Origin of the sequence: Paenisporosarcina sp. HGH0030 (assembly GCF_000411295.1) — a bacterium.
In the GTDB taxonomy this organism is placed as follows: Bacteria; Bacillota; Bacilli; order Bacillales_A; family Planococcaceae; genus Paenisporosarcina.
Genome location: NZ_KE150424.1, coordinates 1 through 54963, shown reverse-complemented (window position 1 = coordinate 54963; position 54963 = coordinate 1). Strand labels below are relative to the sequence as shown.

General features: G+C 41.2%; 67 protein-coding genes, 2 rRNA genes and 4 riboswitches. Of the genes, 25 read left to right on the top strand and 44 right to left on the bottom strand.

Going from position 1 to position 54963, the window contains the following annotated elements; translation table 11 throughout:
- Window positions 1–46: 46 nt before the first annotated feature.
- Complete coding sequence (locus HMPREF1210_RS16470; protein ID WP_016429836.1) at window positions 47–748, bottom strand: TIGR02206 family membrane protein; 702 nt, start codon at window positions 746–748, stop codon at window positions 47–49.
- 245 nt (window positions 749–993) lie between these two features.
- Between HMPREF1210_RS16470 and HMPREF1210_RS16465 the strand changes: the two genes are divergently transcribed.
- On the top strand, window positions 994–2025 hold the full coding sequence (locus HMPREF1210_RS16465; RefSeq protein ID WP_016429835.1) for a serine hydrolase: 1032 nt from the start codon (window positions 994–996) through the stop codon (window positions 2023–2025).
- Window positions 2026–2125: 100 nt separating this feature from the next.
- Window positions 2126–2296, top strand: coding sequence for a hypothetical protein (locus HMPREF1210_RS18165; RefSeq protein WP_016429834.1), 171 nt, complete (start codon window positions 2126–2128; stop codon window positions 2294–2296).
- 101 nt (window positions 2297–2397) lie between these two features.
- Here the strand turns inward: HMPREF1210_RS18165 and HMPREF1210_RS16460 are convergent, their stop codons facing one another.
- From HMPREF1210_RS16460 to HMPREF1210_RS16440, 5 genes are all read right to left on the bottom strand, one after another.
- Entirely contained in the window at window positions 2398–2982 is a 585-nt protein-coding gene (locus HMPREF1210_RS16460; protein ID WP_016429833.1) for a hypothetical protein, read from the bottom strand.
- Window positions 2983–2999: 17 nt separating this feature from the next.
- Window positions 3000–3905 carry a DUF4349 domain-containing protein gene (locus HMPREF1210_RS16455; protein ID WP_016429832.1) on the bottom strand — a complete coding sequence of 302 codons (906 nt, stop codon included), beginning with the start codon at window positions 3903–3905 and terminating at the stop codon, window positions 3000–3002.
- A 220-nt stretch (window positions 3906–4125) separates the two neighbouring features.
- Window positions 4126–4395 carry a hypothetical protein gene (locus HMPREF1210_RS16450; protein WP_016429831.1) on the bottom strand — a complete coding sequence of 90 codons (270 nt, stop codon included), beginning with the start codon at window positions 4393–4395 and terminating at the stop codon, window positions 4126–4128.
- A gap of 12 nt (window positions 4396–4407) precedes the next feature.
- Entirely contained in the window at window positions 4408–4812 is a 405-nt protein-coding gene (locus HMPREF1210_RS16445) for a GNAT family N-acetyltransferase (protein ID WP_016429830.1), read from the bottom strand.
- Between the two features lie 90 nt (window positions 4813–4902).
- The gene (locus tag HMPREF1210_RS16440) at window positions 4903–5502 is read right to left on the bottom strand and encodes a Type 1 glutamine amidotransferase-like domain-containing protein (protein ID WP_016429829.1); all 600 of its coding nucleotides are present in this window, start codon (window positions 5500–5502) and stop codon (window positions 4903–4905) included.
- A gap of 225 nt (window positions 5503–5727) precedes the next feature.
- On the opposite strand from HMPREF1210_RS16440, the gene dcm reads away from it, so the two are divergent.
- From dcm to HMPREF1210_RS16425, 3 genes are all read left to right on the top strand, one after another.
- A complete protein-coding gene (gene dcm / locus HMPREF1210_RS16435) occupies window positions 5728–6987 on the top strand; it encodes a DNA (cytosine-5-)-methyltransferase (RefSeq protein ID WP_016429828.1) in 1260 nt (419 codons plus the stop codon).
- A gap of 75 nt (window positions 6988–7062) precedes the next feature.
- A complete protein-coding gene (locus HMPREF1210_RS16430; RefSeq protein ID WP_016429827.1) occupies window positions 7063–8442 on the top strand; it encodes a Sau3AI family type II restriction endonuclease in 1380 nt (459 codons plus the stop codon).
- An 11-nt stretch (window positions 8443–8453) separates the two neighbouring features.
- The gene (locus HMPREF1210_RS16425) at window positions 8454–9587 is read left to right on the top strand and encodes a hypothetical protein (RefSeq protein ID WP_016429826.1); all 1134 of its coding nucleotides are present in this window, start codon (window positions 8454–8456) and stop codon (window positions 9585–9587) included.
- Window positions 9588–9597: 10 nt separating this feature from the next.
- On the opposite strand, the gene HMPREF1210_RS16420 is transcribed toward HMPREF1210_RS16425, so the two are convergent.
- The gene (locus HMPREF1210_RS16420; RefSeq protein WP_016429825.1) at window positions 9598–9828 is read right to left on the bottom strand and encodes a hypothetical protein; all 231 of its coding nucleotides are present in this window, start codon (window positions 9826–9828) and stop codon (window positions 9598–9600) included.
- Between the two features lie 88 nt (window positions 9829–9916).
- Between HMPREF1210_RS16420 and HMPREF1210_RS16415 the strand changes: the two genes are divergently transcribed.
- On the top strand, window positions 9917–10369 hold the full coding sequence (locus HMPREF1210_RS16415; RefSeq protein ID WP_016429824.1) for an N-acetyltransferase: 453 nt from the start codon (window positions 9917–9919) through the stop codon (window positions 10367–10369).
- 246 nt (window positions 10370–10615) lie between these two features.
- Here HMPREF1210_RS16415 and HMPREF1210_RS16410 read toward each other — a convergent pair whose 3' ends face one another.
- Together HMPREF1210_RS16410 and HMPREF1210_RS16405 are read right to left on the bottom strand one after the other, a co-directional pair.
- Window positions 10616–10972 carry a YolD-like family protein gene (locus HMPREF1210_RS16410; protein WP_016429823.1) on the bottom strand — a complete coding sequence of 119 codons (357 nt, stop codon included), beginning with the start codon at window positions 10970–10972 and terminating at the stop codon, window positions 10616–10618.
- Window positions 10972–11196, bottom strand: a complete 225-nt coding sequence (locus tag HMPREF1210_RS16405; RefSeq protein ID WP_016429822.1) for a hypothetical protein — start codon at window positions 11194–11196, stop codon at window positions 10972–10974. Before HMPREF1210_RS16405 ends, HMPREF1210_RS16410 begins: the two co-directional genes overlap by 1 nt.
- Window positions 11197–11541: 345 nt before the next feature.
- Between HMPREF1210_RS16405 and HMPREF1210_RS16400 the strand changes: the two genes are divergently transcribed.
- The 4 genes from HMPREF1210_RS16400 to HMPREF1210_RS16390 all read left to right on the top strand — a co-directional run bounded on the left by HMPREF1210_RS16400 (window position 11542) and on the right by HMPREF1210_RS16390 (window position 14834).
- On the top strand, window positions 11542–12516 hold the full coding sequence (locus HMPREF1210_RS16400; protein ID WP_016429821.1) for a F510_1955 family glycosylhydrolase: 975 nt from the start codon (window positions 11542–11544) through the stop codon (window positions 12514–12516).
- Between the two features lie 492 nt (window positions 12517–13008).
- Complete coding sequence (locus HMPREF1210_RS16395; protein WP_016429820.1) at window positions 13009–13563, top strand: TVP38/TMEM64 family protein; 555 nt, start codon at window positions 13009–13011, stop codon at window positions 13561–13563.
- Between the two features lie 204 nt (window positions 13564–13767).
- On the top strand, window positions 13768–13857 hold the full coding sequence (locus HMPREF1210_RS17870) for a YjcZ family sporulation protein (protein WP_016429819.1): 90 nt from the start codon (window positions 13768–13770) through the stop codon (window positions 13855–13857).
- Between the two features lie 179 nt (window positions 13858–14036).
- Window positions 14037–14834 (top strand): alpha/beta fold hydrolase, encoded by a 798-nt coding sequence (locus tag HMPREF1210_RS16390; protein WP_016429818.1) that lies wholly within the window; start codon window positions 14037–14039, stop codon window positions 14832–14834.
- 36 nt (window positions 14835–14870) lie between these two features.
- Here HMPREF1210_RS16390 and HMPREF1210_RS16385 read toward each other — a convergent pair whose 3' ends face one another.
- A complete protein-coding gene (locus HMPREF1210_RS16385; protein ID WP_016429817.1) occupies window positions 14871–15539 on the bottom strand; it encodes a TVP38/TMEM64 family protein in 669 nt (222 codons plus the stop codon).
- Window positions 15540–15750: 211 nt separating this feature from the next.
- Here HMPREF1210_RS16385 and HMPREF1210_RS16380 point away from each other — a divergent pair, with 211 nt between their 5' ends.
- Window positions 15751–16404 (top strand): plasmid pRiA4b ORF-3 family protein, encoded by a 654-nt coding sequence (locus HMPREF1210_RS16380; protein ID WP_016429816.1) that lies wholly within the window; start codon window positions 15751–15753, stop codon window positions 16402–16404.
- Window positions 16405–16509: 105 nt separating this feature from the next.
- Window positions 16510–16608 carry a YjcZ family sporulation protein gene (locus HMPREF1210_RS17865; RefSeq protein WP_081637846.1) on the top strand — a complete coding sequence of 33 codons (99 nt, stop codon included), beginning with the start codon at window positions 16510–16512 and terminating at the stop codon, window positions 16606–16608.
- Window positions 16609–16887: 279 nt separating this feature from the next.
- On the opposite strand, the gene HMPREF1210_RS16375 is transcribed toward HMPREF1210_RS17865, so the two are convergent.
- The 6 genes from HMPREF1210_RS16375 to HMPREF1210_RS16350 all read right to left on the bottom strand — a co-directional run bounded on the left by HMPREF1210_RS16375 (window position 16888) and on the right by HMPREF1210_RS16350 (window position 20897).
- A complete protein-coding gene (locus HMPREF1210_RS16375) occupies window positions 16888–17418 on the bottom strand; it encodes a cupin domain-containing protein (RefSeq protein ID WP_016429815.1) in 531 nt (176 codons plus the stop codon).
- A gap of 2 nt (window positions 17419–17420) precedes the next feature.
- Window positions 17421–18050 carry a methylthioribulose 1-phosphate dehydratase gene (locus HMPREF1210_RS16370; protein ID WP_016429814.1) on the bottom strand — a complete coding sequence of 210 codons (630 nt, stop codon included), beginning with the start codon at window positions 18048–18050 and terminating at the stop codon, window positions 17421–17423.
- Window positions 18047–18706, bottom strand: a complete 660-nt coding sequence (locus HMPREF1210_RS16365; protein WP_016429813.1) for a 2-hydroxy-3-keto-5-methylthiopentenyl-1-phosphate phosphatase — start codon at window positions 18704–18706, stop codon at window positions 18047–18049. Before HMPREF1210_RS16365 ends, HMPREF1210_RS16370 begins: the two co-directional genes overlap by 4 nt.
- Window positions 18703–19917 (bottom strand): 2,3-diketo-5-methylthiopentyl-1-phosphate enolase, encoded by a 1215-nt coding sequence (locus tag HMPREF1210_RS16360; RefSeq protein ID WP_016429812.1) that lies wholly within the window; start codon window positions 19915–19917, stop codon window positions 18703–18705. The genes HMPREF1210_RS16365 and HMPREF1210_RS16360 overlap by 4 nt, the downstream gene beginning before the upstream one ends.
- A 72-nt stretch (window positions 19918–19989) precedes the next feature.
- Window positions 19990–20094, bottom strand: a riboswitch (SAM riboswitch).
- Between the two features lie 153 nt (window positions 20095–20247).
- Window positions 20248–20562 carry a multidrug efflux SMR transporter gene (locus HMPREF1210_RS16355; protein WP_016429811.1) on the bottom strand — a complete coding sequence of 105 codons (315 nt, stop codon included), beginning with the start codon at window positions 20560–20562 and terminating at the stop codon, window positions 20248–20250.
- Window positions 20562–20897: a multidrug efflux SMR transporter gene (locus HMPREF1210_RS16350; RefSeq protein WP_016429810.1), complete on the bottom strand. Its 336-nt coding sequence runs from the start codon at window positions 20895–20897 to the stop codon at window positions 20562–20564. Before HMPREF1210_RS16350 ends, HMPREF1210_RS16355 begins: the two co-directional genes overlap by 1 nt.
- 58 nt (window positions 20898–20955) lie before the next feature.
- Window positions 20956–21059: riboswitch (guanidine-I (ykkC/yxkD leader) on the bottom strand.
- A gap of 169 nt (window positions 21060–21228) precedes the next feature.
- On the opposite strand from HMPREF1210_RS16350, the gene HMPREF1210_RS16345 reads away from it, so the two are divergent.
- Window positions 21229–21435, top strand: a complete 207-nt coding sequence (locus HMPREF1210_RS16345) for a hypothetical protein (protein WP_016429809.1) — start codon at window positions 21229–21231, stop codon at window positions 21433–21435.
- Between the two features lie 269 nt (window positions 21436–21704).
- Here the strand turns inward: HMPREF1210_RS16345 and HMPREF1210_RS18540 are convergent, their stop codons facing one another.
- The gene (locus HMPREF1210_RS18540; protein ID WP_016429808.1) at window positions 21705–21839 is read right to left on the bottom strand and encodes a hypothetical protein; all 135 of its coding nucleotides are present in this window, start codon (window positions 21837–21839) and stop codon (window positions 21705–21707) included.
- Between the two features lie 233 nt (window positions 21840–22072).
- Between HMPREF1210_RS18540 and corA the strand changes: the two genes are divergently transcribed.
- Complete coding sequence (gene corA, locus HMPREF1210_RS16340) at window positions 22073–23035, top strand: magnesium/cobalt transporter CorA (protein WP_016429807.1); 963 nt, start codon at window positions 22073–22075, stop codon at window positions 23033–23035.
- 195 nt (window positions 23036–23230) lie between these two features.
- Here corA and HMPREF1210_RS18280 read toward each other — a convergent pair whose 3' ends face one another.
- The 9 genes from HMPREF1210_RS18280 to HMPREF1210_RS16295 form a co-directional block, all read right to left on the bottom strand.
- Window positions 23231–23401 carry a hypothetical protein gene (locus tag HMPREF1210_RS18280; protein WP_016429805.1) on the bottom strand — a complete coding sequence of 57 codons (171 nt, stop codon included), beginning with the start codon at window positions 23399–23401 and terminating at the stop codon, window positions 23231–23233.
- Between the two features lie 177 nt (window positions 23402–23578).
- A complete protein-coding gene (locus HMPREF1210_RS16335) occupies window positions 23579–24400 on the bottom strand; it encodes a VanW family protein (protein WP_036660393.1) in 822 nt (273 codons plus the stop codon).
- Between the two features lie 351 nt (window positions 24401–24751).
- Window positions 24752–25162: a pyridoxamine 5'-phosphate oxidase family protein gene (locus HMPREF1210_RS16330; RefSeq protein WP_016429803.1), complete on the bottom strand. Its 411-nt coding sequence runs from the start codon at window positions 25160–25162 to the stop codon at window positions 24752–24754.
- Between the two features lie 66 nt (window positions 25163–25228).
- Window positions 25229–26245 (bottom strand): sorbosone dehydrogenase family protein, encoded by a 1017-nt coding sequence (locus HMPREF1210_RS16325; protein ID WP_016429802.1) that lies wholly within the window; start codon window positions 26243–26245, stop codon window positions 25229–25231.
- Between the two features lie 56 nt (window positions 26246–26301).
- Window positions 26302–27033: a sulfite exporter TauE/SafE family protein gene (locus tag HMPREF1210_RS16320; RefSeq protein WP_016429801.1), complete on the bottom strand. Its 732-nt coding sequence runs from the start codon at window positions 27031–27033 to the stop codon at window positions 26302–26304.
- 216 nt (window positions 27034–27249) lie between these two features.
- A complete protein-coding gene (locus tag HMPREF1210_RS18275; RefSeq protein WP_016429800.1) occupies window positions 27250–28236 on the bottom strand; it encodes a GNAT family N-acetyltransferase in 987 nt (328 codons plus the stop codon).
- 35 nt (window positions 28237–28271) lie between these two features.
- Window positions 28272–29093 carry a metallophosphoesterase gene (locus tag HMPREF1210_RS16305; protein ID WP_016429799.1) on the bottom strand — a complete coding sequence of 274 codons (822 nt, stop codon included), beginning with the start codon at window positions 29091–29093 and terminating at the stop codon, window positions 28272–28274.
- A gap of 12 nt (window positions 29094–29105) precedes the next feature.
- A complete protein-coding gene (locus tag HMPREF1210_RS16300) occupies window positions 29106–29723 on the bottom strand; it encodes an NAD(P)-dependent oxidoreductase (protein ID WP_016429798.1) in 618 nt (205 codons plus the stop codon).
- 211 nt (window positions 29724–29934) lie between these two features.
- Window positions 29935–30321, bottom strand: coding sequence for a VOC family protein (locus HMPREF1210_RS16295; RefSeq protein WP_016429797.1), 387 nt, complete (start codon window positions 30319–30321; stop codon window positions 29935–29937).
- 119 nt (window positions 30322–30440) lie between these two features.
- Between HMPREF1210_RS16295 and HMPREF1210_RS16290 the strand changes: the two genes are divergently transcribed.
- Complete coding sequence (locus tag HMPREF1210_RS16290; protein ID WP_016429796.1) at window positions 30441–30812, top strand: VOC family protein; 372 nt, start codon at window positions 30441–30443, stop codon at window positions 30810–30812.
- Window positions 30813–30985: 173 nt separating this feature from the next.
- Here the strand turns inward: HMPREF1210_RS16290 and HMPREF1210_RS16285 are convergent, their stop codons facing one another.
- Window positions 30986–31702, bottom strand: coding sequence for a CBS domain-containing protein (locus tag HMPREF1210_RS16285; RefSeq protein ID WP_016429795.1), 717 nt, complete (start codon window positions 31700–31702; stop codon window positions 30986–30988).
- 90 nt (window positions 31703–31792) lie between these two features.
- Between HMPREF1210_RS16285 and HMPREF1210_RS16280 the strand changes: the two genes are divergently transcribed.
- The gene (locus HMPREF1210_RS16280) at window positions 31793–32197 is read left to right on the top strand and encodes an HIT family protein (RefSeq protein WP_016429794.1); all 405 of its coding nucleotides are present in this window, start codon (window positions 31793–31795) and stop codon (window positions 32195–32197) included.
- Window positions 32198–32408: 211 nt separating this feature from the next.
- A complete protein-coding gene (locus tag HMPREF1210_RS16275) occupies window positions 32409–32621 on the top strand; it encodes a hypothetical protein (RefSeq protein WP_369758250.1) in 213 nt (70 codons plus the stop codon).
- A 47-nt stretch (window positions 32622–32668) separates the two neighbouring features.
- On the opposite strand, the gene HMPREF1210_RS16270 is transcribed toward HMPREF1210_RS16275, so the two are convergent.
- From HMPREF1210_RS16270 to HMPREF1210_RS16250, 5 genes are read right to left on the bottom strand one after another with little or no spacing between them, the layout of a single operon-like run.
- Window positions 32669–33451 (bottom strand): ABC transporter permease, encoded by a 783-nt coding sequence (locus HMPREF1210_RS16270; protein WP_016429792.1) that lies wholly within the window; start codon window positions 33449–33451, stop codon window positions 32669–32671.
- The gene (locus tag HMPREF1210_RS16265) at window positions 33448–34350 is read right to left on the bottom strand and encodes an ABC transporter ATP-binding protein (protein WP_016429791.1); all 903 of its coding nucleotides are present in this window, start codon (window positions 34348–34350) and stop codon (window positions 33448–33450) included. Before HMPREF1210_RS16265 ends, HMPREF1210_RS16270 begins: the two co-directional genes overlap by 4 nt.
- A complete protein-coding gene (locus tag HMPREF1210_RS16260; protein ID WP_016429790.1) occupies window positions 34347–34547 on the bottom strand; it encodes a PLD nuclease N-terminal domain-containing protein in 201 nt (66 codons plus the stop codon). The genes HMPREF1210_RS16265 and HMPREF1210_RS16260 overlap by 4 nt, the downstream gene beginning before the upstream one ends.
- Window positions 34548–34563: 16 nt before the next feature.
- Window positions 34564–35670 (bottom strand): DUF1648 domain-containing protein, encoded by a 1107-nt coding sequence (locus HMPREF1210_RS16255; RefSeq protein ID WP_016429789.1) that lies wholly within the window; start codon window positions 35668–35670, stop codon window positions 34564–34566.
- Window positions 35670–36056: a GntR family transcriptional regulator gene (locus HMPREF1210_RS16250; protein ID WP_016429788.1), complete on the bottom strand. Its 387-nt coding sequence runs from the start codon at window positions 36054–36056 to the stop codon at window positions 35670–35672. The genes HMPREF1210_RS16255 and HMPREF1210_RS16250 overlap by 1 nt, the downstream gene beginning before the upstream one ends.
- Before the next feature lie 158 nt (window positions 36057–36214).
- Window positions 36215–36321: riboswitch (TPP riboswitch) on the top strand.
- A 103-nt stretch (window positions 36322–36424) separates the two neighbouring features.
- Here HMPREF1210_RS16250 and HMPREF1210_RS16245 point away from each other — a divergent pair.
- The 4 genes from HMPREF1210_RS16245 to HMPREF1210_RS16230 are packed head-to-tail and all read left to right on the top strand — an operon-like array spanning window position 36425 to window position 39832.
- Window positions 36425–37030 (top strand): YkoF family thiamine/hydroxymethylpyrimidine-binding protein, encoded by a 606-nt coding sequence (locus HMPREF1210_RS16245; RefSeq protein WP_016429787.1) that lies wholly within the window; start codon window positions 36425–36427, stop codon window positions 37028–37030.
- Window position 37031: 1 nt separating this feature from the next.
- Entirely contained in the window at window positions 37032–37631 is a 600-nt protein-coding gene (locus tag HMPREF1210_RS16240) for an ECF transporter S component (protein ID WP_016429786.1), read from the top strand.
- Window positions 37624–39078: an ABC transporter ATP-binding protein gene (locus tag HMPREF1210_RS16235; RefSeq protein ID WP_016429785.1), complete on the top strand. Its 1455-nt coding sequence runs from the start codon at window positions 37624–37626 to the stop codon at window positions 39076–39078. Before HMPREF1210_RS16240 ends, HMPREF1210_RS16235 begins: the two co-directional genes overlap by 8 nt.
- Window positions 39071–39832 carry an energy-coupling factor transporter transmembrane protein EcfT gene (locus HMPREF1210_RS16230; RefSeq protein ID WP_016429784.1) on the top strand — a complete coding sequence of 254 codons (762 nt, stop codon included), beginning with the start codon at window positions 39071–39073 and terminating at the stop codon, window positions 39830–39832. Before HMPREF1210_RS16235 ends, HMPREF1210_RS16230 begins: the two co-directional genes overlap by 8 nt.
- A gap of 46 nt (window positions 39833–39878) precedes the next feature.
- Here the strand turns inward: HMPREF1210_RS16230 and HMPREF1210_RS16225 are convergent, their stop codons facing one another.
- A complete protein-coding gene (locus HMPREF1210_RS16225) occupies window positions 39879–40817 on the bottom strand; it encodes a carbohydrate kinase family protein (RefSeq protein ID WP_016429783.1) in 939 nt (312 codons plus the stop codon).
- Window positions 40818–40917: 100 nt separating this feature from the next.
- Between HMPREF1210_RS16225 and HMPREF1210_RS16220 the strand changes: the two genes are divergently transcribed.
- Window positions 40918–41481: a GNAT family N-acetyltransferase gene (locus tag HMPREF1210_RS16220; RefSeq protein WP_016429782.1), complete on the top strand. Its 564-nt coding sequence runs from the start codon at window positions 40918–40920 to the stop codon at window positions 41479–41481.
- 360 nt (window positions 41482–41841) lie between these two features.
- Complete coding sequence (locus HMPREF1210_RS16215) at window positions 41842–42612, top strand: FixH family protein (protein ID WP_016429781.1); 771 nt, start codon at window positions 41842–41844, stop codon at window positions 42610–42612.
- A 208-nt stretch (window positions 42613–42820) separates the two neighbouring features.
- Here the strand turns inward: HMPREF1210_RS16215 and HMPREF1210_RS16210 are convergent, their stop codons facing one another.
- From HMPREF1210_RS16210 to HMPREF1210_RS16170, 9 genes are all read right to left on the bottom strand, one after another.
- Window positions 42821–43219: a hypothetical protein gene (locus HMPREF1210_RS16210; RefSeq protein WP_016429780.1), complete on the bottom strand. Its 399-nt coding sequence runs from the start codon at window positions 43217–43219 to the stop codon at window positions 42821–42823.
- A gap of 73 nt (window positions 43220–43292) precedes the next feature.
- A complete protein-coding gene (locus HMPREF1210_RS16205) occupies window positions 43293–44672 on the bottom strand; it encodes a HAMP domain-containing sensor histidine kinase (RefSeq protein WP_016429779.1) in 1380 nt (459 codons plus the stop codon).
- Window positions 44669–45343 carry a response regulator transcription factor gene (locus HMPREF1210_RS16200; RefSeq protein ID WP_016429778.1) on the bottom strand — a complete coding sequence of 225 codons (675 nt, stop codon included), beginning with the start codon at window positions 45341–45343 and terminating at the stop codon, window positions 44669–44671. Before HMPREF1210_RS16200 ends, HMPREF1210_RS16205 begins: the two co-directional genes overlap by 4 nt.
- Window positions 45344–46171 carry a YihY/virulence factor BrkB family protein gene (locus tag HMPREF1210_RS16195; RefSeq protein WP_016429777.1) on the bottom strand — a complete coding sequence of 276 codons (828 nt, stop codon included), beginning with the start codon at window positions 46169–46171 and terminating at the stop codon, window positions 45344–45346.
- A gap of 221 nt (window positions 46172–46392) precedes the next feature.
- Entirely contained in the window at window positions 46393–47508 is a 1116-nt protein-coding gene (locus HMPREF1210_RS16190) for an iron-containing alcohol dehydrogenase family protein (RefSeq protein ID WP_016429776.1), read from the bottom strand.
- Between the two features lie 15 nt (window positions 47509–47523).
- Window positions 47524–48357 carry a MetQ/NlpA family ABC transporter substrate-binding protein gene (locus tag HMPREF1210_RS16185; protein ID WP_016429775.1) on the bottom strand — a complete coding sequence of 278 codons (834 nt, stop codon included), beginning with the start codon at window positions 48355–48357 and terminating at the stop codon, window positions 47524–47526.
- 18 nt (window positions 48358–48375) lie between these two features.
- Complete coding sequence (locus HMPREF1210_RS16180) at window positions 48376–49047, bottom strand: methionine ABC transporter permease (RefSeq protein ID WP_016429774.1); 672 nt, start codon at window positions 49045–49047, stop codon at window positions 48376–48378.
- On the bottom strand, window positions 49037–50050 hold the full coding sequence (locus HMPREF1210_RS16175; RefSeq protein ID WP_016429773.1) for a methionine ABC transporter ATP-binding protein: 1014 nt from the start codon (window positions 50048–50050) through the stop codon (window positions 49037–49039). The genes HMPREF1210_RS16180 and HMPREF1210_RS16175 overlap by 11 nt, the downstream gene beginning before the upstream one ends.
- A 69-nt stretch (window positions 50051–50119) precedes the next feature.
- Window positions 50120–50228, bottom strand: a riboswitch (SAM riboswitch).
- 88 nt (window positions 50229–50316) lie between these two features.
- On the bottom strand, window positions 50317–51111 hold the full coding sequence (locus HMPREF1210_RS16170) for a carbon-nitrogen family hydrolase (protein WP_016429772.1): 795 nt from the start codon (window positions 51109–51111) through the stop codon (window positions 50317–50319).
- An 85-nt stretch (window positions 51112–51196) separates the two neighbouring features.
- Here HMPREF1210_RS16170 and HMPREF1210_RS16165 point away from each other — a divergent pair, with 85 nt between their 5' ends.
- Both HMPREF1210_RS16165 and HMPREF1210_RS16160 read left to right on the top strand, forming a co-directional pair.
- Window positions 51197–52360, top strand: coding sequence for a pyridoxal phosphate-dependent aminotransferase (locus HMPREF1210_RS16165; RefSeq protein ID WP_016429771.1), 1164 nt, complete (start codon window positions 51197–51199; stop codon window positions 52358–52360).
- A 17-nt stretch (window positions 52361–52377) separates the two neighbouring features.
- Entirely contained in the window at window positions 52378–52725 is a 348-nt protein-coding gene (locus HMPREF1210_RS16160; RefSeq protein WP_016429770.1) for a VOC family protein, read from the top strand.
- A gap of 241 nt (window positions 52726–52966) precedes the next feature.
- Here the strand turns inward: HMPREF1210_RS16160 and rrf are convergent.
- Together rrf and HMPREF1210_RS16150 are read right to left on the bottom strand one after the other, a co-directional pair.
- A 5S ribosomal RNA gene (rrf, locus tag HMPREF1210_RS16155) occupies window positions 52967–53082 on the bottom strand.
- A gap of 66 nt (window positions 53083–53148) precedes the next feature.
- Window positions 53149–54963: ribosomal RNA gene (locus tag HMPREF1210_RS16150) — 23S ribosomal RNA — on the bottom strand; the annotation flags it as partial.

The following is a 54963-nucleotide window of genomic DNA, read 5'->3' as shown; positions in this document are numbered from 1 at the left end:
CGTGACGATTGCGTCCCTGTTCTTTTGCTTTTAATAATAGTTCCCCCTATCCTGAACGCCTTTTTCTGAAAACCAACCATAAACATACGAAAATGAAGAAAGCCACCAATTCAAGAGATACGATGTACCATGGATATGGTCCCAGGTAATCAAGCAGACTTCCGTTCACTGGTTTTGTCCGTAAAAACATATAGTTTCCGTTAACTAAAACATTGATGACAAACACGATTGGCAGCAATACGTTCAATGCGAGCATCGTTTTGAGGATTCCTTTAAAAGTAGGGCGGCACCCTTTCACCCATGTAAAATATAGCGCTACAAGGACAATTCCCGCATGCGTGAAAAAGAAGTGGAAGTACCTGAAATGCGGGAAGCTTAAATCCAATACTGGTGTTGCAATTGCTTGAAGTGCACCGCCTATTCCTGCATAGAAAACAAAATCATAGACATGCTTATTTCCGGTCCACAGCAGGACGATGGTCAACACTAAACTAATGCTACACAATTCGAGTGGCAACGAACTACTCAAGTTCCATCTTCCGGTTTGAAAGAGCCAAATATAAAACGCGATATCCATGCCCAGTAAGGACAGGGCAAAAAGACGTTCGATTTGTTGCGCTTTGCGAGGTTGAAGCGTCCATCTATTTTTGAAAGCAAATAACAAAACAATTAATAGAACCAATCCCACAATTACGATCTGATGTGCCGTCGAAAACATAACAAATGCAGGTCCCTCTTGTTCCAACATTGCGTTTCCTCATTTCATTTTTCTTTCCATCTATACATACCTATTCGTTTCCATTCCTCGAAATCCTCGTTTTAGTTAGATTCTCTTAAAGAAAAAGGAAGAGACTAGGTGGTTGGCGAATAATAAATAGATACATCATTTGCTTTACGAAACTTGGCAAATATGGATCGTTCCCTTTCGATTAAGGAGGGCGGACTAGCAAGAATTTAATGTAAATGGTAGTTAAAGAAATGGAGGAATCTCACATGAAAAACACGATTATGGATCGAATTGTTTCCCTTCAAAGCGAAAATGATTTTTCTGGAACCGTTTTGGTAAAAGAAAGCGAGAATGCTCTTATTGATCGTAGCTTTGGATATGCCAATCGGGCAGAAGCAATAAACAATCAGTCTGGAACCAGGTATGGAATTGCTTCAGGATGCAAACTCTTCACCGCGATCGCCATCTGCAAACTCGTGGAGGAGAAAAAACTTTCCTTCGACTCCAAATTGAAAGACTGTCTGGATGTAAAGTTTCCTCATTTTGATGACAATGTCACTGTCCATCACTTGCTTACCCACACATCGGGCGTTCCTGATTATTTTGACGAAGAAGTCATGGATGATTTTGAGGAATTGTGGATCAAAACGCCAATGTACCATATCAGGACCTTGAAGGATTTCCTTCCTCTTTTCCAAAATGAACCAATGAAAAATCCACCAGGTGAGGGTTTCAGTTATAACAACTCCGGCTATATTTTGCTAGGGTTGATTGTGGAACAGGCAAGTGGACTTCCCTTCACTGACTATGTGGAAGAACACATTTTCAAAAAAGCTGAGATGGTCGATTCGGGCTACTTTTCTTTTGACTCTCTACCTGAGAGAACGGCATGGGGATACATCGATCATTCAGACGGAACATGGAAAACAAATATGTACTCACTGCCAGCAAAAGGTGGGTCGGATGGCGGCGCCTATGTCACCGTTACCGATATGTCTCTTCTCTGGGAATCTCTTATGAATCATCAAATCCTTAGCAAGGAAATGACTGATCGCCTGCTTACGGCACATGTTCAAGTAAAAGAAGGCAGCTACTATGGTTATGGGATTTGGATTAATAAAAAAGACGAGACCGTATCCAAGTATCATGTTATGGGCTATGACCCAGGCGTAAGTTTTCACTCGGCATACTACCCGGATGATTCCCGCATTGTTGTGGTTTGTTCAAATAAGTCGTCTGGTGCGTATAAAATCATGGCGGCCATTGAAGACGAATGGACAAAAGTGACCAACCGCTAGATAAAGATAAAACATGAGGTGAACCAATATGAATAATGACTTCCGATCTTTTTTGGAACACTTTTTAGGGATTGCATAATTAAGTGATGGAGGTAGACTAATGGATAATTTGGAGTGGTTGGTTATGTATGGATTCCTACTTGTCATTGGAGCCCTCGTCGTCCGATGGATTAGACTCATTAAAAACAATACGGACGTGCAGGTTGAACAAAACAAGGCAATCATCTCGCTGTTAAAAGATATACAGTTGAAAAAGGAAAAGAGTTTTTGACGTTGTGGTCAAAAACCCTTTTTTTCATCTATCAAAAATAAAGCATAGAAAAATTTCCATCATTTTAATATGCATATGATTTTCACGAGGTTCTTGTTGAATTACCGTTTCTTAAACCTCTTCCAAACGATGCAACTTAAAAGAACAATGCCGACAGCAATAATAACAGCAATCATTGCATTCGATTCGGCAACATCAATCCCCGCTTGTTCTGCAACTAAATCCACTTGTTCAGTCGGTTCTTTTCCTTCTCCGAGAACGGTCAAGTCTTCCTGTGCAGCACTTAACCCTGTTGTTCGATCACAGATGACCGTTACGAGCTCTGCTTTATTTCCATACATCGTAGACTCAGTGACATACACTAAATATTCCTGACCCACCTGGAATTCATAGCCGCAATCACCCCCACCACTTCCCGTGGTAATAATTACTTGAGACTCAGATACGCCTTTCCAGGTTTCTGATACCTCAATTAATACTCTTTTCTTCACATACCCCTTAAAGTTTTTTTGTTCTTTCACTTCCAATACTTTACCTGAAAAAACGGCTTGTGAGCGTTCCAACTCATCTTCTACTGATGGAGGCTGAGCACAGGAACATGCGTAACTGGTTTTCGGAACGATGGACAAGCTGAACAAACTAAAGACGACACTTAACATCATTGTCACAAGAATTTTTTTCCTCATGGTCCGTCTCCTTACCTTCATCCTTTTTTCTGTTCATTCCGAAGCCTTCTTTTAATGACGAAATAGACCAATATTCCAATGGCTGTCAAAATAACGAGAACTGGTAAGTTACCAACGAAGAATACAATCAATGCAGAGAATGCCGAAAGTAAGGAATTCATGCTTGTCGCGAATTGTTTTTTTGTTTTTTCCCATGTATTGAGTTCTTTGCTGTCTATCTCAGGAACAACCACACGATTTTCATACATTGTGATTTCAATCGTCGAAAACGACGTCTGGTTTTCAAGATACTTCATCTTACCGACCATCACTTCAATCTCCTCTTGAACCTGTGCTAAATCCGCAGAGATTTTCAGCAAGTCCTCGGTTTTCTGTGCTTTGCTCATGAATTCCAGTAAGCGTTCTTCAACCGCTCGTTTTGATTTCACTCGTGATTCGAGGTCCACGTATTGCTCTGTGACATCCTGACCCGTCACATTGCGTTCCAACACTTTTGCCGCTTCTCCTTCAGCTTCTAATAGAAACTTTTCAAAGTTCTCTTCTGGGACCCTTACAATCATTTTGCCGCTGCTCGTCTGTTCGTCTTCTTGGTAGACGTTTGACTCCACGATATAGCCACCAAATTGCTCGACTTTCTTCTGAATATTACTTTGTGCTTTATCCAATTCTTTGACGTTCACACTTAATATCGCCTTATGAATGATCATTCTTTCCACTGCAACAGTAGGTGCTGTTTTCTTGGCTTCACCTGAACTTGAATTGTTAGCTAATTCCTCAGATTCTTCCGTAGCTACTTCATTGGAATCTGACTGCGGTGCAAGCGCTTTGTCCTCGGAACTTTCAGCCTTCTCCTCGCCCCCACTACACGCAGCTAACAAAACCAACAAGCTCGAAAGTAGTATGAATAAAATCCTCTTCCTCATCTTCGACTGCCCCCTATCTCTATAGTATTTATGACGAGACGGGCAGGAAAAATGTTACAATTTTCTGAATATATTTTAAAACACATCACAAACCCCCATGCGTCCTGGACATGGGGGTTAAAAGTTAACGTAGTTGTTCGTTTGGGTAACTAAAGACTCGGCACTCTCTATAAATAAAATAATCGGCCGAAGATACAATTTCGGCCGATTCCTGCTTCATTCATTTTTGGGTTCGGACTGTTCGTAAACGACGGAACTGAGCAATTTCTTTAAATAGAAGTTGCCAGAAAACAAATGATGCGATTAACAAAAATCCAATCTTCCACCCCTGTCCCCAGTCATTGAAATATACATAATAGGACATTGATGTGAACACACCTACATAAAAAATGAAGCCCCAAAGGAGCGACTCTCGTTTTATGTAAAATTTAATTGCAAACAACAATGCGCAAATGCCTAATAACACCCACTTCAACGTATCGAACTCCATTAGGTTCCCCCCTTATAAACCAGATTGTTTTGAATAATTTCTTCGTATCATTCCATGTGCTTGTTGCATTCCTAATTTTTCATAGTATCCCATCAAGTCTTCGTCACACATCAAATCAATCATATAAATATCACTCAATACGTTAAACATTTCTTTGACAAGTTGTTTACCAATACCTTGTCCTTGATAAGCTGGCAAAACTTCCAAAAACGGTATATAAGCAGACAATACATCATCACTGTTCGCTGTGATGAACCCGATGACTTGTTTGGACTCTTGAGCAATTGCCAATACCACATGTGAGCTTTTCTCCAGTAATTTAAGATGGACTTCAGACGAGGGTGGGTTTGGCCACCCAACAAAAAATCCGTTCAATTGATCTTTTGTTATATTTTTAATAGATGTTGTATAAATCATATTTCGAACTACCCCTATCCATATTTGTATTTATTGGAGTTGTTCTTTCTTTATCAATTGTAAAACAACATAATTGGCACCTCTTAATGGCTAGATTTTCAGTATTTTGAACTCATTATCCTCCAAACGCAATACGTGCTCACCTGACGATTCCTCAAACGCTTGAATTCTTTCTTCAATGGGAGTCGTACCTGGGAACAGATCTATGCGGTCCGCATGAGGAAACAGTGAGGATTTATATAGCTCGCACCCCTTGAAATTTTTCAAATTCATCGTATTCAATGATGGACTGAACCAATCAATAATTCGAATAGATGCGCCGAGCACCACTGCCCCAGCACTTACGCCCACAATGACACTATCTTCTTTCGACCTCTTTTGAAGTAGCTTCTCTGCTCCACTCTCCCTGAGAGCGTGCAACAATCTAAAAGGGTTTCCGCCATTTAGATAAATAACATCTGCAGCTTGCAAACAATCTATTGGCTCCCTTTCTACATCCAAAAAAGTTACTTGTTCAATTCCCATACCGAGCAAATCAACGCGTGCTTGAATGACAAATGGATTCAATTCTTTTTGTGCTGATGCCGTCGTTATAATGACTGCGAACTTTCTATTAGAAATTAGTGCATTGAATTGTTCTCGGACTTTTTGATGGAAAAAGCCTGTTGAAGTTAATAGAAGTTTGGACATTCGAAACTCCTTTATTTAAATGCAAAAAAAGCTTTATTAAAAGGATATCAGATTATCCACAATCATTATAGGGAAAATTCTGAAAATATAGAGGTCTCTATCTTTTCTATAGTAAATAATATTTTTTCTAGTTCCTATAAAAAATATGTTATAACGTGACGTTTTGATCTTGATCTTTTGGTTAAAATGTTGTATAATAAAGAAAAAGCGAAAGGGTGTTCGTATATGCAAGATTCTAAATTAAAAGTAATTGAATTATTTGCTGGTGTCGGTGGCTTCCGTTTGGGTCTTGAGAAAGCGAACCCTGATTTATTTGAAGTTGTTTGGGGGAACCAATGGGAACCTTCTCGAAAAGCACAAGATGCTTTCGATTGTTATGTGAAAAATTTCAGTACTGGAATACATTCCAATGAAGATATAACTACAGTTTCAAATGAAACTTTTGTCGACTTAGAACCAAGTCTGGTTGTTGGTGGTTTTCCGTGCCAAGACTATTCCGTTGCCCGCTCTCTCTCAGGGGAGCAAGGCCTCCACGGTAAAAAAGGCGTCTTATTTTGGGAAATTAAACGAATAATCGAGAATACACAACCAAAGTATGTTCTATTAGAAAACGTAGACCGTCTATTAAAATCCCCTTCATCGCAACGAGGTCGAGATTTTGCCGTAATGTTAGCTACATTCCGAGACTTAGATTACTCGGTTGAGTGGCGTGTCATTAATGCAGCCGATTATGGATTCGCTCAAAGAAGAAGACGTGTTTTCATCTTTGCATATAAAAATGGGATTGCTTTTGAAAAAGCTCAAAGCACTCATTCCGAAGACCAAATTGTCTTTAAAGAAGGCTTCTTTGCAAAACCTTTTCCAGTCGAATACGAACCATATAAAGACAGAATTACTTCTGTAACCCTTCCAACTGACATTGTTTCAATATCAGAGAGTTTCTCATTTGGGTTCCACACTGCGGGTTACATGAAGAATGGAGAAGTTTTCACTACACAAGTGATTCCTGAAGAAGAAAAATCGGTAACTTTGCGGGAAATTCTTATCGATGAATCTGAAGTTGATGAAAAGTTCTACCTGTCTGACGCGACAAGTGAGAAATTTGCCTACCTTCGTGGTCCTAAAAAAATTGAACGAACTACCGCTGATGGACATGTTTATAGCTTTTCCGAAGGTGGAATGTCTCCTACGGATGATTTGGACAAGCCTGGCAGAACCATGCTAACTAGTGAAGGTTCTACGAATCGAAGCACTCACATCGTAGAAGTTAATGGTCGAAAACGATTCTTGACCCCTTTAGAATGTGAACGACTCAATGGATTTGATGATAATTGGACAAATACTATGTCTGATCGTATGAGATATTTTTGTATGGGAAATGCACTGGTTGTTGGTCTCATTGAAAGAATGGGTAAACGAATCGAAGAAATAGAAAAAACAAATATACTTACAGACGTTCAATTGGAACTGTCTTTACAAAGCTGATACTATCGTATCGGCTTTTTTCTTTATATGGTAAAATCCAAATAATGTATTTAATTGCTTTAGGGGGTTACATCAATGATTTATAAGACAGAGGAAGCATTACTTTATAAAGCAAAACAAGCTGAGGGAAAAACATTTGGTGAGATTGACTTAACTGGAAGAATTACAAATCCAAAATCAAAAGGACAGCTCGGCCAGATTATTGAAGAGAGTTTTTTTGGGTATGAAGTAAATTCCAAGTCAGAGGCTGATTTTGCAGATTTAGGCATTGAATTAAAAGTTACTCCACTGAAACTAAACAAAAATAAAACCATATCTGCTAAAGAACGATTGGTCTTAAATATTATTAACTACCATAAAGAAGTCCTCACCACATTTGAAACATCGAGTTTTTGGACAAAGAACCAATCGATTCTCCTTATGTTCTATCATTGGATTCCTGAAGTTCACCGATCTGAGTATCAAGTTCTTAAAAGTCATCTTTTGACTTTTAGTGAAGAAGATTTACAAATCATTAAGAACGATTGGAAATTTATTACCGATAAAATCAAATCCGGTAAAGCTCATGAGCTCTCAGAGGCTGACACCATATACTTAGGTGCATGCACTAAAGGGAAAAATAAAGAATCCTTAAGAACGCAACCTTTTAGTCCCCTTCTTGCGATGCAAAGAGCTTATAGTTTAAAAGCAAGTTACATAACGGGTGTTGCCAGAAAATTATTATCCAATGATGACTTAGTTTCATTTACAAATAGCCAAGAATTGGAAAGAAAAACACTTGAAGAAATTCTTCAAGATCGCTTTTCACCTTACATTGGTAAAACCCTCTCACAAATCGCTTTAGAAAATGGCATCACGATAAATAAATCGAAAAGTTTTGTACCCGATTTTGTTAGTGCCTTACTTGGCATTAAGGGAACAAAACTTGATGACATAGAAGAATTTTCAAAAGCAAACATACAGTTCAAAACCATACGACTCGAACCCTCAGGAATCCCCCGTGAACACATGTCATTTAAAAATGTGAATTTTATGGAATGGGCAAAAGAAGATTGGGATGAAAGTTGGCTTAAAAATCATTTTGAGCAGACCAAATTTTTATTTGTTGTTTTTGAATTCAGAGAAACAGAAAGAGAGAATAAAAACCGGGAGTTATTTTTTAAAGGCGTGCAACTATGGAACATGCCACTTCATGAAATTGAAAATCGATTGAGAGATTTTCATCAAAATCTCCAACAACAATTGTTAGAAGGTGTACATATTGAAATGATTCAAAAAGGGAAGAAAATCGTTGCAAAAAATGATTTGCCTTCACCCGAATCAAATGGTCTGTGCCATATTCGTCCTAAAGGGAAGAATGGTCAAGATAAAACACTACTTCCTGATGGACAGATGATTGCTAAGCAGGCATTTTGGTTGGATAAAGAATACGTTGCAAACTTAATAACTTTCTAGGGGTGGAATACATGGCAGGATATATATTTACTCTCGATAATGTCGATTCTTTAAACGAAATTGTTTTAAATGGAGTTTATAGTACAAATTTAAATGTCCCTTCGAAAAATAATAATTGGTTAGCTCCTCACGAAGGTACATTTGCTGACTATTTATCGATGACCGAGGGAGATAATGTTTATTTTTTTATTAAAAGAAAGATTTATGGAATCGGTCGACTAATCAACATTAACAACGACTGTAAACACTTAAATTTTCCCGGTGCAGATATTCCATTGACCGAGAGTTACTCGAAACTAAAAAATAAAATGATTTTAAATAAGACATCATTTAACCTAGGAAATCGATTTTTATGTACTTTTGAAAATGCTCCACACTTTTTTCAAAATGGAATTGATATGGACGATGTTTTAGCATCTAACCCAGGCGCTTTTAAAATGTTACGTGTTTTATGGAAATTGTCTTTTATTAAAATAGATGATGTGGAGAATAAAGCATTAATCGATGTTATTTTGAAATCAAATGAAAATGAAATATCAAATCCTCAAAATGTTTTTCCACGTTCAGATAAATTACATAACCGGATTAAATCGATTACTAATGAAGACTATAAAGTAAATACAAAAAACATTCTAAGTCTCGCTGCTACTAAATCAAAAATTAGGCATGAAATGGCTATAGAAGCTGGAATTATAGATTATATTAAAAAAACGCCTGACGGCATTTTCGGCAAGTGGGATTACATATCTCATCAAGTGGTAGCTTCGCCCTTCAAACCTGTAGATTACATGGACAAAATGGATATTTTCGGTTATCGATTCATTCCTTCATTTACTACAATCTCGAAATATTTAACTATAGAAATTAAGAAGGATGTTGCTGATAAAGAAGTAATCAATCAACTTATGAAATATGTTGATTGGATTAATCAAGAATATAGTTTCGGAGATTACTCAATGATTGCAGCCTTTGTAGTTGCTGAAGATTTTCCAGAAGAAGTAGTTAGGTTGAAAAATGAAGCAGGGAAACGCACCTTTGTTAAAGGCCGTCGTCCTGCTGCAACTATGCATTGGTCAGATCTAAAGTTAATTAAGTATGTTTTTAATGGAATAACTCAAGAACTTGAGTTTTTAGAAATAGAATAACTGAGTAATATCAATTAATAGTATTAGTTACATATCTAGATAACTTAATTCCCTTACTAATTTCCGTAACAAATGATGGTTTCACATTTGAGTACTCTAGTATCTTTTTAATACTCAATTTGTTTTTTATTATTTCTTCTGCATATTTTATTCCAAACAAATGGATAAATGTTACTTTGTATCCTTCAGGGGCTCTCATATACATTTGGGACAAAATTTCTCCTAATTGTTTTTCAGTCATTTTAATCCTCTTTTCTATGCATTATTCCGAAATAGATTATTAAGTAATTTTCTTTAACTATAATTATTTTCTAAGCAGGTGAACAGTTATGATAAAAGAATTATTCAATAAAAATACAATGTTTGCAAGAGAACTACTTGCGCTCCAACGCACTTCTTATCAAATCGAAGCTGACCTCATCGGATTTCAAGGCATTCCTGCTCTTTCCGAAACGGCGGAGGATATCGTGAACAGCAAAGAAATTTTCATCGGTTATTACGAAGATGATCAACTTCTTGGGGTTCTCTCCTATGAAGAAAATGAAGACTTCGTTGATATTTGTCGGTTGGTTGTGTCCCCCGCTTCTTTTCGTAAAGGCATTGGACGTCAGCTGGTGAATTACATAGTGGAAGAAATACGGGGTTCGCGTGACGTTGTTGTCTCAACGGGTTTGAAGAATATCCCTGCTGTTACTCTTTATGAAAAGCTGGGGTTCCAGCAAGAGCGGACGATGGAAATTGCACCTGGTGTTCAGATTGTAAATATGCGTTATTGCCGATAGTAAAAAAGCGAAGCGAAAGTGACGACATCACTTCGCTTCGCTTTTTTCATTATTCGATTATGGTGCATCTCAGCAGTGAGCCATGGGTGCAATACTACCATCGTTGGAGTGGTGTCAGTTAGTGAGTTATTGGTAGGAGAAGTATATGAAGGTTTTTCTAATAACTGAATTGTGTAGTTGCGTGTTCGCGGTAAATGACCTCTTTAGTTGACTAGCTAAAGAGGTTTTTTGGGTGCTCTTTAAGTGTTAGGTAAGGACAAAGACACCGACGAGTTCGTCGAGTGGCAGTTGGTGAATACCGTAAGGATCTTCGTATCGTAGGCACTGATTGTTGGCTTCTTTGATGATGCCGCGGTGATAGTGGATTTTGCCGCTCTTCCACGAAGTGAGGCGTGTTTCCATTCGGCTGATGAGTGCGCGTTCGATTTCTTCCTGCATCGTATCGTAATCGAACGCGTCGAGTTCGGGTTTTTTAACCAGATCGTGTTCTTGTTGCCATTCGCGGAGTTGCGCGACGTGCTCTGGCAGCATCATGGCCGTCCATTTGATTTTGCCGCGATCTTTGAGGTCGCCTTGCATTTTTAATCCGCGGTTGATTTTCATCAGATCACGTCCTCTCGTTCTTTTCGAATGACGGGGACGGCTGCTAAGACATTGTCAAAGTAAAAAGTACGCTTTGCCTGCTTTGTAAAACAGTACGCCTGAAACGTGTCATGGTAGGCTTTAATGATTTTCACACGGCGTTTGGTGATATTACCATCCTTCGCTAAATAGACCATTTCCAATATATCGTGCCGCTTCATGATTTTTACGATGTTGTCTTTCATTCAAGCCGCCTCCTTTTTTTCATTATATGCGAACATTTGTTCTTTTAACAATGGTAATTAGAGGAGTTTTTACATAAAACGGTCCAACCCATTTAAAAGTATGTTCCAACCCACTAAAAATAACCCTTCAACTTGAAGTCGAAGGGTTATCGTATATCGTTATTCACCTACATAAAACAGCTTGAACATTATTTCACGTTGCGGCACCTTGAAGGCGTTCGAATTTCTCCAAGAATACTTCTTTGTCATAGCATAGGTTAAATCTATTTTTCGTGTAAAATGAAGGCAGTTAGCCGATGATGATATACGTACGGATTTACCATTAGATGAAAGTGAGTGTGGAATATGCAAAAATGGATTCTTATGATGGGGCTTATGAGTGTGATGCTAGCAGCCTGTTCATCAAATGAAAAGACCGAACACAATGAACACAAAGTAGAGAAATCAACTCAGGAGAGTTCTTCCTCTCCATCTGGAGATTTTTATAAGGAAACAACAAATGTTGAAGTATCTCATATACATGGGATTGGCTACCCTGGTTCCGGCGACGCATTAATGCTCGCCAGCCACCACGGTCCTGTTTTGTATGAAGAAGGAATATGGAAAGAAACAACGGGTGAGAAGCATGATTACATGGGCTTCCAAGCTGTGGCGGACGGCTTTGTTTCCAGTGGTCATCCTGAGCCTGGTTCGAAATATAAGAATCCGCTTGGTCTGCTCAAAAGTACAAATGCAGGCGAGTCGTTTGAGCAATATGCATTCGAAGGTGAAATTGACTTTCACTATTTAGCAGCTGGTTACAATACAGATCGCATCTACGTTTTTAATGAGATGCCAACTGAAAAGTTAGGAAACGGCTTTTATTATTCGGATGATTTAGGTAAGTCGTGGACTACCATGGATATGGGTGGATTTGAAGCTAACATGATGTCCAATATATCTGCACATCCAGATGAACCTGAAACCGTTGCGATTGGTACAGACCGTGGGTTGTACGTATCTAAAGATGCGGGCAAGACATTTTCCCTTGCTACGAAAGGCAAGACAATCACTTATGCCCTGTTAAGCGAACGACAGGCATATATTGCGGAGATAGTAGATAACAAAGTTCAATTGAATCAAATCGACCTTGCGACAAAAGAGGAAAAAGCCATGAACGTTCCAGAACTGAAGAAGGATAATGCGATTATTTACATTGCTGTCAATCCTACTGATGACAATGAAATATCCATCGCAACATTGAAAAATGATGTGTACCAAACAACTGATGGCGGAGCTAATTGGAAACAAATTTTAGCTGCCGGTAGCGTTTCTAAATAAAAGCGATTCACTGTAAAAGCACTTTTCACTAAGCACTAATTGTCTAAAAGGCGTTTAGTCTAGTGTCTGTAGGGAACGATATGGATAACTACTGGATGAAGGTGAGGAGTAAAACGTAAATCCCACTTATGAAGAATGCTTGGAAGCGTATAACGTTTGTTTTGATTCCTGTCTGAAAGAAGACAATGTGAAAATGATGGTGGACTGCATTCGTCTCGACCGGGTATGCGCTGAAGCATGCCGTAACATGGTTGCCTAAAAGATGTGAGAAAGCCAAGCAGGATGAACTTCATTCCGTTTGGCTTTTTTAATGTGAATTTTTATGGTCAACGATGTGACAGACCTTCACGCTACGCTTGCGGCATCTTCCTTTAATTGAAGGTATTATATATCTATCATCGAATCTTATAGAACCGTGACTAAGAAAAAGTAAGGCTTCGCTGAAACATTAACTACATTTCAATATTGTTTTATGCAAGGAGCTTAATATACATGGATGCTTTATTGACTTATTTACATATGCTCCCCCTTCCTGTAGCTGTCTTATTGAGTATTTCCCTCAATATATTAATTGCCATTTCAGGTGTTGTCCCAAGTGCATTCTTGACGGCTGCGAATGTGGCGGTTTTTGGATTTTGGGGAGGTTTTTCAGTCTCACTTATTGGAGAAATTGTGGGGAGTTTAATCGCTTTTGGATTGTACCGAAAAGGATTTCGACATGTTATCGCCGATAAGACCAAGCATGCTCCACGCCTGCAAAAGTTGCTGCATGCTTCACCCAAGGAAGCCTTTTTGTTTGTCATCGGGCTGCGGTTGATGCCATTCGTCCCTTCTGGATTAGTCACTCTTTATGCAGCAGTCGGCACCATGAGTTTTGGGTCCTTTGCAGTAGCCGGCAGTATAGGTAAGTTGCCCGCTCTACTGTTGGAAACTTCCGCTACATACACACTTGTAGAATGGGCACAAGCTGGACAGTATCTTGTCTTCGTGTTGGCATTCGCTTTACTTTTGCATGTATGGAAAAAATTCAATAATTCTCAGAGATGATTGGCTTCATTGCATATATTAACCATATTAACCCTATAATATTTATACTATGAAGAATCTTGCTTGAACAACAAACTAAGATGTTCGTAGACTTGGTCCTTGCCTGAAACATAGATTTATTTATATTATCCAAGACATTGCCCCATTTGCAGACCGTTGTATTACGTATAATACAACATCTCATTATGAAAGGCGGTGTTATCTATGGGATATAATAGCGGCGGATCTTCTTTCGCTTTACTTGTGGTACTTTTCATTTTGTTGATTATTGTCGGAGCTGCTTTTCTTTACTAATTAAAATAATCGCAAGGAAAAGAAAACCACTCTCACAAGCACTCCGAGAGCGCTTTGTAGGCGCTCTCCCCTATTATGAAGAATCGCTTTGGAATTTTTGGACAAGCCCCGTTTCTGAGAACTAACAGAATAAGTAACACCTTAGCTGTTGTTTTCATTCGAGTGCACGAGGGAACATGATGAATAGAGGTGATTGGATGGGAACATTTAAGAGTATTGGAACGAGTTTAACATATGAAGAATATGGATCCGGTGAGCCTCTATTGTTACTGCATGGGTTAACCGGCAATCGCCATATGTTTGATGCGGAAGTAAAAGTATTCAAGAAGTATTTTCGAACAATCGTACTAGATGCACGTGGGCACGGGGACTCCGAGAAACCATCATCGTATACGTTAGATGATCATATCGGCGATGTACTTCGATTGCTTGAACATTTAGGGATTGAAGAAACTTATTTGCTAGGTGTCTCAATGGGTAGCTATATTGCGCAAGGTGTAGCAATTGCTTCACCGGAACGTGTGAAGAAACTGATTTTAGTGGCAACGAAATCCCAAGGGAAAACATCTTCAATGGAAGCCTTGTTTGCCAAACATGCAAAAGAACTTGAAGGAATGGACTTTTCAGAGAAAGTAGTCAAAGTCTCTCCATATATTTTTCATGACCTTAAAGCTGTCGGAAAGTGGAGTCACTATGCTGCTGAAAAGGGTTCACCCTTGACCGCTAACGAGATTGAAGCTGCAAATGAAGCGTTAGAAGGCTTTGATTTCCGTGAGGATTTGTATCGTATAACAGCTGAAACATTGGTCATCAGTGGCGATCATGATGGATTGAATCCGCCTGAAGTGGGACGTGAAACAGCGAAATTGATTCCGAATGCCACGTTTGTGGAGTTCAATCAGTCAGGACATGCGCCTAATGTGGAACAACCCTTGCTGTTCTTGGATTTCGTACTCGAATTTTTAGATCAAAAATAAAACCCAGCTCACACTTTGTGAACTGGGTTAGTCTCTTTAGTTAGAGGGTTTCCGTTTTTTTCGAACAAGTTTGAACAAGTAGTATAACAAGATAGCACTCACTAAAATGACCCAAATCATGGCTTCATCAATTTCCTTTGATACTAGACCAGCGGGAATCAGTGCCAGGATGAAAAAATAAATAAAATTCCCGATGGTCGTGGCAAGAATAAACGGCCAAAACCGAACCGTGCTCAATCCTCCCAATATATTGACCAAACTAGTCGGGACTAAAGGGAAAATCCGCGCTTGGAATACATAAGCAAATCCATTCGCTTCTATTTGTACAAGTAAACCTGGTTTGAATTTTTCAATCAATCTTTCTTGAAACAAGAAGCGGACGGCACAGAAGACGAAGACTGCGGCGATTACACTGGAAATCCAGCTCCATAAAAAACCATCAAAAAATCCAAACAGCGTAATGTTGATGGTAATTACTAATAGTAAAGGAAACACCGTAAACGAATTTTGGAGAATCATGATGACCAGCATAAATATATATGCATAAAGCAGATTATCATCCAAAAAATCTTGAATGCCTTCGACGTCACGATTTACGAGAAGAGTAATGATCTGACGATTTAATAGTAAAAAAATGAGCAGCAACAATAAGCCAGCCCAAACCAACCAGTTTTTATGCGTGAATTTGTTGATCGCTTCTTTCATTCGTCACCCACTTGTATCTTCCTATGGAAATAATTTTATTAATTTTCTTCTATCATACCATGTTTCTTAAAATTGATAGAAATGGGAACTGTAAACATTTCCAGCTAACGCCGTTTTTTATAACAATGAGGCCACACCAATACTCTCCAGAAAACCAGAACAAATGCTTCTGTGGTATGATGGGGAAAAATTCTAAAGTAGAGGTGATATCTTGAAAGCCTATCAATTTCTTGTCACGCTAAATTATGTAAAACCGAAAGTACGGCGTCGCATTATCGTACCTGAGACGCTCGATTTTTATGATTTACATTCGATTATCCAAACCTCAGTCGGATGGACAAATAGTCACTTATTTAATTTCTCCATCGACGATTCCAAGAACAATAAAACGATTCAATTAGTCGGCGATGAAGAATCGGTTTCAGAAAACTTCGGCATGGCCCAATACTATATGAAAAACCCGCCAGAAGAAGGATCGTATGAATTCAGAATGTATCAACGGTTTATCCGTACTCAGCTATTACTCGCACGCGATGTGGATTTGACCAAATACGTCCATGACTCCCCCGTATTTCGCTACATGTATGACTTTGGAGACAGCTGGGACCACGAAGTGGTGCTCGAACAAGTAGTGGATGATTACGCGTATAATTATCCGCAACTGCTCGAAGGCAAAGGTACTTGCCCACCTGAAGATGTGGGAGGTCCGCCTGGATATGACGAATTCAAGCGCGTCATGAAAGACAAAGATGACCCTGAACACGCGGGGATGAAAGCATGGGCAGAAGGTCAAGGGTATCAAAAGTTCAACTTAGCCAAAGTAAATGCCGTCTTGAAAGAAGAATGGTGTGGCCAAATAAAATGAATGAAGCAAGAAACAATCTTGTGTAGTGAACCGTGATTTTTTCCCGGGTCAGTGCCAAAGATGTGCATATGCTAAAGCATCCTTTCTAAAAAGGTGGTGTAAAGCATGGGATACGAATGCTGCAATACTAGCGGTTCTACGTTCACGTTGATTGTTGTTCTCTTCATCTTGTTAATTATTGTCGGTGCGAGTTGTCTATACTAATTTATAGAAATTAACCCTCACATTCGACTATGACGCACGACTCTTTCTTCCCCCATCGTGTGTAATAAGTACAAAAAACCTGACTCCTTACGGGATGTCAGGTTTTATTGTGTGTCTGGAAAGGATGATTTTTTCCGTGTCCAGGCGAATGGACGGAAAGTGACCACGAATGAACGAAAGCCATTGCTGACTGGTCAAAAACTTGGGCTAACTGGATGAAAATCAATCTTGACTGGTCAAAGACCTTTATCAAGTGGTCAAAAAGTAATCAACCTCTAATTAAGCGACTGTTTCCTTCTCGTAAATCGGTACCCAGCCTTCTGTCGTGACAAAGATGCGTACTGCTACAACTTTACGGTCTTCCATCAGCGTAAAGTAGTGCCGAACATTTTCAGGTACAGAGATTAAGTCTCCCGGTTGCAACTCGACATCAAAGAACTCTCCGTCTTCCGATTGAATGACGAAAATGCCATGACCGCTGACGATGAAACGCACTTCATCGTCTTCATGATGGTGCTCTTGTTGGAAATTTTTCAACAGTTGTTCCAAGTTAGGCGTTGATTCAGAGAGTGAAATCACATCCGCTTGCTGGTAGTTGCGTCGCTTGGAAATGTCAGCAATTTCGATTCCGAATGCGGATAGAATCTGTTGTTTTTCTTCATCTGTTAAATTGAATTTTTCACGAAGTTCGGTTGGAAGCTTCTCGATGGCCCATTTTTCGTAAATAACTTCATTGCTGTTCAAAAAGGCGATGACTGCTTGCTCTTCTTCAATGCGTTCGTTGTTTGCGTGTTTGCGAATGTATGCCATTTTTAATAACTCCCCACTACATGTTTTATAGTTGCTATTTTCACTTGGTACGAGAATAAAAATTCCCATGCTTCCAAATATTTTTTCGCTTCAAAAGCGTCTTTGCCCCACACCGTGATGCCGTGATTTTTAATCAGGATTGCTCCCGTGTCCCCTGTTACATAACGATCAAATTGTTCAGCAAGTGTCGGGATATGCGCGACATTTGGAATGATCGGAATGCTGACTTTGGCATCTTGTTCCCAGGAACCGAGTGCTTTAATAATTTCATTTCCGGTGAAATCGATATGTGTATCATGTTTATACAGTTCTGTGATGACATTGTTGTCAATCGTGTGCACATGAAGGACACAACCGGCATTTGTTTTGTTATAAATCTTAGCGTGGAGTAACGTTTCGGCCGATGGCTTTGACATCGTTTCCTCCAATTTTTCACCAGTTGCATCAACCAGTAAAAAGTCATGATCCGTGAATTTCCGTTTGTCCTTACCAGATGCTGTAACGAGGAATGTAACCGGTTCATTCGTTACCTTAATCGATAAATTACCACTCGTGCCGTAGAACCAATCGCGGTCTGCGAGTTCTTTTTTTATGGCCGCAAGCTCGTTCCAACGGGAAAAGTAATTGCTCATGTGCGTACCTCCAATTGCTTTAAAATGTGAATCACATCTGTAAATGTTTCAAATGGCTCAAAAGGAATATCGAGTTCTTCGCACTTTTCGATGAGGAAGTCCCGCGCTATAACTTTGTGTGCCAGTTTGGCTGCTTGCAAATCGGTAATGGAATCACCGATGACGATTTTGTAAGTGTTGTCGTCACTCAGTTTGCGGATAATGGATGGTTTACAACAACCACAGCCATTCGAGCAATGTTTATCGCATGTATGAGGCCAGTTGATTGTGATGGTTTCTCCAGAAAAATCTGCCACGTTGCAGTAAATACGGTCGTCTTCTATATGTTCCTTTACGAGTGGCTTAACAAAGAAATCAATGCCTCCAGATACAATAAAGAGTGGAATCTTCTGTGCTTTCGTATAGGCCACAAAATCCTCAAATCCTTCTCGAATTTGTGCCTGTTCCAATACAAATTGGGTAATTTCATCTTTTTGGTCGGTTGATAGCAAGTTGAAGAGTTGTGTCACGCCTTGTTGAATGGTTATTTGTTGGCCGAGAATCTGATCTTTAATCGGCTCCCACTCGGGGGGTGCGAATTTTTTCATGATGGCCATAATGTTATCTTTCGTGGTAATCGTGCCATCAAAATCACAAAATATAACGGGTTGTGTCATCGTACTTTGTCACCCCACAATTCCAGTGCTTGTTGCAGTTCTGCATTTGTTTGCGCAGCCTCTGATAAGGTCTTCCTTGAAAGAGTTGCATCAACCGCTTGCCTGAATGCTTTGCCCCCCGCCGCAGAACCTGCTGGATGTCCGTGCACCCCGCCACCTGCATTGATGACGGAATCAATACCAAAGTCTTCAATCAGTTGCGGCACCATGCCCGGATGAATTCCGGCTGAAGGCACTGGCAAAGAGGTCTTTATCAAACCAGGAACCTGGAGTGCGTCAGCAATTTTTAGTGTTTCTGATTTTTCCAAGGCCACACTGCCATACGGTGAAGGAAATAACGAGAAATCCGCCCCGGCAAGTCGCAATAATTTACCCAGTGCGAGGTGGTTTGAGAGACCATACTTTCGGGATGGAGTGAATGCTCCCGAAACGGCTGGGTGTGCCATTATCGGAATCGCAATTTCTGGATCTTCAGCTAAACTTTGCAGTGTATCCAATCCGTATGCATAAACATTAAACAGCAACATATCTGCCCCTAGCTCTGTCGCATGTCTTGCTTTGTCTCTTAAGTCGAATGTACGTCCTGTCAAATTCACTGCGTAACGTGTGCGGTGACCTGTCTCCGAGAGAACATGCTCGAGTACTTCACGTCCTTTTACAATCCGTTGTTCAAAAGGCGTCGACTCGTTTTCGAATAAAATTTCATCATCTTTCACAAAATCCACACCACCGCGTGCTTGGTGTTCCAGTTGTGTCAGTAAAAAGTCCAAATCTTTCCCGAGTATGCCTTTAAAGATACTCATGACAAATGGTCGTTCTTGCACGCCTGTCAGTTGTCGTATGCCTTCTGTGCCGAATTTCGGCCCTGGAAAGTGTCCCGTTAATTCCGGACTGAACTCCAAATCAATTAATTTGATTTCCCCGTCCAGTGATAACTTGCCAAAAGTCGTCGTTAAAATGGCTGGCAAATCAGGACTGAAATTCGCCGTGGGGTATGCAATGCGAATAATTCCTTTCGTTCTGCTTTCTAATTGACTATTTTCTTTTTCGACAGATACAACGCGTCCCTTATGTTTCTTCAGTTGCTGTTGTTCCAGTTGTGGTAAGTCGGTCCATGATCCGACCGTCAAGCCAAGTGCGATGCCTTCTGCTTTTTTTTCTAAATTTTCTTCTATGCTATGGACTAAATAAGTCGCGACTACTTCACTCAATGTCTCCACCTCTTTAGGGAAAATAAAAAACCTCTTCACAAAAAAGAAGAGGTTAGTAGTTGAACTAACATCCTCTTATCTGTCAGCTACTGCTGCAAGAATTAGCACCGTGCCTACTCGCGTAAGTCGGTTGCCGGGTTTCATAGGGCTAGTCCCTCCACCTGCTCTTGATAAGAAAAATGTAGATATGATATTTTTTTAAAATCTAAATTGGATTATGACAGGGTGCAAAATACTTGTCAACACAATTTTCTAATAAATTAAAATATATTGCTTTTTATATGTGTAATAAAGCTATGCTATGTTTGCCGGGAAATAGATATGACAGTCCTAAGAAATAAATTTCAAACCGACAGCCGCTCCTAACACCATGGCAATAAACAGCATGCGCAACCATGTTTTAGGCTCCCCGTATAAAATCATGCCTAAAATCGCTCCACCTGAAGCACCAATACCTGTCCACACTGCGTATGCCGTACCCATCGGAAGGGTTTCCATGGCGAGTGCAAGGAACAGGAAGCTTGCCAAAAAGCTTGCGAACAATCCGCTAATGGACTTCCAATTGCGACTTTTATGCACTTGACTGATCATCGCCACACCTGTCATTTCAAACAATCCAGCAATGACTAAGAATATCCACGCCATTAGGATCCCACCTCTTCCTGTTCTTTTGTCACCAGCTTAAGCCCGACAACCCCAATTAACAGAAGTGCAATCAAGGCAATTTTTGCGATACTAAATGATTCCCCGAAAAAGAGGATATCCGCAATCACTGTACCAGCTGTACCAAGTCCGACAAACACTGCATACACGGTTCCAACAGGAAGTGTTTTCCCTGCCATAATCATTAAATAGAAACTCACCGAAATAGCAATTGCCGTGCCCAACCATGTCCAGATATCATCCGCATGCTTGAGACCAATTACCCAAAACACTTCAAAAAATGCTGCTATGAAGACTTTCATCCATTCTTTATTCATGAAAACATACTCCTTTTCCAAATCAAAATAAGCCCGAGAGATAAACGTATCATACGTCATCTCCCAGGCTTTTATCCTTCCGTGTATCTTTGCGTGTGTGCAAAGCGTTTTCTCTTGGACCAGACCAAACCGGTTGTTTGCGGAACCCTAGAAAACTTGGCCGCCATTGTGAAAATGGCGCTTTATGCATTTATTAATTCCATGGCTAGAATAAACTATATTTTACAGAGAGTCAAACGATGCGCTCGCTTTAAAGAAACAGTTGTAACAATTGGAAGTAAATGTAATACTCAATGGTAATATATTTGGTTGTTGCGGAAGGAGAATCACAATGAAAACCTTCAAAAATAAGATCATTATTTTGATCATGTCCATCGTCATTTTCGTCATTTTTTATCAGTTACTTGGTTTTTTTGCAGGTAATCTACTTCCTACCTCTCCGCTTGGTACGATGATTGGATTGATCATTCTTTTTCTTCTCATCCCGATTTCGTATCTGTCAGCGTATGGAGTGGTAAAAGTTATTAAAGATATGTAAATTCCCGCATAAAGGATTTTTTAAACAAGAAAAAACTCTCCATAAGAAATGAGAGTATTAAAGAGAATCCATTTATTTATATATGATTGCGTTTAGTTAATTCCAAGGTGTCTGTGATGAATTTAATTGAGAAAATCTCTTTTCTTGTGCTCTTAGAGTGGACTTACTTATGAAGTCCATAAATCGCATCAAAGATATTTTTTTCCAAGGTCTTCGTTGAATTTCCACGTTAATGACTCTCCTTTTAAATCGCATTTTTTATTTTTCCTTTATCTAGCTTTTAGAGGTATTCGTTGTCGTTTATGAAATGGAAATGTGGCAATGGTTCCCGCGACTCCACTGATGGCTAAAAACGAAAGGATTGCGATAGGTAAAGCTTTCTTTTTCAAACGTGTTTGACTCATGTAGGACCTCCTTGGATTTGAGCTTGCACCTTTAGTGTAGTAGATGAATATGAAGAGGATGTGAATTACATGTTAAGACATTATTTAGAAAATGAGCTTTTAATGCGAAGTTATAAGAAATCAGCTGGTAACCTCTCCTTTTTCAAATGAATTTTGTTGGCTTCAATACAAGCACATCGAACTTTCGTGGTAAACTACTACTAGCATTTACCGTGTGAAACGAGGTTTTACTTATGATTCGAACATTTGGAGTTACCGCTGATAGCCAATTAGAAATGGACTTTCCTTTAGAAGATCTACATAAAAAGTCATTCGACTGGTACTGGATTGATTTTGACAAACCATCAGCCACTGAATGGGCTTTGCTTGATTCGTTCTTTCATTTCCATCCACTGGCGATTGAAGATTGTTTACACCGCTTGCAGCGCCCGAAAGTCGATTACCACGATGGATATCATTTCTTTGTCGTCCATACGCTGAATGAAGAGACACTCGAAGCAGAAGAATTGGATTTATTCGTTGGAAAGAATTTTGTTGTTACTTTTCATCATAATACCGTTCAAGAATTGGACTTGGTTCGAGAAAAATTGCAACGCGATGCCTCCTTCTGGGAACGTGGAGCGATTTATGCGATGTATCAAATTCTCGACAAAGTGGTTGATTCCTACTTTCCACTTGTGTACAAGATTGAGGACCATTTGAACGAAATTGAAGATCAGATGACGTTTGATATGAAGCATTTTTCGATGGATACTGTCTTTGAAATGCGCAGTGACTTGTTATGGTTGCGCCGAACGATTTTGCCGATGCGTGATTTGATGTACCGAGTTTTAAACTCGAGTCGTTTTAACCTTCAACAGCACGAACATTCCTACTTTGCGGATATTTCTGATCACCTCGTCAAACTGACAGAAATTGTGGAGTCAAACCGAGAACTTACAGCGGATATTCGAGATAGCTATATGGCAATGAACTCCAATCGAATGAACCGAATCATGATGATTTTAACGATTGTATCCTCCATTTTCATTCCACTAACATTTGTAGCAGGGGTATATGGCATGAACTTTGAAAACATGCCGGAACTCGAGACGAAATACGGCTACTTTTTCGCTTTAGGCGGAATGGCACTTATCGGATTGTTAATGTTCGCCTGGTTTAAATACAAAGGCTGGCTGAATTTATTCAAATCATAATGAAAACCATCTCCCGAAAAAAAGGAGATGGTTTTTTATTTGATCGGTTTCCAGTTCATATGAAGAACTCAATTTCAGAAAATTTTTGGGGACTGCTAAAAAGCTATAGAGTGATGGCTGTTCCAAGGCTTAATCCATTAACTTCACTTATTGTCCATAAAAAAAAGGAGCTTTACGCTCCTTAAATCGGCTGAATTATTCTTCGCCTTCTTCAGTGTTTTTGTTTTCAGAATCTACTTCGTCCTTCTGGTCACCATCATTGACACCATTATCCTGGTCAACTCCGTCACCACAACCTGCTAAACCACCCAAAACGATTCCACCTACTAGACTACTTGCTAATAATGTTTTTTTCCAATCTGCCATGTTAGTTTCCTCCTCATATTTTGTGTTAGTTGAATGTTTCTAATGTTCTAATTCAAATTTACCCCTATACAAAACATATAAACCTCATCCGTGAATGTTAATCGAAATAGTCATTTGTTCTTTCTTTTTAAGTTGAACAATAAAACAGCTCAACAGATTCCTGCTGAGCTGTTTCTTTTATGCCTTTCCATCCGTCAGAAAAGGTTCATACATAGTAATGGCATGGTTTTCAGTAATGAACTCGTCATCGATTCGTTCTCCGAAACGGTTGAAGACTTCACGGTATATCGTGTTGTGACGTACGTACCCGCCCCATTGTTCTAATGTGAACCAATGCTCTTTTTCATAAACATTGTAGGTCGTCAACGAAGGTTGTGTCGATCGCCATTCGCCTACCAAAGATTGATCGGTTACGTAAATGATTAGTTGGTAAGGTTCATTCGTTTCATTTTTAATCTGCAGGTCCAAATAGTTATATGCACAAGTTGCCCCGCTTCCAAAAGGTTGGCTGCGCTTGGAATCCGGAAATACATCGTAACTGTGACGGTAGCGTTCAGTTACTTGAAGTGGAGTGTGCAACGTCATCCAGTAAATTAAATTGGATAATTGGCACAGTCCGCCGCCGGGACCAGATCGCACTTTTCCATAATGTAGAATCATGCCGTCAAGATAACCTTTCCGCCTCGTCGTTTTTCCAATTGTCTTCCAGTAGGAAAACGTTTCACCTGGCTGAACGACGATTCCACTTACCTTTTTGGCTGCAATCCTCAAATTCTTAACTTTATTATATTGCAGTTGCATGTCCACATCTTTTAACTGACGCAGCAACGGTGTCTTGTGTTTGAAAACTCGATATTCCAGTGATTCATTTCGCTTATTTTTTGCGTACTTTTTTTCATCCAGTACCCATTCAGCATATCGTTTCAGCCGATAAGCTTTAGTTCCCATCCATATACGGGAAGCACTTCTCTTTTTCGGTTTAAGAGATTGCAATTTAATGCTCCTTTCAATTTTAAAATCATTTTAATCGATATCAATGTATTCATCTATTACGTTATTCTCTACCAGGGAGTTAAATCCTTTTTTCTGGAAATATGAACTCGCCCCAACTGGATGCTTTGGGGTACTTCAAAGCCATGGAGAGAGATTAAAAATCACACTTTGAGGGAACCGTCGTCTCAGCGCAAGTTAACTTGACTCTGAGACCTATCTGAGCGATAAATAGTCTAGTTTGAGCGATAAACTCGATTTTTGATCAATAAATGGTTCAGTTTGAGCGTTAAATTTTTCACAAACTTTCACATTACACAAAAAAGCTCACCCTCAGTCTGAGAGCGAGCTTTCCATTTATTATAATTCAATGGTTTCAGGTGGTTTTCCACTTTTGTTCATAAGACGAACGCTTTCTGGTTTTACAACCAATATCACTAAGTTCGGGTCTTCTGGACCTTCGAACCAATTTTTCATATGGTCGTTCCAAATTTTTTCTTTCAAACTTTCGTCTTTACTTTCACTTACTTTGCCTTCAATCTCTAGGAATGCATCCCCGAAGCCTTCCCCGTCATAGCCAATCAAAATATGTGTATATGGATTGGCTTCAATGTCTTCAACTTTATGCGTGTTTTTATTGGTTGGCGTAAATAAAGTGAATTCTTCATTGAAGAAAGTCATATATCTTGAGTGTGGTTTATTATTTTTAATCGTTGCCATCGTGCCAGTACGACTTTCTTTTAAAATATTCAATGCTTGTTGTTTACTCACTCTTAATCAGCTCCTTTCCTGAAAGTATTCCTTTCAGTTCAGCCAATTAAACATGACAATGCGCTGTTATTCCGCTAAATATTGGTAAATCTTATCGTCATCAACATTCGCTGTTCCACGTCCATCTCGATTGTTTGAGACGAAGTACAACTCCTCACCATTTGAAAATACATCTCTTATTCGTCCATAGCCTGTAATTTTATCCTCTAATTCACCAGACTCGGGATTAATGACGAGAATCCCTTCTCCTCGCAAAGCTGCAACATACAATTTCCCTTTATGAAACGCCATGCCAGAAGGAGCCCATGTGACGTTTGCGCCTGAATGAAGCCATGGACTCACAAATCCTTCTCGTTCTTCATTACCTTCAATTAATGGCCAACCATAGTTACTGCCCGGTTCGATTTTGTTTATTTCATCATTTGCAGATTGTCCATGTTCAGAAGCAAATAAAACGCCATCATCCGACCAAGCGAGGCCTTGAGGATTGCGATGACCCAGACTAACGGTTTCCCATTGATTGTTTGCATTTAAACGGATAATTTTCCCGTTTTTAGAATCGGGATCTTGGGCAAGTTGTGGATTTGACGCATCCCCAATCGTTGCATACAACAACTGATCAGGACCGATTTCAAGTCGACCTCCATGATGGACATTGCCGGTTGAGATTTCGTCTAAGTGTATGGCGGTTTCTTTCCAAACTTCACCTTCTAATTTCAATGTGACAATACGATTGAATGGACCATTTCCCGCATCGTAATTGTAATAGGCAAATGCTGTTTTTGTTTCTTCGAACGTCGGTTTCAGGACAAATCCAAGCAAACCCGCTTCAGAAACTGTCGCTAAAGGCGTGGTAAAATCTACTTTTTGATGTTCGACAGTGCCATCCGCTTGAATATAGGCAATCGTGCCGACCCGTTCAGATATGTAAAAGTCCTTCCCAGACTGGTTGATGGACCAAGGGACTTGAAGATTTTTAGCTACTTCTTTAATTAACTCTGGTTCTTCAGAGTTGTTTTGTTCAAATATTCCACACCCACTTAACAGAAGAAGGCATGAGGTGAAGATTACCCATCGCTTCATGACCAATCACCTCTTTACTCTTTCTTACAATTATACTGAAAATTTAGCCTTTTTATCTAGAGATTCGTTGCGACAATTTGTATAATCAACGCTATCGTTACAATGCGTAATAAAGGTTTCACATATTCTTTTTTCAATTTACGAGCTAGATGCACCCCGATTTGCGCACCACTTACCGAGCCCAACAATAGTGCAATGGTTACCGCCCACATAATTTTCCCCGTCGCTATGTACATTAATGCCGCTCCGAAACAACTTGAAAAAATTGCAATGCGGGCTAGTCCAACAGCCCGAATATAAGAAATGCCTAGATGAGATAGCACGTACATCATCAATGTGCCAGATCCCGGTCCAAACACCCCATCGTATAGACCGATGCCAAATAGACCGACCCCACTTTTCTTACTAACGACAAGCGGACGATTTCCTTCAAAATCACTCGATCCCATAAATGAAGTAAGCAATGCGAAACTCAGGAGGACAACGGCGATTATTGTCAACGTGCTTTCTGTTAGAAAGGACGCGATTAATCCTCCTGTTATTCCCCCACCAAGACAAAGCGGAACGATGATGAATGCTTCTTTGACAGTAACTTCTTTATACTTATAGATCACGATGAAACTAGATAAGGAGCTGACTGTATTCGAGACCTTATTTGCGCCAATGGCTGAGTGTACCGGTATTCCCATTAATAACATGGCCGGTAAACTAATTAAGCCACCGCCTCCAGCCAAAGTACCCAGCACATTTGCAATCAAACCTATTAAAAATAACCAAATGTAATCCATGAGCTACCTCTTTATCAAGTTAGTATGTTGATGCGAGTTGGAGAAGGGTATTTCATATAGTAATGACCTAGAAATTATAAATAATAACAAAAAAGTTGCTCTCATTACTCGAGGGCAACTATTTTTATTTTAATAATGAATGAAATGTCTTCAAGAGCAATACTTGAAAACCATGTATCAACTAAACGAGAGCACCCAAAAATCTAAAATTTTCTTTTAATCTAATGCTCTTTTTAATCGTAAAGAAGTGTGAGAACTTGTCAATTCGGAATCATTTGCAGGCTCTTCTTTAACGAAAATGAATCCTTTTGCTTTATAAAATGGGATTCCTTTGTCATTTTTCTTTTCCACCGAAACCCACTGTTCCGTGGCATTATACTCTTCTTGTTGTAGTCGGGTATAAGCTTCCAGTAATTGTGATCCAATTTTCTTGTTCCGCTTCTCTGGATGCAAATAAAGCACGTAAATTTCTGCTATTTTGGAGTTGGTCATACCCCCACCGATTGCCCCGACAATTTCCCCTTCAACCTCAGCCACATAGTAACCATTCCATTTTTTCGACAAATCACTGATTTCCTTCAAGATTCGTTTAGGAGTATAGTATCTATCAATGATATGTTCAATCTCTTGCTTCGTATATATATCCCCATATGTAAACCATTGACCTTTCGTACAGACCTTGGTAATTCCATCCTCATCCCCGGGCCTTGCTCGGCGTATGATTGTATCTGGTACATATAGATGCAGCGCATATTGCTGACCTTTTGAACCTATGTAACGACGTCCCTCGTCTTTGAAACCAGCCTTTAAATAAACATGTCTAGCAGCTTCGTTGCGTTCATTGACCCCAAGTACCACTTCGTCGAATTGCGGAAAATGCCGATGAATAAAAGTTGGAAGAGCATGTATCGTTTTCACTGCAATTCCTTGACCTTGAGATTCCGGATGAATGGAAAATCCCCTTAATAAAATAGAATTCGGGTTGTCAGTATAAAAGAAACGGTCATTTCCGGTATCCAGGACAAAGAACCCAACGATATGATTCCCTTCCAAGATGGTGACGGGAGTTCTGGAATAATTGTCGTTTTTCAGCAGCTCTAATGGATGTGCCGTAAACTCAAGCTGGTCGGGAGGTAACGGGTAAAATTGGAATGCTTGTTGATGATCTGGATTATAAGGTACAAGCGTAATGCTTTGTGGCATGATGAAAATCTCTCCTTCTTAAGTTGTCGATCGAGTTATTTTATTGAACTCGATTTTAACGTAACCACGACTATTTCAGGCAAGTTAAACAGGCGTATCGGAATGACGCTATTTCCAAGTCCTCGACTGACAATCAATTTAGATGACCCACCTTCATGAATGCCTGCTGTATATTTTGGAAAGTAACCTTGACCAGGTGCAACAAGGCCACCAACGAATGGGATACGGAACTGACCGCCATGTGCATGTCCGGAAAACGTTATATCCATTCCTGCATCTATATAAGATTGAAAATCTTCTGGGCGATGGGCAAGGAGAATTGAAAAAGCGTCATTCGGAACATTGGAAGAATCAATCATTTGTGAAGCTGTCGCACCATTTAATGGGTCTTCTATCCCTGTTAAGGATATCGACATTCCGTCACGTGTTATGTTCACGGTTTCATTGGATAACACGTGCACGCCACGAGTGGTGAGTTCCTCTTTTATATGTTCCACATCATTCGTTGCCACTTCATGATTTCCTGTCACGTAGTACACGTTTGTTAATTCCACAATTTCCTCGATGAGCGCAAGACTGTTGGGTAAATCATAGCGATTGCTATCAATCAAATCCCCAGTAATGACAATCATATTTGGCCTTGCCTGTTTAATTTTATTCACTAACCGCTGTTGATTTTCACCAAAAGTAGCATCATGTAAATCTGAAATTTGCACAATCCGATATCCATCAAAAGATGAAGGAATCTCAGAAGATTCTACGGTATGATTCGTAACGCTGAGCCAGTTGTTATTCACATATAAGAAGCCAATCAGACAAGCGACGGCAATGATACCTTTCAATAGTTTTCGAAACATGTAAAACTCCTTTTAATAAGCAAGACCCACTCGAACGTTTATAAACTGAGGATCCAGCAATTCTTTGTAAGCGAACTCAGCAGTGTCCCCTACAGATATTTCAACGCCATCTTCAGGTAAAAAGTTCCGTTTGGTTCTCCACTGACCCGTCGCCTTTCCATCCGGTAAATAGGTTGGGCAGACAACTGTCCATTCCAGATTCGTTGCAGCAAGCTGTTCATAAGCCTTTGCATGCTCTTCTGCCGCAAAGGTTAAGCGACGTTTTGATTCAGTTGACTGAAAGCGGTACGCTTCAGGGTTGGTACGACTTTGCAAAATCCCTGCCGTGCCGATTGTGACGATGCGTTTTATTTCTTCTTTTTGCATGGCTTCAATAATAAGCGGGATTGCATCTGTCAGTGTTGTAGTTTTATCAGTACCAATTGCACTAAACACGGCATCCGCACCTTTAATCGCTTCACTCACCGATTGTTGTTCTCGGATATCGCCTTCTAGAATCGTTAAATTTTCATGAGGCGTTAGTTTGGATGGTGTGCGTACAAGGACCCTCACAAGATGACCGTCTTCGAGAGCACGTTGTAAGATTTCATTTCCTACACGACCTGTCGCACCAAATATCGTAATGTTCATGGAGATTCCCCCAACTATCGTTTTCTTTTAGCATAAAGGAATGCGAATGGTCTGGCTAATGATTCAACCAAGTAGTCTCTAACACTGTATACGGAAGCCTGGCGTTTTATAACGTGGTACAACTCAGGCTTTTTCCGAAGGTCTAAATTTTCATAATCCAGGTCATAATCAAACGGCATGGCAGAATCACTACTTTTCTACCTGATACCCGTTATTTAGGTGCTACAATCTCTAATTTTATCCGGTCCGGATCTTCAAAAAATACAGCGTACGTATGATTGCCTCCTGCAAAGGGATGACGATCTTTATATAGAATGTTTACGCCACGCTTTATCAATTCTTCCGTCAGAGCATCCACTTGCGTGCGGGACTCCCCATGAAATGCGAGGTGGTTTAAACCTGTACGGCCTCGGTGGAATGACGCATCCGCATGCTTCTCCTCTGTTTGTACAAAAACTAGATATGTATGATTGACCTTATAACTAAATCCTTTATCCCATTGTTGATAGAGTTCATAGCCTAGCATCGGCAATAGAAAGTCATAAAAGGCGCGGGATTGCTGTAAATTGGAGACATTCATTTCTATGTGATGCAACATGCTTACCCTCCTTTTTTTCTCTATTTCACAAAACATAAAGAGTCTTTCCTAAAGAATACCACAGCAGGATTTCCACTCGTTCTGTCGAATTGAAAAAGGAGGGATTGGAGGAATTACATATGAAAAATTTATCGATTGAGTCCATTGGTCAAATTGCCGTCAATGTAAAAGACGTGTCTCGAGCTGTCGCTTTTTACAGAGATGTAATCGGCTTGCCGTTACTGTTCGAAACAGATGGACTGGCGTTTTTCCAATGTGGAGAAACACGTTTGTTATTGAGTTTGCCGGAGAAGAAAGAGTTTGACCACCCAAGCTCCGTGCTGTACTTCAAAGTGAAAGAATTGAATTCAACAGTGAGCACCATGAAAGAAGCGGGAGCAGATTTTATTGATGAACCCCACATGGTTGGAAAAATGGGCGATATTGAAATCTGGATGGCTTTCTTCAAAGATGGCGAAGGCAATACACATGCTGTTATGAGTGAAATTTAAGCAACGAACCCTTCCAAAGCTTCAGCGTGGAAGGGTTTTTCTTTTCAAGAGGAGGCGTAGCCTTCTCCCATTTAAGGTTTTGTCCATTCAATATGAGTTTTCGTCCAATCGGAGCAGGTTTAATGAGATGTCCATTGTATAATTGCTCTAACAATTGAGAACAAAAAACTCAATCACGCTTCAATTTTCATCAGATCCAACGGCGTGACAATACCGACCAGCCCATCTTTGTCAGAAATCAGCAATGCTTCGAGTCTTTTTCCTTTTGCCATTGCTTCTTTAAAAAGTTCTTCCGCTTCAAAAATCGACATCTCCCGTGGGACGAAAAGATGATTTTCTTTCTTTTTTTCATGTTGAAGAGTGGATTCGATGGTCATTTCCCAGGAAATATCCTCTTTTTCGACATGATTTGCAAGCCAGAAGGTAATTCCCACCGCAGTTAATAGGCCTACAAAAACATTACCTTGATATACGGGTATTTGGGTAAATTGTTTATCTCTTATCATGACTAAGGCATCAAGTAACGTGTCTTGCGCTTGGAGTGTGCTTACTTTTCGTGCAAACATTTCTCCTACGGTAACTGGTTTTGCCAGTGCTTCATCAATTGCTTCAAGAGCTTGTACAATTTCATCATGGGGTTCAGCAATAGCATACTCTGTTGAGGTTTGATGATGGACGATGGCATTTCGCAGTGTGGCATATTCTTTTAAATCCTCTTCAAATCGTCTGACAACGGCATTCTTCCGTTTCGAAAGCTCAACTAATTTATAAAATGACAGATGATCATTGGTGCCAATAATGTCTTTCATCGAATGTTCAATGCGATGAAAAGCCGTCAAAAAGCGATTGGAATTCCGAATTGATTGCTCGGCCTGTTGTGTTTTATCCATTTTGCATTCCTCCCGTTCGCAACTCTTTCTACATAGTTTGCTTATTTTCCTGTCGTTCTATTACAATTACTGTAAGAAGAGGTGTTGAAATTGGAAAACCTATTAAATTGTCCTTATTGCAATCCGCAAAAGGATTCTAAACAGCGTATTGTGTTTGAAAATGAATATTGCCAGTACTTACAACATCCCAATCACCAAACCATTTTAGAAGGCAGTGGACTAATCGTTCCAAAAATCCATCGACAAACGGTTTTTGATTTAACACAGGAAGAATGGAACGCTACATATGAATTGATGCAACAAGTGAAGTCCTATGCGGACGAGAACTACTCACCAGACGGATACACACTAGGCTGGAATGTTGGAGACGCTTCAAACCAATCGATTCCGCATGCGCATTTTCATATTTTGCCTCGTTTTGCAGACGAACCTTATGCTGGAAAAGGCATTCGTGCATGGTTCAAATCGGAAGAAAATCGCAGACCCGGAAAATAACATGTATATCGGAATTTTCTCGAATGGTCAGGTTGGAAATTAATAAATGGTCAAAATCCCCTTCGAGTCAGAAACCACTTCACACTCGACAAAAACGTTACACGACTGACAAAATACAAAACCTATTTTATTAAAATACATATTTCACTCCTGTATGAGCAACCTAAGCTGAAAACAAAAATCAGGTGAAACAGGAGGTAAAAGTTTGTATATGAAATCTATATTATTAGTCGTTTTGGCTATGTTTATGCTTGCTGGTTGTGGAACGGATAAAGGTACTTCCATCGGTACTCAACAGGGACCAAGTGATCAAGATAAAGACTTCGTACCTGGAGAGAATAAAACAGATGGTGAAGAACCAACGATGGACAAATCAGATATACCAGATGCTGATGGTGCAGCTGACGATAACGACCAAAAATAAGCCTACAAAAAAATCCCTCTCCATATTAATTTGGAGAGGGATAACTTTTACACTTTTGTTTTTGATGCGTTGCGTTTTGACATCCATACACCAAACATCATCAACGCGATAATAGCCACAATCGTGATCACCATGCTCCACCAGAAATCGCCTGAGTCTGGTGAACCTGTCAACCACTCCGTTGCATAAATAGACAGCTTCCAAGGTGATATGGTCCAGTAAGCTCCAAGTAAAGAGTCTGCAATTTGAACAAGTAAGACCAGTAATAATGATACACCTGCAGCACCACCTGTAGGTAACCATGCACTCATAGCCAAAACGATTGTCACAACAAATAAAATCCATACACTATAAGTGCCTGCAAAAGCTAAGAAATCAACTGCTTCGATTTTGCCGAATAACAACCCTGTGTAATACCAGCTCGTCAACAATCCTAGCCATACGCTCACTAGCGCAATTAAGCCTACAACTTTCCATTTGCTCAAAAAGTAATTTATATAAGAAATCGGTCGTACGTAAATAAGCGTTCCTGTTCCATTTTTACGCTCGCGAGAAATGGTACCCATGAATGCCAATACTAATACGAGCATGCCGATGAATTGGTATTGCCCCATTGTCGCCATGATGACTTGAGCGGGCGTGAAATCCGGCATTGGGAAGACGGAGCCTTCAGGCATATTCCCTACTGCGTCGAGTATTTGCGGCAAATAATAACTTGTCAGCGGCTCGGACAATCCGAAGAAAATAAAGACTAGAGGTACCCATAAAAATTTATAGTTGCGTGTATTTTCACGCCACTCTTTTTGAAAAAGTACGATTAATTCCCTCATGCCTTCCCCGCCACCTTCATAAAGATTTCTTCTAAGTTCGCTGTTTGTCGCTCCGCTTTCTGGACATCCAGTCCACTTTCCGCCAACGACTTCAACACTTCCGCCATTGTCGGCAATCCTTGAGTAATGTGAATGGTACCGCAAGTGCCTTCCACTTGTACTTTCCATGGAGCACTTTCTGAATAAATGAGGGCATCTTCTGCTCGGCCAAATTCCAAGCGGTATCTTGGTTGATCATATTTTGCACGCACATCGCCAATCGAACCTTGTTCGACCAATTGTCCTTTTCGTAAAAACAACAATTGATCCGTCATTTCTTCCGCATCATTTAAAATGTGTGTCGAGTACAAAATGGTCATGTCTTGTTGCAAGCTTTTTAATAGATTCATAATCTCGCGTCTTCCAACGGGATCCAGCGCAGATACGGGTTCATCCAATAATAAGAGCTTTGGTTTATGAACAATGGCCTGTGCTAATCCAAGACGTTGTTTCATTCCGCCGGAGAAAGTGCCCGTTTTTTTCCGTAGTGCGTCTCCAAGTCCTACGAACTCCAGTGTTTTTTGTGCTTCAAGCTTGGCAGACCGTGAGTCCATCCCACTTAATTTCGCCGCCATTTCAGTAAATTCCAGTGCTGTCAGCCACGAAAAGAATTGTGGATATTGAGGCAGGAAACCAATATGTTTTCTTACGTCCGCATGTTTTTCCCCATTCAGTGAAATGGTACCGGATGTTGGTTGTAATAACCCACCAAGCATGGATAAAGTCGTCGTTTTACCGGCTCCATTTGGTCCGATTAATGCCGTAGATGTGCCTTCTCCCAGCGCAAAAGTCACATCATTTACAGCTCGCTCTGAGCCGTATATTTTCATTAAATGATTAGCTTCTAAGATTGTCGTCATGCTTGTTTTCTCCCTGCAATAAAGTATGTAATAGGTCCAAAAATACTAATGAAAATAATAACCAGTACCCAGACCCATTTAGGTCCGTTTGTTTGATGTATTTTTGCTAAATCGATAAGTGCAACTACCAGTAAAATAAATTGAATGATAAATATCGGTGTGATAATACCCCAAGGCACCCCTTGTAATTCCTCCATTTTCTCCCACTCCTCTTTATTGCAATGTTAAAACGAACACGATACTTCCTATTAGTAATAGTAAGGAAATCCAACTGGTTTTGTGACCGAAATTGATGGTCCAGCCAATCCCAAAACGTTTTTCCACCATTATGCTCGGATCGTTCTTATTCACATAAAACATTCCGAATTTCCAGTATCGATCGTCATCTTGATCGATTACCCCTTCTAGACTTTCATCCGGGTGTGATACGGTTATTCTGGTGCCACTTTGCCCTACTTTAATGGCGTAAAATAGAACGGAACCTAAAATAATGACCAAGAAAGAGATGGTGGAAGCAAGAGTTACTGAAGTTGACATGGTTTCAGGAAAAATAATGGTCAGTTGTAAGTACCCCATCAACAACGTCACCGTGATGGTCACGACAAACAATAACCAACTTGTATATTTACGGAACGCGAGTTGTTGTTCTCGGGAACGTTTTTTATTTCGTACCTGAATCTTTGCACCCGATTGCTTCATAGCCCCATTGAAAAACAGCAACATGCCTTGAAGCACGAGTGTCAGGAATGGCAACGAACTGACTGAAAGCCAACTTTTTTCCGTAAATGCATCCGCTTCCCCATTCGGACCCCAGTGCGTCGGAAGCTGGTCAGGTAACAAATCATATTGGGTTAATCCATAAACACTTAGACCGAATGTCAAAAGCATGGGCAAGATAAAATACATGTTGGGCAACAGCTTCAGTTGCTCACGAAACTGCAGGTCTACCACTTTCCGCTCAACTTGACCCGCTGTCCATTTTTCATCTTTCTTCCAGTTAGCTAATGCAATATGATTTTTTGCATATAGCCCCATCGGCAGAACCAATGCACCTATTTGTGTGGCTAATCCCCAAAATACAATTTGTTGCTCCTGTGGACGGACGATTAACACCCCGCCAATGAATAGGACCAGAACAACCACACCACATAGCAAAACCAATTGTGTGTAGCGATTTTTCATCTTCATAAGACGCGGGTCTTTTAAGTGCGTATCCGGGATATACACGCCAAACGCTTCACTTTCCTTCAGAAACTTCGGTAAAAAGGCTTGAATGGCAATGTTGAACATTAATAGGACGATAAAAATGATTGCTGACATTACTTAACCTCCTTCAAATCCAAAATAATTTCTTTCACCAGTAACTCAATGTCCTCTTGAGACAACTGAAGACAAAGTGCTTCTGCTATGATTGGGCGTAATTCTTTACTCAGTCGTTGGCGATCGGAAGCTGATGCTTTCCGTACACCTTTTTCATGAATGAATACACCTTTCTTCGGTACAATCTGAATAAATTCCTTCTCTTCCAAGTAGTGATAAGCTTTATTTACCGTATGCATGTTCATGCCGAGATCAGCTGCAAATGAGCGTACAGATGGCAAAGAATCTCCAGGTTTCAAAGCCCCCTTTGCTACCCCTTCAATAATTTGCTGAGCCAATTGCAAGTAAATCGGTACGGTCGATTCCGGTTCAATCTCAATAAACATATGCGACCTCCCTTTGTTCTATTCTTAGTAGAACAGTCTTGTTATATACAATATAGAACAGAATTTGCTGATTGGCAAGTATTGATATTCACTTTATTTACAATCCTTTTTTCATGCGTTACAATGAAGCCGTTCTTGAATATATAAAACTGCATACGAATTTGCACTAGGGGTGCTATAGTTTGGCTGAGATGAGAGCATTTGCTCCGATCCCTTAACACTCGATCCAGGTAATACTGGCGTGAGGAAGTGCGGTGACCTTTGCCCAACTTTTTTTCTTTTTGCGCAAACCAGCTGCATTCCACGTCGAATGCAGCTTTTTTATGTTCAATAATAGGTGCCTGGCACTAAAAAAGGAGGAAAAAGAGATGTCGAATGAGTTTAGTTGTGGGATTAGTCCAATCGTTGGTTTACGGTTTTCGATTCACCCGATGGCGGACAATTTTATTAAAATTATTAAAGGGGCTTTGCGTGAAGCAGATACCTCAAATGTATGGATGCATACCGACGACGTCAGTACGGTGATGCGTGGGAAGCAAGTGCATGTATTCGATACAGCGAGAGCCATCGTATTGTATGCAGCAAAAACGGGTGCCCATGTCGCCTTTAACGGAACCTTTTCGATTGGCTGCCCAGGTGATTCTGCAGGCGATGTTTATCTGGAAAAAGATGATGTTCTGTTAAACCATCCTCAAATTCGCGAAATCAAACAATATGTATCATCACAATTTGCTCTGTATCCGATGAATAACCCCGATTATATGTCGGTTATTTATCAGGAAGTGGCACGCGCAAAAGAATATGGTGTGTTCAATGATTCCATGCATTATGCAAGTGGACTTCATGGGGATATTCACGATGTGTTTGCATTCCTTGAAGATTCTTTTACACACGCTCGATCGGAACAACATAAACATTTGGTCATGACTGTTAACATGAGCATCAACAGCCCTTCTCACAAAGGAGATGAGTAATATGTTGAAGTCCTGGAAACTGAAAGAAGTTGTGTTGCTATCCGTTTTTGCAGTTGTCTTTGCCGTCGTTTATTTGCTGTTTGTTCAAGTAGGAAACATTTGGGCTGGAGTGATTGGACCTATTGCATACGAGTGGATCTTTGGGATTTGGTTTATTGTGTCGATCATTTGTGCATACATCATCCGCAAACCGGGTGCCGCTCTTTTGTCTGAAACCATGGCAGCGACTATTGAAGTGATGATCGGTAATGCGGTGGGACCACGTTTGATTTTATCTGGACTAGTCCAGGGGCTTGGTGCAGAAGCTGCGTTTGCCGCGACAGGTTACAAACGCTATGACTGGTGGGTGCTTTGTTTAGCGGGGATTGGTTCTGCAGTCTTCAGTTTTGCCTATGGCTTCTTTGTATCTGGTTACGCAGCGCTTGACCCTTCACTGCTTCTCTTGATGTTCACACTTCGAGTGATGAGTGGTGCCATCATCGCTGGTTTAGGAGGAAAGTATGTATCCGATGGTTTACTGGCAACAGGGGCTCTCCGTGGATATTCGATTTCTCGCAATACATCAAAGAAACACAAGCTGAAGGGTGAGTCCATTGGGTAAAGCTTTCACGAATGAATCACCAAGTGGCATCTCACAAGTAGTTGACTTCAGAGGAGTCACGTTTCAATTTCCAGACGATGACTCGCCAGTTTTTACAAACATTTCATTTTCGATAGATGCTGGCGAACGTGTCGTCTTATATGGTCCGAGTGGCTGCGGGAAAAGTAGTTTACTGTATTTAATGAACCGTTTGTACCCTGCCAATTGTGACGGAGAGCTAAGTGGTTCGGTTGTCCTCTTTAATAAAGACACCAGTAGTTATGTCGCTGGGGAAATTAATCGGAGAATCGCTACCGTCTTCCAAGATCCGGATACACAATTTTGTATGCCTACAGTTGAACAAGAAATGGCTTTTACGTTAGAAAATCTGCACGTCAATCGGGCAGAAATGGAACAGCGAATCACATCAACACTTACCCTAACCGGTCTTTCTGAAATCCGGCATGCAATGATTCAAACGCTTTCCGGAGGAATGAAACAACGACTTGCAACCGCTTGTGCATTGTTAATAGAACCGCAAGTGCTGTTGCTCGACGAGCCGCTTGCTCATTTAGACCCTCTGACCGCACAACAATATGTGGAGTGGTTGGATGCATTGCAATTATCCAATGGCTTCACGATCGTGGCTGTTGAACACCGGCTCGATTTGTGGGGTTCATTTTTCGACCGTGCCCTTCTCGTCACATCATCCGGGAATTTCCCTGTCGAAAAGCATCCGACGAGATTTCCAATTCGTTTTCCTTCACGTACTTCGACTATTCAAGAAGGTATAACGTTGGAAGCAAGAAATGTCAGTGTGAACATCAATGAAAAACATTTATTACATGACGTTTCCCTCCGTTTGCAAAGAGGTGAAATCGCCGTCCTTGCAGGTCCGAATGGCAGTGGAAAATCCACTTTCCTGAAAACCATATGTGGTATTTTGAAAAAATCGGCAGGGTACATCGAAAGTGGAAACACGTTTCCGGGGTACGTTCCACAATCGCCAGAGCATTTATTTGTTACTCAACAAGTAGGACAGGAGATTTCCTTTTCAAATTACTCTAGCACTGATGAAATTGAGGATATTATGCAACGGTTACGACTAGCTGAAATTCACGATGCCCACCCTTTTGCAATCAGTCATGGACAAAAACGACGTGTGGCAATTGGAGCTCTGCTAGCAGATAAGCGACCGGTTCTATTATTAGATGAACCTACATCTGGACAGGATTCAGATGCTCTTATCGAATTGTTTCACTTACTCGATGCTCGTGCCAAAGAAGGGTTCAGCGTATTGATTGTGACGCATGATATGGCGTTTGCTGAAGCCATCGCGGACACCGTTTTCTTATTAAATAACGGTGAATTAACGGGGCGTTATGAAATTGACCAATTGTGGCAGCAATCCGAATTATTAAAACGTCATCAATTACTTTCTCCGATAGGAGCGGTTTCATATGTCTAGTCGTACTTGGTTACATGAAATGAATCCTGCTTTGAAGTTTATGTTAGTTATTGTCTCTATGTTGACTTTGGCGTGGTTTTTCAATCCATGGACGCCTTTTCTATTATTTATCGGTGTTATTTTTGTTCAAATATCGTTCAGTCGGGTAAATTGGAAAGTTTGGATTTTATTCATGATTCCAATAGGCTTTACTGCTCTCGGATATTTATGGACGACAGTGCTCTTTGCGGCTGATACAAGTGGTGACGTCATTTGGGCATGGCATGGATTTGAAGTGACGGATAAACAGTGGCATACAGCGTTATCATTGGCGTTTCGTGTTTTCGCTTTCTCTTCACTGTCTTTGTTGTTTGCATTAACTACAGATCCAGTTAAATTTGTGATGAGTTTAATGCAACAATTAAGGCTGTCTCCGAAACTTGCATACGGTGTGATGGTTGGATATCAGTTTTTGCCTGTCGTGAAGGATGAGTTCATTCAGATTCGACATGCACATCGATTGCGAGGAATTGGTCAGGAAAAACATGCTTGGCAACGCCTCGTAAGCATGAGAAGGCTATTGATTCCACTGCTTGCGAGCGCTGTTCGTCGAGCGGAACGGACGGCATTCGCCATGGAAGCAAGAGGCTTTACAGGTGAGCGGCGTTCCGTTTATTACGAACCACTCACCATCGCTGGCCGTGATTGGTTACTTGCCATCATTATAATCAGTATATTGATAGGCAGTAGTGTCACTGGCTTCCTTTTGAGCTGAACCAAAAAATCGCCCTTTGACAAACGTTGTCATGGGCGATTTTCTATTATATTTGCAATTCACTGAGTCGCGGCATTGCAGTCAATGCACCAGCTTTTGTAGCAGCTAGGGCTCCAAGATGATTGGCAAAAGCCGTACATTCAATAAGGGATTCCATCGTTGACGGCAAACCATTGAGATGGACATAGCGTAATACGCCTGCCATAAAGGCATCTCCAGCTCCGGTCGTATCGACAGGTACCACCGGTTCTACCGGAACATGCTGGAGTTCTCCATTCAAAACGGCATAAGTCCCTTCCGCACCGGCTGTTATTAAAATGATGGGGATATTCAGCTTGGCGATTGCTGCAAGTCCTTCTTCCATGGTAGTCGTTTCAGTTAAGAACGTTAACTCTTCTTCCGTGAACTTCAACAAATCTGCGTCTTTGAAAAATGAAGAGATTGTTTCGCGGCACTCGGTTTCACTATTCCAGCGTAGCGGGCGGATATTGGCATCAAAAGACAATAAAGCTCCGTGCTTTTTCGCGTATTCTACTGCTTTGCGGGATGTCTCCAATGCCTTCGGTTGAAACAATGTACCAGAACATAAATTTAAAACAGATGCTTTTTCAAATGCCTCTTCTTTCAAATCCTCAGCTCCGACTTGAATATGTGGTGCATCGTCAATATATTGATGAAAAATTCGATCATGGTCTTCCGTTAAATGCACATACACTCCACTCACCCGTTTTTCAGGTTCTACTTTGGCAAAGTCCATGATGACTTCTTCAACTTCAAGTTCACCTCGTACAAACTCAGACGTTGCATCATCACCTGTAATGGTAATAAATGCTGAAGGTACGCCAAGCCTAGCAACACCTACTGCTACATTAACGGTAGCCCCTCCCAAAAACATTGAAAATGATGTATTCGTTGAATCGGTTGCAATATAGTCTACAAAAGCATCCCCGTAAGTGAGGACGTGCGATTTTTGTGATTGAGTCATCATCCATCCTCCTTCTATATAGTAGTATTAGATTACCATGAACGGCGTTGTAGAGGGAACATGTACATTTTGGTATAGTTGAAGGAAGGAGTTGAGTTTCATGACCATACATATTCGAAAAGCAAGACCTGAAGATGCTGAAATAGCCGTTCCACTCATCATCGATGCGATTGGCGACGTTGCCGAGCAAATGACTGGCGAAAAGGATGCCGAAGCAGTGACAGAACAGTTAATCCACTTATTTCAGAAAGAAGACAATCGACATTCCTATTTAAATACGGTAATTGCCGAACAACAAGATGGGATTACTGGAGTGATGGTTCTATATTCAGGAACCGACGCCATTGAAATGGATGCGAATTTAGTAACATGGTTACGCACGAAAACAGGAGACCCAATCGTTATTCCACCAGAGGCACGTAAAGACGAATTTTATATTGATACCGTTTGTGTAAACCCCGATTTCCGTGGGCAGGGCATCGGCAGTATCTTATTGAAGCACGCAGAAGAAGTCGCTCGAAAAGAAGGTTTCTCTAAAGCCGCACTTAATGTGGAGTTGGAAAAGGAAGCAGCCATTCGGCTATATGAAAGAATCGGTTATCATATTGCTGAACCGTGGGAAATCTATGGCGGTGCCTTTCATCACATGGTGAAACCTCTTTAGGACAAACCATTCTCTAAAAAAACGCCCGGCCTTTTGTAGGCTGGGCGTGATTTTGTTACTGGGCTTTTGAATGAGTGCAATGATTTCATCCATACACGCTTGAATATGTTCAGATTCTACGTTCATCAAGAAGACAAATTCGTTCACCCGACGGATTAGGGAATAATTTATACAATAGAACGGTGTCGTGAACATCCCCAACAATAAGAAGAAACTCTATTTTTATAGAATATTTTCTTTCCACTTTATCCGATACTTAAACAAAAGCAGTGTAACATATAAATTCCCAGTTCTGTCACAGCTGTATTAGCTTTTTTTTGCTACAATGACATCAACGAAACGAAATGAGGCGTATGACAAATGAAACGATTTTTAGCAATTGGATCAATGCTCGCTGTTCTTACTCTTAGTGCTTGTGGAACAAATGACGAACATGAAGGACATAACGCAGCAAAGACAGATGAAGTTCCAGAAATAGTTGAAGTCGATTTAATCGTACCTGAAACAGTTACTGCCGGTGAAAAGGTAGTAATCGCTGCTGCAGTCACACAAGACGGAGAAATTGTGGAAGATGCGAATGAAGTAAAGATTGAGGTCTTGAATTTAACTTCTGGCGAAAAAGAAATGATTGTTGCAACATTAAATGAAGACAAACAGTATGCAATTGACTATACATTTAAGACAAATGGGACGTATGATATTACATCGCATGTAACAGCTCGTGATATGCACATTATGCCTACAAAACAAACAACGGTGACCGGTGGCGAAGAAACGTCAAGCAAAGCGACCGACACTTCGACTGAAGGAAAAGCTCATGGCAACGATAGCCATCATAGCCACGGTGCAACGATTGATTTTGAAGACGGTTCTGCGACTGTTGGTGAAGCGGTAATGTTAATTGCCAATGTTTTTCTAACGGATGCGCCTCTTGAAGGAGCACGCGTACGATATGAAATTTCACGCAGTGATGACGACCACCACACTTGGCTGGAAGCCCCTGAAAAAGGCGCTGGCGTGTACCAGACAGAATACACCTTTACAGAGTCTGGAACTTACGAAATTCAAGTTCATGTAACTAAAGGCGACGATGTGCACGACCATGTGGTAAAAACGTATACAGTGAAATAAGATAGACGCAATCCTGTAAATGGGATTGCGTTTTTTTTACAAAGAGGCTATCTTAAAGAAGTTTATCTGTCTATCATGGCTCTATTTTCTTTTTGAACAATAACGAACCAACAAAAAAGAGGAGCGCCAATCTGGCCTCCTCTTTCCTTCTTTCTCTAAGGACTGCATGGAACGCCCTTTTGTGATAGAAGAGCTTGATGTTTTCGGTCTACTTTTTCTTAGCTGGTTTAATGGCGAATGTAACCGCTACAAACAACGCAAAGCTTAAGAGTAATGTACTTCCACCCACAATGTAGAAAATCAATGAGAATGTTTCAGGTATTCCAAGAGGTTGCATAAATTGAAGCCACATTCCTACTGTTAATCCGATTGCTCCTAAAATGGCTGACCATGCATGAACGACGACCAATTTCGGATATTTCACTTCAAACAACTTGTAGAATACACCCCAACTAAATACAGATAACCAACCCACCAGCAAAATATGTGCATGAATCGGCTTGAATGCGTACGACCCGGCTCCCGCCATATGCGAGCCGATATAGGCGCCAATAATCCCAAAAATTGCGGCAATCCGGATTAAACGAATACTCCATTTTTCTTGCATATTATTTCTACCTTTCTTCTTTTAAGATGAGTTCATCTTACCACACGAAGATGAACATAACGTGAACTTGGTATTACAGTTTTGGAAGAATGATTTGAATGGTGGTTCCTTTATCAATCTCACTATTGATTGACACTGTTCCTTTGTGACGTTTCACGACCTCACTGACAATTGCCAGTCCAAGCCCTGTTCCTTCCTTAGCTCGAGTCCGGGAGAGATCGGCTCGGTAAAACCGGTCAAAAGCTTTTTCTGCTTGTTCATCGGTCAATCCAATCCCTGAATCTTCTATTGTAATAGCAACTTCCTTCTCCAGCTCAAATCCTTTAATGTGAATGAATCCATTTAAACGGTTGTATTTTACTGCATTGGTGATGATGTTTTCCCATACTTGCATCAATAATTCCGGATTTCCGTGTGTAAGCAGGGGTGGCATATCTATCTGAACATCCAGCTCCAACTCTTCAAAACGCCATTCATTTTGACGAATGGACCTTTCAATTTGCTCTTTAATAGAAACCCTCTTATAAGTGGGTTGATACGATTGATGATCTAGTGAAGTCAAATACAACAGCTGCTTTGTTAATGCTGACAATCTCCTACTCTCTAACTCCACGATTTCAGCATATTGAAGTCGTTCATCTTTCGGACAAGATGGATTTGCAAGTAACTGCGCATATCCTTGGATGTTCTGTAAGGGTGACTGGAAATCATGTGAGACATGACTTATAAAATCTTTTCGTACTTGATCATTCTCTTTCAAACGAGTGGCCATGATTTGAAAACTTGCAGCCAGCTGTCCGATTTCATCCCTACTTGAAACAGCAATGGGCTCATCAAAGCGTTCATTCGCTATTTTATTCGTTGCTTCCGTTAATAAGGTGATGGGTTGAATCATCTTTCTCGCGACAATTATCATCGCAAGTAAACTAAACACGGTCATGGATGTAGCCAGTCCACCCAGCAGAAGGTGTACTTCCGTAAATAACATTTTGATATTTGGGCGAATAAACAGCGCATGATTCTCGCCGTCATAAACAAATGGAACGCCGACTGTATTGGTCAATTGATTTGAAAAGAAGCCGGTAACAAACGTTTCTTTCGGAAAATCTCTCATGCCGTGATAAATTTCTCCTTCAAGTACCCCTTCTTTTACTTTTGCAGGCAAAGTTGATTTACGAAATGGACCACCATGAAAATCTGATTCACCCGCTTCATTTACAACGTACAATTGGTATCCGACATCACCAAATACCTCGATTGATTCAGTTAAAGGGACGCTTGGATTGCGTTCAATGAAAGCTGCCATGTCTTGTGCAATCCCAACATTTTTGGCGTCATTTTGTTCTTTTAATTGTTGATGGTAATACGTATTGACCAATAAAAACCCAAGGGTGGCACTTCCAACCATGATGGCGACTGTCACAAGGATAAACTTGCTATACAAAGATCTCATGTTTGAGCCTCCAACTTATAGCCAACTCCACGTACTGTACCAATCTTCACATCTGAGACAAATCCCTCCAAGCGTTGCCTTAATCGTTTTATATGTACACTCAATGTCTGTTCATCACCTTCATAATCGTATCCCCAAACTTGCTCCATCAGTACACTTCGTGTAAATACAGTGCCTGGATTGGATGCGAGCAAAGCAAGCAATTCAAATTCTTTTAAGGGCAGCCACTTTGTTTCAACTCCATTTGAAATATCGAGTCGCTTTCGATTAATCACAAGTGACCCAACCTGCATGCGTATTTCATTTGGTTTGGCGCTCCTTCTTAACACAGCCCCTATGCGGAAAAGGAGTTCCTGCGGTTCAAACGGTTTAACGACGTAGTCATCAGAACCTGCAAGAAATCCTTTTTCTTTATCTTCAAGCAAATTTTTGGCTGTTACCAATATAACGGGAATATCAAATTCATCCCGAATCTTTTTTGTTAACGCGAAACCATCCATGCCGGGCATCATCACGTCAACGACAACCACATGTGGCCACACACGTGGAATTAACGTAAGTGCACTCTCTGCATCCAGTGCTTTTTCCACTTTATATCTCGCTTTGCTTAAATGGATACTCATAAGCGCTAAAATATTTGGATCATCATCTACCAATAATATGGTTCGCATTTACTCAACCCCTTCATCGCTTCCCAATCGAAGCTTTCGTACTTCTGCAATCAGCAGCCCTGACAATAAAATCACGACGGTGGTCAAGTAGAACCAAAGCACCAGCACGATAATCCCTGACAGTTGACCATACAGTCGCTTGTAATTGACATTCGCCACGTAGTCGGCAAAAAGAATCGAAACGACTTGCCAACCAACTGCCGACAATAAAGCACCAGGCCATACATCACGGAAAGTGAGTCTTTTGTTTGGTACGATTTTATAGAAAAGCAGGAAAAACAGGAACAAAAATACAGACCCAAGCCCCCACTTAACTGCGGGCCAAATATAAATCCACCCTTGCCAGTGATCGATTGTACCCGCTTTTGATACCACCCAGTGCAATCCACTTTCAATGAATGGTAAAAACAATGACAACGGTATAAGTGTCATAAACAAAAGGGTTATGCCAAGATCTCGAAGCAGTCCTTTCCAATAAGGAAGTGTACTTTTAATTCCATTCGCTTCATTCAATGCACGGGCAAGCGCCTGCACAGCCATAGATGAAACCCAGAACGCAGCCAGCAAACTGAGGGACAGTACGCGTCCTTTGTCTGCAGCCAGGATATTTGTCACATTGTCTTCTATTAAATTGAACGATTCACCAGGAGCAAACGGTCTCAAGAAATTTAAAATCTGTTGCTCATCTACCGGAAAGAAGCTAATTAATGACAGGATAAATAGTAAGAAAGGAAATACCGATAAAAGCAGATAATAAGCGGTTTGAGCAGCTTCATCGAAAAATCGCTCCGAAAAAAACCGCATAAATATACGTGTAACGAGCTTCATCTATGGTTCCTCCAAGCTTGTTCTACTGTCATTGTGACCGAAACATATGGATTTAAGCAAGAAAAAACCCCATACAAAGTGTAAGGGGATAAAATGTACGTTTTGACGGACCATTTTATATAAATGACCATGACCTTTTAAGTATAATCTTCTACCCAACAAAAAAGACCAACAGCTTAATGTCGGTCTTTCAAATTGATAATCATCGATGATCGCAAAATTCACGGGTTCGTCTTTACTTCAATCATAATCGGACTTTTCACGAGTTGGAATGACTCTAAGTCACGCATGACTTGTGACACTTCAGTAGCTGTTATCTTTTCACTCCGCATGTTATGTATCGACTCTTCTTCACGTGTGGAGTGCACAGCAATTTGGTCAATCCATGTACCAGAAATATTTAATTCTCGAAGTGAAGTAGGCAAGCCTAGCTTATGATAGAACGGCAATAATCGCTCCACTTCGCATTCTTTTTGTTCAAGGAGAAGTTGAACCAAAATGCCGTAAGCTACTTTATTTCCATGAAGCGCCTCGTGTGACTCCGGTGCAATGGTCATTCCGTTATGAATGGAGTGGGCACCTGCAATGCGACCAAATTTGTCACCAAATCCACCAACCATGCCCCCTAGCATAATAATGGATTCAACTACTTTTTTAAATGACTCTGACACTCGGGCTTCTTTCGCGTCAGCAATGGCTTCTTCTGCATTAGCAAACATTTCTTCAGCACACAGCCGAGCGGTATGATGAGCGACTTTCAGCGCAACCGGGGGATGGGTTAATCGCCGAATTTGTACGTCTGCCTCATACCACTTGGCTAGCGTGTCGCCGATACCTGCAATCAAAAGTGGAGCTGGGGCTTTCACTAAAATGCGCGGCTCGACGAGAAGAATGTCAACACTCATGGGGTACACATCGTAATGTGTCATAACCCCTTCATCTGAATAAATAACGCTTAGTGGTGTCCACGGTGCGCAGTTTGAAGCAAGTGTTGGAATTAACACTGACTTCGTTCTACTAGCGCTAGCAGCCGCTTTCACCACGTCCAATACTTTTCCGCCGCCTACTCCAATAATGGCATCCACACCATCAGTTTGTGCCAACGTAGACACTCTATTAATTTCAGTGAGTGAACACTCGCCTTTATAGAAGGTATGTGATACCTGAATGCTTTTTAGATTTGGAAAGTAATAGCGAGCTGCATTCCATGATTTCACACCTGAAACAATAAGTACTCGCTGAATGCTTCTTAGCTGTAACTTCTCTTCTAATTCATTCAGTACACCACTTTTACAAACATATTCAGCTGGTGCACCCCGCACTATGATGTCTTCCACAAAAACCCTTCTCTCTTAACGGTTTTTCATCCACTCTGGTTTGCCGAAACCTACGAATTCCGCATCGATGATTTCCTCGAATTCTGGTGCTTCCACGACTTCAATTAAATCTTTCGCTAATTGTGAGTCTTTGTTTGCTGTCGTTACAGTAACTAAGTTGCGGTATCGGTCCGGCATGTTCTCAAGCAAAATCGCATCCAGCAGGCTCATTTCCGCTGCCAAAGCAAAGTTACCAGGTACAGCTGCTAAGTCCGCACTGTCCACTGCACGTGGAAGTTGGCCAGCTTCAATTGGTTGGAACACCAAGTTCTTCGAATTTGATTTAATGTCCTTTTCAGACGACTTCAATGGTTCTGCATTAGGGTCTAATTCAATTAATCCATGGTCTTGCAAGATTAATAATGTACGAGCTGCATTCACCGGGTCATTCGGAATGGCAATGGTTGCTCCATCCTTGATCTCTTCAACAGATTTGAACTTGTTGGAGTAAATACCCATTGGTGCTGTCGGCACTGCAATTAAGCCTGTCAATTCCATATCATTTTCTTTTGAGAAGTTTTCCAAGTAAATCGAGTGCTGGAAAAGATTTGCGTCAATATCTCCATTGTCCAACGCAATATTCGGTTGAATATAGTCACTGAATTCAACGATTTTCACTTTGTATCCTTTCTCTTCAAGAGCGGGTTTGATTGCCTTATTGAGCATGTCGCTATATGGACCTGCTGATCCGCCTAATGTCACTGATTTGTCATTGTCCGCATTACCTTTTGACTCTTTGTCGCTTCCTCCACATGCAGCAAGTGCTGCTGTCATTAAGACTAGAATGAACATAAATAAAACTTTTTTCATCTCTATTTCTCTCCCTTTTTATCGTTTATCTATTGCTTTTGACGTCCAGTCACCTAGCTGCTGAATGACTTGAACGAGAACAATTAAAATGACAACTGTCACCATCATGATTGTTTCATCATAACGGTAATATCCGAAGCGAATGGCTAAGTCTCCAATACCGCCGCCTCCAACCACACCCGCCATGGCGGAGTATGCTACTAAACTAATGATTGTCATCGTAATGCCTTGCACGATGCTGGTTTTTGCTTCAGGCAATAATACATCCTTGATGATCATCCAAGGAGTCGCGCCAACTGCAATGGCTGCTTCAATCACCCCTTTATCAATTTCACGAAGAGACGTTTCCACAATTCTGGCGAAGAAAGGAATTGCAGCAACTGACAATGATACACTTGCAGCTGCTGGGCCAATCGTTGAGTCTACCAGTAATTTGGTTAAAGGGATAAGAGCTACCAACAAAATGATAAATGGAATGGAACGAACCATATTGACGATAAAACCGAGTGTTCCTTTAACAAATCGATTTTCTAAAAATAAACCTCGGTCTGTAACAAAAAGCACAATCCCCAACGGTAAGCCAATAATGATTGCGACTGTTAATGAAACCCCAATCATATACATCGATTGCCCGAATGCATTCAGGATGTCTGGCCACATTTCAATTACATGCGTTATATCAATTCCCATTACGTACCACCTCCACTTGCGCCCCTCGTCCTTCCATATACGTGATGGCTCTTGTTATATTTTCTGGTTGTCCTTGAATTTCCATCAAAAACAAGCCGAGTGGTATTTCCTGAATGTATTCAATCGCGCCATGCAAGAAATTACCTCGTACATCAAAATTCTGAATCATATCCGAGATGACACCTTCTCCCGCCACATTGCCTTTAAATAGCACTTTCACAATACGTCCAGTGACTTGATCCAAAATGGATTGAGGTACTTCGAATGATACGACGCTACTGATGAACTCTTTCGTCAATTCTGCTTTCGGATTGGAGAAAATATCGTAAACCGTTCCCTCTTCAACCACCCGTCCATCTTGCATGACGGCCATGCGATCACATATTTCTTTTACCACATTCATTTCGTGTGTGATCAACACAATGGTGATGTTCAATTCGCGATTGATTTTTTTGAGCAAGCGCAGAATAGATAAGGTCGTATTCGGATCAAGCGCTGAAGTTGCTTCGTCACACAGCAGGACGGAAGGATTGTTTGCCAGTGCACGAGCAATTCCGACACGCTGCTTCTGTCCACCGCTTAATTGGGCCGGATAAACATCTTTCTTATCTGTCAAACCAACCATTTCTAGCAACTCCAAAACGCGGGTCTCCATTTTTTCACTTGGTGTATTAGCTGCCTTTAATGCGAAGGAAATATTCTGAGCAACTGTTTTTTGACTGATCAAGTAAAAGTGTTGAAAGATCATGCCGATTTTCAAGCGGGCTTTACGTAATTTTTCTCCTTTTAATTTTGTGAGGTCCAGTCCATTCACTTCAATTTGTCCGCTTGTTGGTCGTTCCAGCAGATTGATGCACCGTAATAATGAGCTTTTGCCTGCACCTGAGTATCCGACAATACCGAACACTTCCCCTTCATTGACGGTGAGATTTACGCGATCAACACCTATAACCGTTCCTTTTTTCGTTATGTACTCTTTAGATAAATCATTAATTTTTATCATCACAAGCTCCTTTTTGCCAAATAAAAAATGCCCCTTTCATCATGAAAGAGGCACCGAAAAATGGATTTTGGGTTATCTTTCAGAATGAAATCATTCTGTAGGAATTGGCACCTTCCCAGCTCGTGCTGGGGGTTGCCGGACGTCATAGGGCCTATCCCTCGGTCTCTCTTGATAAATTTCCATATGTAGTTGTTTGGTTGTTTTGTTGCTGAAGTAAATCTTACGATGTTTTTATACACGTGTCAAACACTTTTTGAAAATTATTTTCATTTTTCAAACAAAGGTTCATATAGCAAAGGTCTGCGATCCTCGTATACCGGTATGCGAGTACGTACCTCTTCAACTTCTGAAAAATCAACATCAATGATTGCGTAATCTTCATCATCAGCTCCAGTCCATAACACTTTCCCCCAAGGTGCAATGATCATGGATTGGCCATTGAACTGATTGTTCGGATCGTTCCCAGTTCGATTGACGGCGATGACAAAACATTGATTTTCGATTGCACGGGCTTGAAGCAAGATTCTCCAATGATCGATACGAGTTTCAGGCCATTGTGCTGGTAAGAAGAGCACTTTCGCTCCGGCTAATGCATGTGCCCTTAACCACTCAGGAAACCTTAGGTCATAACATATGACCCCTCCTGCTTGAATAGAACCTAATGAAAATACATTTGATTGATTTCCTGCTTTTAAGTATAGATGTTCATCCATGAGACGGAACAAATGCGCTTTGTCATATTCGGACACCAGCTCACCCTCATTCGAATAGATGTACATTGTGTTGTAGAAGCTGTCTCCTTTTTTCGTAGAAACCGACCCTCCTACGATATGGACATGATATGTACGGGCCAGCTCGGAAAGAAATTCTTTTGTTCGTTGCCCTTCGACGTCTGCAAGATGTTCTAACTCCGTTAATGCATAGGCAGTATTCCACATTTCAGGTAATACAACGAGCTCTGCACCCTCACTTGCGACCTTTTTTATGTACTTTTGAACGTTGGAAAAATTTTTTTCAGGCTCGGCAAACGCTACGTCGAGCTGAATGCATGCGATTTTCATGGGTACACCCCCTGTAGACAAGATACACAAAAGATTATAAGATTTGGCTGATGATTGCAACTATTTCAGAAAATGAGGAAAAACCATGGAACTTTCTAAGAAGCTTCAACAATTACCACCACAATTCTTTGCTTCACTTGTTCAAAAAGTAGGAGCTGCAGTGGCACAAGGTCGCGATGTGATCAATTTAGGTCAAGGAAATCCTGACCAACCAACACCTCCACACATCGTAAAAGCCTTGCAAGAAGCTGCAGAAAATCCCCTTACACATAAATATTCGCCATTTCGTGGAATTGGCGAATTGAAGGAAGCTGCAGCAGACTTTTATAAAAGAGAATACAATGTTGAGATTGACCCAACTACAGAAGTTGCGGTTTTATTCGGAACGAAAATTGGACTTGTGGAGTTGCCGATTGCTGTACTGAATCCTGGAGATTTGATGTTACTGCCTGACCCAGGTTATCCGGATTATTTATCTGGAGTCGTCATGGCTGACGTTCAATATGAAACACTACCACTAGTCGCCGAAAACAACTTTTTACCTGATTTCAATATGCTTTCTCAAGACACGAAAGAACGCGCAAAACTCATGTATCTTAACTATCCAAATAATCCAACTGGAGCAACGGCAGACCTTGAATTCTTCAACCAAACCGTCGAGTTCGCAAAAGAAAATGGAATTGCTGTATCACACGATTTCGCCTATGGAGCCATTGGATTTGACGGTGTTAAACCGGTAAGTTTCCTACAAGCTGAAGGAGCTAAGGAAATAGGAATTGAGATGTATACGTTATCTAAAACCTACAACATGGCAGGATGGCGTGTCGGTTTTGCAGTTGGTAACAAAGAGATGATTGAAGCCCTGAACCTGATTCAAGACCATTTATTCGTCAGCCTTTTCCCTGCAATACAGCATGCTGCAGTCGCTGCTTTGAATGAAAATCAATTATGCGTTTCCTCATTGGTCGAGCGCTACGAAAACCGTCGCAATACCTTTATCAACGCATGTAAACGGATTGGTTGGGAAGTAGAAGCCCCTACAGGCTCATTCTTTGCTTGGTTACCCGTTCCAAAAGGATATACCAGCCAAGAATTCACGGACAAACTTTTAAATGAAGCAGACGTAGCCGTAGCCCCAGGAAATGGCTTCGGTGAATTTGGAGAAGGCTATATTCGGGTTGGGTTATTAGTTGATGAGCCACGATTGGAAGAAGCGGTAGATCGGATCGGTAAGCTAGCTATCTTTTGAGAAAGTGGTGACAATGAATGAGTGAGTCTATTAATTTCAAGAGCTTGACCCCTTTAAGCCCAGCGAAAGATATCGAAACCGCCATAACTTTCTATGAACAAAAGCTGGGTTTCACTCCAAACGGCTATGGCGGTGTCTACCGTGGAAATATTGAAATTCTTTTTTACCAAACGGATGATACTCATTTAGGCGAATGGACGAGCTTCCGCATCCTGGTCGATGCAATTGAATCTCTGTATCGTGAATATGAAAAACAACAGGTGATTCATCAGAATGGATCTTTAGAAGCCAAGCCTTGGGGGACTAAGGAGTTCTCCATTATTGATCCAGATGGTGTGTGCATTACTTTTTTTGAACGCTCTTAAAACATTTGGAAAGAACAGACGAAATTAATTACTATCGTGAACACCTTTCATTTGATGATGGGTGTTTTCGTTGTTCTTTTGCAAAGTGTTTAATTTAAGCATTTGGAAATTCTTCGCTCCGAGTCTCATCCCTTTGTTTCCTCGAACTCTTTGTTCCTCCTCTTTCTCGCACACCTTCGTACTAAGCTTAAAAAACAACACAAAAAAACCGATACCTCGGAAGGTATCGGTTTCTTATTTTGCCTAGCGACGTCCTACTCTCACAGGGGGAAACCCCCAACTACCATCGGCGCTAAAGAGCTTAACTTCCGTGTTCGGTATGGGAACGGGTGTGACCTCTTTGCCATTATCACTAGACTTTTTTTGAGTGTTTGTTCACTCAAAACTGGATAAACGGGTCATTGAAAACCATTCAAGTTCATTTTGGTTAAGTCCTCGATCGATTAGTATTCGTCAGCTGCACACGTCACCGCGCTTCCACCTCGAACCTATCTACCTCATCGTCTTTGAGGGATCTTACTTACTTGCGTAATGGGAAATCTCATCTTGAGGGGGGCTTCATGCTTAGATGCTTTCAGCACTTATCCCGGCCACACATAGCTACCCAGCGATGCTCTTGGCAGAACAACTGGTACACCAGCGGTGTGTCCATCCCGGTCCTCTCGTACTAAGGACAGCTCCTCTCAAATTTCCTACGCCCACGACGGATAGGGACCGAACTGTCTCACGACGTTCTGAACCCAGCTCGCGTACCGCTTTAATGGGCGAACAGCCCAACCCTTGGGACCGACTACAGCCCCAGGATGCGATGAGCCGACATCGAGGTGCCAAACCTCCCCGTCGATGTGGACTCTTGGGGGAGATAAGCCTGTTATCCCCGGGGTAGCTTTTATCCGTTGAGCGATGGCCCTTCCATGCGGAACCACCGGATCACTAAGCCCGTCTTTCGACCCTGCTCGACTTGTAGGTCTCGCAGTCAAGCTCCCTTCTGCCTTTACACTCTACGAATGATTTCCAACCATTCTGAGGGAACCTTTGGGCGCCTCCGTTACACTTTAGGAGGCGACCGCCCCAGTCAAACTGCCCGCCTGACACTGTCTCCTGCCCCGCTAAGGGGCAAGGGTTAGAAGTTCAATACAACCAGGGTAGTATCCCACCGACGCCTCCTCCGAAGCTGGCGCTCCGGAATCTCAGGCTCCTACCTATCCTGTACAAGTTGTACCAAAATTCAATATCAGGCTACAGTAAAGCTCCACGGGGTCTTTCCGTCCTGTCGCGGGTAACCTGCATCTTCACAGGTACTATAATTTCACCGAGTCTCTCGTTGAGACAGTGCCCAGATCGTTACGCCTTTCGTGCGGGTCGGAACTTACCCGACAAGGAATTTCGCTACCTTAGGACCGTTATAGTTACGGCCGCCGTTTACTGGGGCTTCAATTCGCACCTTCGCTTGCGCTAAGCACTCCTCTTAACCTTCCAGCACCGGGCAGGCGTCAGCCCCTATACGTCACCTTACGGTTTTGCAGAGACCTGTGTTTTTGCTAAACAGTCGCCTGGGCCTATTCACTGCGGCTCTCTCGGGCTTTAACACCCTAATAGAGCACCCCTTCTCCCGAAGTTACGGGGTCATTTTGCCGAGTTCCTTAACGAGAGTTCTCTCGCTCACCTTAGGATTCTCTCCTCGACTACCTGTGTCGGTTTGCGGTACGGGCACCTTCCACCTCGTTAGAGGCTTTTCTTGGCAGTGTGAAATCAGGAACTCAGACCTAATGGTCCTTGTCATCACAGCTCAACGTTATAGGAACGGGATTTGCCTCATTCCACGCCTTACTGCTTGAACGTACATAACCAACAGTACGCTTACCCTATCCTTCTGCGTCCCCCCATTACTCAAACGGTGGAGTGGTGGTACAGGAATATCAACCTGTTGTCCATCGCCTACGCCTATCGGCCTCGGCTTAGGTCCCGACTAACCCTGAGCGGACGAGCCTTCCTCAGGAAACCTTAGTCATTCGGTGGACGGGATTCTCACCCGTCTTTCGCTACTCATACCGGCATTCTCACTTCTAAGCGCTCCACCAGTCCTTCCGGTCTAGCTTCAACGCCCTTAGAACGCTCTCCTACCACGGATTCCATACGGAATCCATCCACAGCTTCGGTGAATTGTTTAGCCCCGATACATTTTCGGCGCAGCGTCACTCGACCAGTGAGCTATTACGCACTCTTTAAATGATGGCT

Coding starts and splice junctions, on each gene's coding strand:
- HMPREF1210_RS16470 (WP_016429836.1), bottom strand. CDS start 748: ATGTTGGAACAAGAGGGACCTGCATTTGTTATGTTTTCGACGGCACAT.
- HMPREF1210_RS16465 (WP_016429835.1), top strand. CDS start 994: ATGAAAAACACGATTATGGATCGAATTGTTTCCCTTCAAAGCGAAAAT.
- HMPREF1210_RS18165 (WP_016429834.1), top strand. CDS start 2,126: ATGGATAATTTGGAGTGGTTGGTTATGTATGGATTCCTACTTGTCATT.
- HMPREF1210_RS16460 (WP_016429833.1), bottom strand. CDS start 2,982: ATGAGGAAAAAAATTCTTGTGACAATGATGTTAAGTGTCGTCTTTAGT.
- HMPREF1210_RS16455 (WP_016429832.1), bottom strand. CDS start 3,905: ATGAGGAAGAGGATTTTATTCATACTACTTTCGAGCTTGTTGGTTTTG.
- HMPREF1210_RS16450 (WP_016429831.1), bottom strand. CDS start 4,395: ATGGAGTTCGATACGTTGAAGTGGGTGTTATTAGGCATTTGCGCATTG.
- HMPREF1210_RS16445 (WP_016429830.1), bottom strand. CDS start 4,812: ATGATTTATACAACATCTATTAAAAATATAACAAAAGATCAATTGAAC.
- HMPREF1210_RS16440 (WP_016429829.1), bottom strand. CDS start 5,502: ATGTCCAAACTTCTATTAACTTCAACAGGCTTTTTCCATCAAAAAGTC.
- dcm (WP_016429828.1), top strand. CDS start 5,728: ATGCAAGATTCTAAATTAAAAGTAATTGAATTATTTGCTGGTGTCGGT.
- HMPREF1210_RS16430 (WP_016429827.1), top strand. CDS start 7,063: ATGATTTATAAGACAGAGGAAGCATTACTTTATAAAGCAAAACAAGCT.
- HMPREF1210_RS16425 (WP_016429826.1), top strand. CDS start 8,454: ATGGCAGGATATATATTTACTCTCGATAATGTCGATTCTTTAAACGAA.
- HMPREF1210_RS16420 (WP_016429825.1), bottom strand. CDS start 9,828: ATGACTGAAAAACAATTAGGAGAAATTTTGTCCCAAATGTATATGAGA.
- HMPREF1210_RS16415 (WP_016429824.1), top strand. CDS start 9,917: ATGATAAAAGAATTATTCAATAAAAATACAATGTTTGCAAGAGAACTA.
- HMPREF1210_RS16410 (WP_016429823.1), bottom strand. CDS start 10,972: ATGAAAATCAACCGCGGATTAAAAATGCAAGGCGACCTCAAAGATCGC.
- HMPREF1210_RS16405 (WP_016429822.1), bottom strand. CDS start 11,196: ATGAAAGACAACATCGTAAAAATCATGAAGCGGCACGATATATTGGAA.
- HMPREF1210_RS16400 (WP_016429821.1), top strand. CDS start 11,542: ATGCAAAAATGGATTCTTATGATGGGGCTTATGAGTGTGATGCTAGCA.
- HMPREF1210_RS16395 (WP_016429820.1), top strand. CDS start 13,009: ATGGATGCTTTATTGACTTATTTACATATGCTCCCCCTTCCTGTAGCT.
- HMPREF1210_RS17870 (WP_016429819.1), top strand. CDS start 13,768: ATGGGATATAATAGCGGCGGATCTTCTTTCGCTTTACTTGTGGTACTT.
- HMPREF1210_RS16390 (WP_016429818.1), top strand. CDS start 14,037: ATGAATAGAGGTGATTGGATGGGAACATTTAAGAGTATTGGAACGAGT.
- HMPREF1210_RS16385 (WP_016429817.1), bottom strand. CDS start 15,539: ATGAAAGAAGCGATCAACAAATTCACGCATAAAAACTGGTTGGTTTGG.
- HMPREF1210_RS17865 (WP_081637846.1), top strand. CDS start 16,510: ATGGGATACGAATGCTGCAATACTAGCGGTTCTACGTTCACGTTGATT.
- HMPREF1210_RS16375 (WP_016429815.1), bottom strand. CDS start 17,418: ATGGCATACATTCGCAAACACGCAAACAACGAACGCATTGAAGAAGAG.
- HMPREF1210_RS16370 (WP_016429814.1), bottom strand. CDS start 18,050: ATGAGCAATTACTTTTCCCGTTGGAACGAGCTTGCGGCCATAAAAAAA.
- HMPREF1210_RS16365 (WP_016429813.1), bottom strand. CDS start 18,706: ATGACACAACCCGTTATATTTTGTGATTTTGATGGCACGATTACCACG.
- HMPREF1210_RS16355 (WP_016429811.1), bottom strand. CDS start 20,562: ATGGCGTGGATATTCTTAGTCATTGCTGGATTGTTTGAAATGACAGGT.
- HMPREF1210_RS16350 (WP_016429810.1), bottom strand. CDS start 20,897: ATGAATAAAGAATGGATGAAAGTCTTCATAGCAGCATTTTTTGAAGTG.
- HMPREF1210_RS16345 (WP_016429809.1), top strand. CDS start 21,229: ATGAAAACCTTCAAAAATAAGATCATTATTTTGATCATGTCCATCGTC.
- HMPREF1210_RS18540 (WP_016429808.1), bottom strand. CDS start 21,839: ATGAGTCAAACACGTTTGAAAAAGAAAGCTTTACCTATCGCAATCCTT.
- corA (WP_016429807.1), top strand. CDS start 22,073: ATGATTCGAACATTTGGAGTTACCGCTGATAGCCAATTAGAAATGGAC.
- HMPREF1210_RS18280 (WP_016429805.1), bottom strand. CDS start 23,401: ATGGCAGATTGGAAAAAAACATTATTAGCAAGTAGTCTAGTAGGTGGA.
- HMPREF1210_RS16325 (WP_016429802.1), bottom strand. CDS start 26,245: ATGAAGCGATGGGTAATCTTCACCTCATGCCTTCTTCTGTTAAGTGGG.
- HMPREF1210_RS16320 (WP_016429801.1), bottom strand. CDS start 27,033: ATGGATTACATTTGGTTATTTTTAATAGGTTTGATTGCAAATGTGCTG.
- HMPREF1210_RS18275 (WP_016429800.1), bottom strand. CDS start 28,236: ATGCCACAAAGCATTACGCTTGTACCTTATAATCCAGATCATCAACAA.
- HMPREF1210_RS16305 (WP_016429799.1), bottom strand. CDS start 29,093: ATGTTTCGAAAACTATTGAAAGGTATCATTGCCGTCGCTTGTCTGATT.
- HMPREF1210_RS16300 (WP_016429798.1), bottom strand. CDS start 29,723: ATGAACATTACGATATTTGGTGCGACAGGTCGTGTAGGAAATGAAATC.
- HMPREF1210_RS16295 (WP_016429797.1), bottom strand. CDS start 30,321: ATGTTGCATCACATAGAAATGAATGTCTCCAATTTACAGCAATCCCGC.
- HMPREF1210_RS16290 (WP_016429796.1), top strand. CDS start 30,441: ATGAAAAATTTATCGATTGAGTCCATTGGTCAAATTGCCGTCAATGTA.
- HMPREF1210_RS16285 (WP_016429795.1), bottom strand. CDS start 31,702: ATGGATAAAACACAACAGGCCGAGCAATCAATTCGGAATTCCAATCGC.
- HMPREF1210_RS16275 (WP_369758250.1), top strand. CDS start 32,409: ATGAAATCTATATTATTAGTCGTTTTGGCTATGTTTATGCTTGCTGGT.
- HMPREF1210_RS16270 (WP_016429792.1), bottom strand. CDS start 33,451: ATGAGGGAATTAATCGTACTTTTTCAAAAAGAGTGGCGTGAAAATACA.
- HMPREF1210_RS16265 (WP_016429791.1), bottom strand. CDS start 34,350: ATGACGACAATCTTAGAAGCTAATCATTTAATGAAAATATACGGCTCA.
- HMPREF1210_RS16260 (WP_016429790.1), bottom strand. CDS start 34,547: ATGGAGGAATTACAAGGGGTGCCTTGGGGTATTATCACACCGATATTT.
- HMPREF1210_RS16255 (WP_016429789.1), bottom strand. CDS start 35,670: ATGTCAGCAATCATTTTTATCGTCCTATTAATGTTCAACATTGCCATT.
- HMPREF1210_RS16250 (WP_016429788.1), bottom strand. CDS start 36,056: ATGTTTATTGAGATTGAACCGGAATCGACCGTACCGATTTACTTGCAA.
- HMPREF1210_RS16245 (WP_016429787.1), top strand. CDS start 36,425: ATGTCGAATGAGTTTAGTTGTGGGATTAGTCCAATCGTTGGTTTACGG.
- HMPREF1210_RS16240 (WP_016429786.1), top strand. CDS start 37,032: ATGTTGAAGTCCTGGAAACTGAAAGAAGTTGTGTTGCTATCCGTTTTT.
- HMPREF1210_RS16230 (WP_016429784.1), top strand. CDS start 39,071: ATGTCTAGTCGTACTTGGTTACATGAAATGAATCCTGCTTTGAAGTTT.
- HMPREF1210_RS16225 (WP_016429783.1), bottom strand. CDS start 40,817: ATGACTCAATCACAAAAATCGCACGTCCTCACTTACGGGGATGCTTTT.
- HMPREF1210_RS16220 (WP_016429782.1), top strand. CDS start 40,918: ATGACCATACATATTCGAAAAGCAAGACCTGAAGATGCTGAAATAGCC.
- HMPREF1210_RS16215 (WP_016429781.1), top strand. CDS start 41,842: ATGAAACGATTTTTAGCAATTGGATCAATGCTCGCTGTTCTTACTCTT.
- HMPREF1210_RS16210 (WP_016429780.1), bottom strand. CDS start 43,219: ATGCAAGAAAAATGGAGTATTCGTTTAATCCGGATTGCCGCAATTTTT.
- HMPREF1210_RS16205 (WP_016429779.1), bottom strand. CDS start 44,672: ATGAGATCTTTGTATAGCAAGTTTATCCTTGTGACAGTCGCCATCATG.
- HMPREF1210_RS16200 (WP_016429778.1), bottom strand. CDS start 45,343: ATGCGAACCATATTATTGGTAGATGATGATCCAAATATTTTAGCGCTT.
- HMPREF1210_RS16195 (WP_016429777.1), bottom strand. CDS start 46,171: ATGAAGCTCGTTACACGTATATTTATGCGGTTTTTTTCGGAGCGATTT.
- HMPREF1210_RS16185 (WP_016429775.1), bottom strand. CDS start 48,357: ATGAAAAAAGTTTTATTTATGTTCATTCTAGTCTTAATGACAGCAGCA.
- HMPREF1210_RS16180 (WP_016429774.1), bottom strand. CDS start 49,047: ATGGGAATTGATATAACGCATGTAATTGAAATGTGGCCAGACATCCTG.
- HMPREF1210_RS16175 (WP_016429773.1), bottom strand. CDS start 50,050: ATGATAAAAATTAATGATTTATCTAAAGAGTACATAACGAAAAAAGGA.
- HMPREF1210_RS16170 (WP_016429772.1), bottom strand. CDS start 51,111: ATGAAAATCGCATGCATTCAGCTCGACGTAGCGTTTGCCGAGCCTGAA.
- HMPREF1210_RS16165 (WP_016429771.1), top strand. CDS start 51,197: ATGGAACTTTCTAAGAAGCTTCAACAATTACCACCACAATTCTTTGCT.
- HMPREF1210_RS16160 (WP_016429770.1), top strand. CDS start 52,378: ATGAGTGAGTCTATTAATTTCAAGAGCTTGACCCCTTTAAGCCCAGCG.